The sequence below is a fragment of the Serratia sp. 2C06 genome (assembly GCF_050037615.1).
In the GTDB taxonomy this organism is placed as follows: domain Bacteria; phylum Pseudomonadota; class Gammaproteobacteria; order Enterobacterales; family Enterobacteriaceae; genus Serratia; species Serratia ureilytica.
In genome coordinates this window covers 5,099,620-5,152,309 of sequence record NZ_CP188299.1, presented here as the reverse complement: position 1 = coordinate 5,152,309, position 52,690 = coordinate 5,099,620, and the positions used below count along the sequence as shown (strand labels likewise).

Here is a 52,690-nt window from a genome sequence, read left to right as displayed (position 1 = left end):
CTGTCGACCGCATCGCGAGCGTGTTGCAGCTCTTCGCGGCCGATGGCGTCAACGCTGCCCAGCACCACGCGACGTTTCAGATCGTTCTCGGCCTTGCTCAGATCGGTCTTGCGCAAGGCGATGTTGGCCTGATACTGCTTACTGTTGATGATCAGCTGGTGGGTCTGACGCACGCTGTTGGCCAGGCCGGTTTTGGCGCGTTCAAACGCCTGCTCGGCATCGGTCGGATCGAGCGTCAGCAGCACGTCGCCCTGCTTGACGTAGTCGGTGTTGTCGAAGTTGACGCTGTTCACGCTGCCGGACACCTGGGCCATGATCTGCACCTGGTTGCCGGAGACGTAGGCGTCGTCGGTTTCCTGGTGATGACGCAGCACCAGGAACCAATACACTAAATAAGCCACCCCTATAACAATGAAAATAACCGTCAGCAACAGCAGCCAAAATTTGCGCTGCTTCTTTTTGCCGCTCGGCTGCTGCGGGTTTTGGGTTTCCGCGCTTGCGCTCATGGTGTTCTCCAAGCCTTATATTATTATGCTTTCGAATCCGCTGCGGCCGGGGCCTGATAGCCACCGCCCAACGCGCGGATCAGTCCTATCTTCGCCTGCAGTAAATTGCTGCTGGCATTCAACTCCGCCTGTTGCTGCTGCAATAGCTGCGTCTGGCTGGTCAACAGATCGTCGCGCCCGATAATCCCTGCCTGGTAACGGGCGTTGGCGACCTGATACACCTGTTGCATCGACTGGGCCGCGGACGCCGCCTGCAGCTGCTGTTGTGCAGAGCTCTGCTGGATGGTGATGGCGTCGGCGGTTTCCTGTACCGCATTCAGGATGGTTTGGTTGTAGGATTCCACCGCTTCGTCATACAGCGCGGATTCCTCGCCCAGCTTGCTGCGCAGGGCCCCGGCGTGGAAGATCGGCAGCGAGATCGCCGGCATCACGTTCCAGGCCTGGCTGGCCGCTTCAAACAGATTCGGGCTGGTGCCACTGGTATTGGTGGTCATCAGGCCGGCGAAGGCTGAAATGGTCAGGCTGGGGTAAAACTCTTTACGCGCGGCGCTGACGCGCTGGCTGTAAGACTCCACCAGCTGGCGTTGCGCGGCGATGTCCGGGCGTTTGCCCAGCAGATCCGCCGTCAGTTCGCCCTGCGGCGCCATCAGGTTGTCTGCAGGCAGCGGCACCTGACGCAGGTGCTGCATGGCGTTCGGCCCCTGGCCCGCCAGCGCGGCGAGCTGGTGTCTGAGCTGTTCGATTTGCGACTGCAGCTGCAGAATCTGCTGTTTGGCGACGTCGGACTGCGCCTGGGTTTGTTGCGGCACGTCGACGCCGGTTAGGCCGGCCTGATAGCGCTGTTGGCGCAGCGCGGTCAGGCGCTCGTTGTTGTTCACTTCCTGCTGCAGCAGCTTCTCGAGCGCGAGATTGCTCTGCAGCTGATAGTAGGCGGACGCCACCGAGCTGGTCAGCGTCAGCGCCGCCTGTTCCTGCTCGGCGCGCGCTGCGTTCACTTGCGCCTTGGCGGCGTTCACCTGGTTGCGGTATTTGCCCCACCAGTCGAACTCGTACGCCAGGTTCAACCCCAGCGAGTTGGAGCTTGAATAGATCGGCTTATGCGGATACCCCAGCCCCATATTGACGTTCTGCGGCACGCGCTGACGTTGGGTGCTGGCGTTCAGATCCAGGTTCGGCCCGTTGGCGGCGTTGGCTTCGCCTACCACGCTCTGCGCTTCGCGCACGCGGGCGGCGGCCTGACGCAGGGTCGGCGAACTTTGCAGCGTCTGCGTCATCAAGGCGTCCAGCTGCGGATCCTTGAGGGCGCGCCACCACTGCGGGCTGACGGCCAGCGAACTGACTTTCGGCTGAGCCAACTGCAGGCTCTGCGGATCCATCAGCGTGGATTGCGGGGCAATATTATCGGTAGAAGCACACCCGGCCAGCAGCAACACGGCGAACAGCGGGGTGAATCTCCAGTGAAATGGGGATCGCATAAGTAGGTACCTGAACAGAAATTGTGAATTAGGGTAACTGTTCTGTGATTTCCATTTGATCCAGACGTGCCAGCAATTTGCGCGTCAGCTGTTCCAGCTGTTTTTGCTCATCGTCGGTCAGCGTGGACCACAGGAAATGCAGACATTGGTGCTGCGGCGGCAGCAGTTGACTGAGAAATTCTTCCCCCTGCGGCGTCAGATGCAGATGCAGGCAGCGGCGATCGTTGTCGCTTTCCCGGCGCTCGATCCAGCCGCGCTTCTCCAGCTCGTCGGCGATGCGGGTCGCATTGGTGCGCGAGGAGCCCAGGGCAGAGCTTAGCTCAGAAGGTTGGATGCTGTGGCTTTCCTGCGCATCCAGGGTAATCAGCGCCATAAACAGTGTTTCGTTAATCCCCTGCGCTTTCAGCATCTTATTGCGATTTTCCAGCAGCTTGCCTTGCATGTGCATGCACAGACGGGTCAGCAGGATTTCCTGATAAGGGAAATCTTTCTGCCGCGTGGCGCGGAAATTCAGCATTTGTTCTATGGGGGCAAACGAGCTTTCCATAATTTAGGGCCTCATTAATTTCGTTCGAGATAGTAACGACGGTGACAAATAATGTAAATGTTCAGCCGTGCGGATAATTTAGCAATTCGTGTCATTTGTCAGTGTTTGTAAAGATGTGACGCCTGAAAACGCCAGTGTGAAGCCAAACGGTCGGAGGCGGCGTCAGCCAGGGCCGAAAAACATTAACAATTTTAATGTGACGCCAAAGGCCGTCGCGCCGAGCAGCGTCGACAGAATGATGCTTTTACTGCGGTAGAAGCACAGCGCCAGCGCGGCGAACCCCGCTAACGTCGGCAGCAGCTTGTCCGGTTCGCGCATCACCACCGGCGTGCTGGAGACCACCAGCAGGGCGCAGATGGAGGCGATGCCGATGCTGTCGAGCAGCAGGGCGGCTTTGCCGCGTTTGATGCCGGGCTGAGCGCGCGCCGGCGCCAGCCGCAGCGGCAGATAACGGAACAGGTAGTTGGCGCAGCCCACCACCAGGCCGATCACCAGCACATCAGTGTTCATGGCTGGCCTCCGCGTGCGGGGGTTGGAACAGGGCGGCGGCGCAGCCGGCGCCGATGCCGGCCAAAATGGCGACCGGAATGGAGAACAGCACCACGCCGAGCAGCGCGCCGGCCAGCGCGGCGGCGATGGTCAGGCTCTGCGGGCGCCGGAAGGCGGCCAGCAGGAAACTGAGAAACAGCGCCGGCAGCATGAAGGCGAGCGAGGCCTCGATCACCGGGAACTGCTCCAGCGGGCCGTTGCCGAACAGCGCGCCGAGCGCGGTGCCGGCCATCCAGGAGAGCCAGGAACAGAGCGCGATGCCCAGCATCCAGTTTTCGCTCCAGCTGCGGTTATTGCGCATCAGCCTGGCGGTGGCGGCGGCGAAGACCTCATCGGTCAGGCCAAAGGCCCACAGCGCCGTTTTGCCGGGCGACAGGCGCGAGACGATGCGGTGACGCAGCGCCGGGCCATACAACAGGTGGCGCACGTCCATCGCCATTACCGTCAGCGCGGAGACCCACAGCGACATGCCGGCGCTCAGCAGGGCGGTGATCACGAACTGGCTGGCGCCGGCGTAGATGATGCAGGAGAAGAAAATGCTTTCCAGCGGGGAAAAGCCCAGTTTGACGGCGCTGAGGCCGAAAGCGAACGCCACCGGCACGTACCCGATGACGATCGGCAAACTGTCGACGACGCCGTTGGCGAAGGTGGCGCTGACGGCGGGCGGAGTAAGGCTGTCTGCAGCTTGGCTTTGCATGGTTGTGGGTCGCAGGGTAGATAGGTCGTCAATAGTTTATGCCCAGAACATTACCAGAGAGTAAGTAATGTTTATACCCTGCACCGCTAATAAATTTCTTTAGTGACTATTTGCACGATAATCAGATTGCCGCCGGCCCCTGCGGATCGTGATGCTTGCCGAGCCACCAGGTCAGCAGGTTGAGCAGGCATAACACCCCTCCGACGGCGGCCACGCCGTACCAGCCGGCATGCTGATAGGCGGACGCGGAGAGCAGCGAACCGAGGGCGCCGCCGATAAAGTAGCTGGTCATGTAGCCGGCGGTCAGGCGGTTGCGTGCCTCCGGCATGATGCGATACATCACGCTCTGGTTGGTGACGTGTACCGCCTGCACCGCCAGATCGAGGATCAGGATGCCGGCGATCAGCGCCCACAGCGATTGTTTAGCCAGCGCGATAGGTATCCAGGACAGCAGCAGCAATACCAGGCCGACGGTGGTGGTCAACCCGGCCTTGCCTTTGTCCGCCAGATGCCCGGCGCGCGAAGCGGCCAGCGCTCCGGCGGCGCCCACCAGACCGAACAGTCCGATCACCCCTTCGGAATAGTTGAACGGCGGCGCGGCGAGCAGAAAGGCCATTGAGGTCCAGAGTACGCTGAAGTTGGCGAACGACAGCGCGCCGAGAATGGCGCGGGTGCGCAGCAGCGGCGTGCGGCAGAAGAGGCTGAAGATCGAGGCCAGCAGCTGCGGGTAGTTCAGCCCGGAGTGTTGCTTATAGCGCGGCAGCGCGCGCCACAGGATCAGCGCCATCAGGATCATCAGCACGCTGGCGACCCAGTAGATGGTGCGCCAGCCGCCGAACGACGCCAAGGCGCCCGCGACGGTGCGTGCAAGCAGGATGCCGAGCAGCAGGCCGCTCATGATGATGCCGACGGTCTTGCCGCGCTTTTCCGGGTGGGCCAGCGTGGCGGCCAGCGGCACCAGGATCTGCGCCACCACCGAGAACAGCCCGGTGAGCGCGGTGCCGAGGATCATCATCGGCAGCGTGGCGGAAGTGGCGGTGATCAGCATGCCCCCGGCGGCCAGCAGCGTCATGAACACGATCAGGCCGCGGCGTTCGAACATATCGCCGAGCGGCACCAGCAGCAGCAGGCCGGTGGCGTAACCGAGCTGCGCGGCGGTGACGATAAAGCCGGCCTGGTTGACCGACAGGTTGAAACCGGTGGCGATGGTTTCCAGCAGCGGTTGCGCGTAATAGTTGCTGGCGACCGCCAGACCGGTTGCGATGGCAATCAGCACGGTCAGCGCCGGACTGAGGCCCGGATGGGCGTTTTGTTGGTTCATGTTTTTTTCATCACGGGAAGAAGATAGCGCGCAGTATCCGGCAACGCGTCTGCGGAAACCAATGTATAATTTTCATTTGATTTATCTCATTTCAAGATAGATGCCATGAACCTGAAACAGATCCGCTATGCGCTGGCGGTGGCGGAAGAACAGAGTTTCACCCGGGCGGCGCAGCGCTGCCATACGGTGCAGTCCGCGCTCAGCCACCAGATCGCCAAACTGGAAGAAGAGCTGGGCTGTACGCTGTTTGAACGGACTTCGCGCCGGGTGCGCTTGACCCCCGCCGGCCAGGCTTTCATACCCTCGGCGCAGCGACTGTTGGCGGCGCAGCAGGCGCTGGTGGAGGAGGTGACCGCCGCCGGCGATGCGGTGTCCGGCACCCTGACCATCGGCACGATTTCAACCATAAACGCGATTGATCTGACCGAAAAACTCGACAAGTTTCATCGCCACTATCCGGCGGTGAACATCCGCCTGTACGTTGGCATGAGCGAAGCCCTGCTGGAGGATGTGCGTCAGCAGAAGTGCGATATGGCGTTCGTCGGCATCTGGCCCGGCGATGTCGATCTGCTGCCGATGTCACACCGGCAGTTGACCGATGAGCCACTGGTGGCGCTGGTGGCGCCGCAGCATCCGCTGGCCAACCGCGAGCGGGTGAACCTGCAGGCGCTGGCGGAAGTGCCGCTGGTGGATTTCTACAGCGGCACCGGCGCGCGGCGCCAAACCGATCGCGCCTTTCAGGCGGCGGGCATCCGCCGGCACGTCAGTTTTGAGATCGATCATATCGAATGGCTGGAGAATCTGGTGCGGCGCGGGTTGGCGGCGGGCATCGTACCGATCTCGACCGCGCAACGCTTAAGCGCGCTGGTGTCGATTCCGATTGAAGACGGGCCGCGGCGCCAGGTGTATTGCATCTGGCCGCAGCCCTTGTCGAACGCCGCCGCCCGTTTTTTACAGTTCAGCGGCATCGATCTGGCGGGGTAGGGGCGCGGCAGAGGCGGCGCCCCCGATCGGTTACGGCTTCGCCGCTTCGGCGGCGGTTTTCACCCAGCCGTCGAAGGTCGCCTGGTGCGCCTTGATCCAGCCGTTAACGTGGTTCTGGATATCGGCTTCCGAAGCCTGGCCTTCATGCATGCGCAGGTTTTGCGCGTTGATGTCAGCGATCGGCAGCTTCATGATGGCGAACAGCTTGGCGGCCGCCGGGTTGGCTTCGGCCCACTGCTTGTTGGCGGCGATGCGCATGGTGTTGACCGGGAAGCCGTAGTTGGCGCCGTTAGGCAGCTTGGTATCGACGTTCTTCTGCTCGCCCGGCAAGGAAGAGAATGGTACCTGCAGCCAGACCACGTCGCGGCCCGGCACCATCACATCGCTGACCCAGTACGGCGTCCAGGTGTAATACAGTACCGGTTTGCCCTCTTTGTAGCGGGTGATGGTGTCGGCGATCATCGCCGCGTAGTTGCCCTGGTTGTGTTCGACGGTATTGCTCAGGCCATAGGCCTTGATGTGGTGGTTGATCACCGCCTCGCAGCCCCAGCCCGGGGTGCAGCCGGTCAGATCGGCCTTGCCGTCGCCGTTGGTGTCGAACAGCTTGGCGATCTTGGGATCCTTGAGCTGTTCGACGTTGGTGATGTGGTACTGCTCGGCGGTTTTCTTGTCGATCAGGTAGCCCTGCGCGGCGCCGTTGACGTAGACGCCTTCGCGGTAGAACTTGGCGTCGCCGCCGGCGGCCTTGTACTGATCGGCGTGCAGCGGATCCCAATTGACCGCGATAAAGGTGGCGTCGCCGGAGGCGATGGAGGTGTAGGCGACGTTGTAATCCACTTCGCGCGGTTCCTTCACGTCGTAACCCAGTTTTTCCAGCGCCTTGCTGACCAGCAGCGTCTGGAACGTCTCTTCGGAAATGGTGCTTTGCACCGGCTGTACCGCGATCCCCTTGCCGGGTAAATCCGCCGCGATGGCGCTCTGTGAGCCAATCAGTGTCGTCAGGGCGAGAGCCCAGATGCCCGTGTTGCGCATAGTGTTTCCCCTCTTTTGATGTGGTGGTGCCCTGGCCCGCCGGGGCCGCAGCCGCCGGCGGGAAAAGCGTCAGGCTTGTTTGATAAATGGACGGGTAAACAGCCCGATGGGGCCGCGACGGTACCAGCGGCCGATGCCCTTGCTGCGGCGATCGCGCCCCAGCGATTGGGTGAGGCGATCGAGAATGATCGCCAGGATCACGATGCCGACTCCGCCGATGGCGGCCAGGCCCATATCCAGCCGGCCGATGCCGCGCAGCACCATCTGGCCCAGACCGCCGACGGCGATCATCGAGGCGATGACGACCATCGACAGCGCCAACATCAGCGTCTGGTTCACGCCGGCCATGATGGTCGGCATCGCCAGCGGCAGCTGCACCTTGAACAGCAGCTGGCGCGGGCTGGCACCGAAGGATTCGGCGGCCTCGATCAGATCCTCCGGCACCTGCTTGATGCCAAGAATGGTCAGACGCACGATCGGCGGCAGCGCGAAGATAATGGTCACCACCACGCCCGGCACGTTGCCGATGCCGAACAGCATGACGATCGGCACCAGATAGACGAAGGCCGGGGTGGTTTGCATGGCGTCGAGCAGCGGCCTAATCACTTTGGCGGCATGCTTGCTGCGCGCCAGCCAGATGCCGAGCGGCAGGCCGATAAGGATGCAGAAGAACAGCGCGGTCAGCACCAGCGCCAGCGTAACCATCGCCTGCGACCAGGCGCCGATGGCGCCGATGGCGACCAGAGAGAGCAGCGTCGCGGCGCCCATGCCGAGGCCCGCGATCTGCCAGGCGACCAGCGAGAACACCAGAATGGCGATCGGCGCCGGCATGCCCAACAGCAATTGCTGGAAGCCGCTCAGGATCACGTCTACCGGCACGCGGATGCCCTGGAACAGCGGGCGGAAGTGCAGCACCAGCCAGTCGATACCTTGCGTGACCCAGGAATCAAACGGCACCCAGGCTTTGTGGAACGGATCAAGCAGGCTGAAGTGCTCAGGCTGCGCCGGGGCGCTGCTGAGCCAATCGGCGCCTTGCCCGGCGGCGTCATGAGCGGCCGGTGGCGGCGCGCTGGACCAGGCGTCGCCGGCGTTGGCGGCGGCATCGTGAGCGGGGGCCGCGCCGGCATCGGCCGGTGCGGTAGCCCAGGGATCTTGGGTTTGCGTGGTATCACTCATTGGCTGAGCCCTCCTTGTCCAACGCCTGCAGCAGCATGGCCTTGGAGATGATGCCGAGATAGTTATGTTCTTCGCCCACCACCGGCACCGCGCACGGCGCCTGGGCGACCAGGGAGATCAGATCGCTGAGCGGCGTGTCGGCCGGCACGGCGGCGGGGGCCTCAAGCAGGGCATCGTCCAGCGTTTGATTGGCGGACAGCGCCTTTTTCAGCGACTCTATCGACACCACGCCGATAAATTTCTTCCCGCGTTCAACAACATAACCATAATCACGGTCCTCATCGCGCAGCAGCTGCAGCGCCGAACGGGGGCCAAAACCGGGGGTTTTGCGGATCAGCGTCACCGGACGCCGCTGGGCGATATCCTTGGCGCTGAACACATGACTGATGTCCACGCCGCGGAAGAAGGTGCGCACGTAGTCGTTGGCCGGATTATTGAGGATCTCGTCCGGCGTGCCGACCTGGATCACCTCGCCGCCCTGCATGATGGCGATGCGATCGCCAATGCGCATCGCTTCGTCCAAATCGTGGGAAATAAACACGATGGTGCGCTGATGCTGAGCCTGTAATTTCACCAGCTCATCCTGCATTTCGGTGCGAATTAACGGATCGAGCGCCGAGAAGGCTTCGTCCATCAATAATATATCCGGGTTATTGGCCATCGCGCGGGCTAATCCCACGCGCTGACGCATGCCGCCGGATAATTCATCCGGATAAGACAGCGAATAATTTTCCAGCCCGACCTGACGCAGGGCGTCCAGCGCTTTTTCCTGGCGTTCCTGCAGCGGCATTCCGGCTAATTCCATGCCAAAGGCGGTATTATTCAGAACATTCATGTGCGGCATTAGCGCGAATGACTGAAATACCATGCTGATCTTATTTCGCCGCACGGTGCGCAGCGCGGTGTCGGATATTTTGGCGATGTCCTCACCGTCGATCAGCACCTGACCGCGGGTGGGTTCTATCAGACGATTGAGAAGGCGTACCAGGGTGGACTTGCCGGAACCGGAGAGCCCCATGATGACAAATATCTCGCCTTCTTCAATGGCCAGAGTGGCGTCTTTTACGCCGAGCGATAAGCCGGTTTTTTCAAACAGCTGATCTTTTGTCAGACCTTTATCCAGCAGTTTGAATGCGCGTTCCGGGTGCTCGCCAAATATCTTATACAGGTTCTTTACTTCGAGTTTAATTGCCATGCAATTTGCTGTTTCCTCTGGTTTAATTAAAGCGTTATGGGCTGTCCTTAGCAAAATAAAAGAGCTTTTTACCCTAACACAGTGAATATCTGAAACAACCCTCAATGTCATTTAAATGGGATATTAGTGGTTTACATCAAGGTTTTAATTAGTTATGGTAATTTGGCCCGTGACTCAAAATTGACGGCCATTATTCGCCATAATGGTTTGGTTTTTGGGGAAATAATACGGTGTGGCGCAGAGAGATATTTGGGCGCCGCGCCTGCCGTTCGGATAATAAAAAACCCGACCAGAGGCCGGGCAAAAGTCATCAGTATTTCATCAGTTTTAACGACAGGTGCCGATATCGAGGGGGATATCGTCGGGCGTCATGTTATCGCCTTAGTATGACAGCCAGATGGCAGCCTCAGGCCTTGCGATACAGCCTGCGCGGATGGCCGATATTGCCGTACAGCATCTCCACCCGCACGAACTGGGTGGCGACGCAATATTCCAGATAACGGCGAGCGGTGGTTTTGCTGATGCCGACCTGTTCGACCACGTCTTCCACCGCATGCGCCACCGCCGGCTGGGCGATAAACAGCGCCTGCACCAGCTCCAGCGTGTTGGTTTCTATGCCTTTGGCGCTCGGTTCGCTGGAGAACTGCTTCGACTGCAGGTTGTACAGCGCATCGACATTGTCCTGATCGATGATTTTGAAGGTGCGCTGGGTCTGCACGAACTGCATGAAGCGCTCGAGCGAATTGCGCAGCCGCTTGTAGGACACCGGCTTGATGATGTAGTCGAAGGCGCCGTTGCGGATCGCCTGGCTGCAGGTATGCATGTCGCTGGCGGCGGTGATGAAGATCACCGAACAGGCGGGGTTCTTCACCGCCGGTTCTTCCATCAGCTCGATGCCCTGGCCGTCCGGCAGAAAGTTGTCCAGCAGGATCAGCCGCGGCTGATGCTCGTTGGCTTTGGCCCGCGCTTCGGCCAGCGTGGCGGCGTAGGCCACCACCCGCAGGTTGAAATTTTTCTCGATGAACTCTGCGTGCAGCGTCGCCAGTTGCGGCTCATCTTCCACGATCAGAACGTCCAGTGTTTGGTGTGACATAATCGGGTGCTCAAAAAAATCGGGTTATGGGTTTTATTTAGGGATAAATATAGAGAATATCGCGCCGTGCGGCTCGTTGTCCGACACTTCTATGCTGCCGTGCGCCTGCGCCACGTGGCTGGCGACCAGATGCAGGCCGATGCCGTGGTCGCTTTTATCCGCTTTGGTGGTCACGCCCTGTTCAAACAGCGTATCACGAATCTCCTCGGCGATGCCGGTGCCGCGATCCGCCACCTCGATCACCAGCTCGTCGCTGCCGTCGCTGATATAGAGTTCGATCGCGTCGTGCGGAGCCGGGCAGTGCAGCGTCGCCTCCACCGCATTATCCAGCAGGTTGCCGACGATCGACATCAGTTCGGTCTCATTCAGCGCCGCCGGGATCTGCCGCAGCTGGCAGGCCGGATCGAAACGCAGTTCGATGCCTTTCTCTCTGGCGCTGGAGTATTTGCCCAGCAACAGCCCGCACAGCGCCGCCGAACTGAAGCGCTGCGAGATGAAATCGAGGATCTCCTGCGCCCCCTCCGACTGGGCTTCCACATAGCGGATGGCCTCGTCGTAGCGCTGCATATGCAGCAGCCCGGCCAGCGTGGCGGTCCAGTTCAGCTGCTCGTGGCGCATGATGCGCAGGTTGTCGGCATAGCGTTTCACCTGGCTGAGCTGGCTGCTCAGGGTATTGATATCGTTCTTGTCGCGGAAGCTGATCACCCAGCCTTGCAGCTCCTGCTCCTGCATGATGCGCACCCGGCTGGCGATCACCCGCACGTGGTTGAAGCGGCACACCTCGTCATGGGTGTCGTGCTCCAAGTGCGCGACGGCGAAAAAGTCCGGCTGGGCCTGGATCACGTCGCCGATCGGCCGGCCCAGCAGGCCGGTGGCGGGCTGATGCAGATCCAACAGCTCACGCGCCGCATGGTTGATGGTGATGATCCGCAGCTGCGGATCGATGGCGATCACGCCCTCGTAGATGGCTTCCAGCAGCGCTTTTTGCTGGCGCACCAGCAGCGCGATCTCTTTCGGCTCCAGCCAGAACATTTGGCGTTTGAGATTTTTCGACAGCAGCCAGGAAAAAACGAACAGGGCGATCAGCAGCAGCACGATGGAACCGATAATTTGCGTTAATGTCCTGGCATTTAAATTATCGATATGCGATTTCAAATAGCCGACGGAAACGATGCCGATGACGTGATTATTTTCATCCAGAATCGGCGCCTTGCTGCGTAATGAAACGCCGATGCCGCCCTTGCGAATGGAAATAATGCTTTTTCCTTCCAATACTTCTTTATTATCGCCGCCGATCATCGGCGTGCCCAGGCGGCCCTCATATTCTGAATGATAGAGATGACGGGCATGATTATCACCGATGACGATATAGCTGGCGTCGCTGCTGGCGCGGATTTTTTTCATCAACGCAGCGATCCTGGCGGCGTCGTTTTTTTCTACGGCATCCACCAACGAAGGGATAAGGGCGATTTCACGCGCCTGCACCTGGGCGCGGGCGCCGAGATCGCGGTGCAGCTGCGCATCCAGCTGGTAATAGGTGTAGGCGCCGATGCAGCTCAGCAGCAGGCAGGAGAAGGCCACCAGGCACAGAAACAGCTTGATTTGAAATGAGAGTTTAAGGCGCATGGCGGAGCTTCACCGTAAAGAGATCCTGAAGCCTTACCCTATCACGAGATACGGGGTGTGTAATATTGCGCCCGATCAACTTGTGATCCCTCACACGGGATTAGCGTGAACCGGACGAGAATTGTTCGTCTGCGATAAAGTTGATAAGCTTTAAAATAAAAACGGCATTAACACCATTAAAACCACGCTGATTTTTACATAATCTTAATTAACCCCATAGAAACCATAACCACCATTAAAAACCCTTTTTAATTTTGAACATAATCACAGCAGATAATCCGTGCGCTTCTCTATGATGGCTGAACAAACTAATAAGAGGCCAGATTATGAGCACAACAGATGATTCTTACCTCGTAGCCAAAGACAAGGCCGCTGATATTCCTCTGCGTGAGAAATGGTGGCGGATACTGGATAATTATAAAGTAGGGATTATTCCGTTACCGTTCTTTATTCTGGCCGGCGTGTTGATTCTGCTCGACTGCCTGGAAGGCAAATTGCCGAGCGATATCGTGGTGATGGTCGCCACCCTGGCGTTCTTCGGTTTCGCCTGCGGCGAATTCGGCAAGCGCCTGCCGCTGATCGGCAAAATGGGCGCGGCGGCGATCTGCGCCACCTTCATTCCTTCCGCGCTGGTGCACTATGGCCTGCTGCCGGACGTGGTGGTGGAGTCGACCACCAAGTTCTACAAATCGACCAACATTCTTTACCTCTACATCTGCTGCATCATCGTCGGCAGCATCATGAGCATGAACCGCCAGGTGCTGATCCAGGGCTTCCTGCGCATCTTCATCCCCATGCTGTGCGGCGAGATCGTCGGCATGCTGGTGGGGATGGGCGTCGGCATGGCGCTGGGCCTGGAACCGTTCCAGATCTTCTTCTTCCTGATCCTGCCGATCATGGCCGGCGGCGTAGGTGAAGGGGCGATCCCGCTGTCGATGGGCTATGCCGCGATCCTGCACATGGAGCAGGGCGTGGCGCTGGGGCGCATTCTGCCGATCGTGATGCTCGGCAGCCTGACCGCTATCGTCATCGCCGGCCTGCTCAACCAGCTGGGCAAGCGTTATCCGCACCTGACCGGCGAAGGCAGCCTGATGCCGAGCAAGCAGGGTGAAAGCGACATGAGCGCGGTGGAAAAAATCAGCGGCAAGGTGGACGTTAGCACCATCGCCTGCGGCGCGCTGTTGGCCATTCTGCTGTATATGGTGGGCATGCTGCTGCACCGTCTGATCGGCCTGCCGGCGCCGGTGGGCATGCTGTTCGCCGCCGTGGCGGTGAAGTTGGCGCACGGGGTGTCGCCGCGCATTCAGGAAGGCTCGCAGGTGGTGTACAAATTCTTCCGCACCGCCGTGACCTATCCCATCCTGTTCGCCGTCGGGGTAGCCATCACGCCGTGGCAGGAACTGGTGGACGCGTTCACCGTACAGAATCTGATCGTGATCGTCACCACCGTCAGCGCGCTGGTAGCGACCGGTTTCTTCGTCGGCAAGAAAATCGGCATGCATCCTATCGACGTGGCGATCGTCTCCTGCTGCCAGAGCGGGCAGGGCGGGACCGGCGACGTCGCGATCCTCACCGCCGGCAACCGCATGTCGTTGATGCCATTCGCCCAGATCGCAACCCGTATCGGCGGCGCTATCAACGTTTCGCTGTCGCTGCTGGTGTTGGCCAAGTTCTTCGTATAACTCCTATAAATCCTTAGCGTTACTTTGCCTTTCCCCGCCCCCGCGGGGATTTTTTTTGCCCGCGCGCCGGCCCGACGCGCGGGCGGGGAACTGCCGGTTACGCCGCTTGCTTCATGGCGGCGTCGTACCACGCGAAGTAGCGCTCTACGCCGCGACGGCCGGATTCGATCAGCGCGCGTTTCTTCTCCTCGCTGATGCCGAACTCCAGCGTGCCGACGTCGAGCGTGTCGACATACACGGTGCGCTTCCAGTCATCGCTGTCCAGATGCACCTTGGTTTGGATGTCCAGCATCACGTTGGCCACCGCCAGGGTGAAATCAAACAGGTTGTTGACCGGCGTGCGCGGGCCGGCCTGACCGGCGGCCTGAGCGATTTCACTGGCGGAGTCCAGGCGAATGCCCAGCGTACGGGTGTTGATGCGCTGGCTGGTGCTGTCGATGTAAGGCGGCGTGGCGGAGAAGTCATAGTCGAACAGCCGCACCGGGTAGTTGTCGATCATGCCGCCGTCGATGCACAGGTCGCCCAGGGCATTTTTCTTCGCCACGAAGGCGAACGGGAACGACATCGAAATGCGCAGGCCATCCGCCACTTTCATGCGCGGCGTGGTGCGATGCGAATAGACTTCGCGCTGGCCGCTGTTGAGGTTGGCGCCGATAAAGTAAATCGACTTGAACCCTTTCGCCGTTTTCATCGCTTCGAACTGTTCGAAGGTAATATCCGGGTTGCCGGTATATTGTTTGATAATATCGCGTGACCATTGATAGAAATAATCGCCGGGCGCGATGCCGTATTGATTGAACAGGCGATAGGCGTCCTGGAGCGTGCCGAAAAAACCGCCGTTATAATCGAGGAATTTTTTAAAATCCATCGCCGACAGAATCTTGGTCACGTCGGCCGAGCTGCAGCCCAGCCCGACCAGCAGCGCGGCGATGGCGCCCGCTGAGGCGCCGGAAGTTTGCTTGATCTGCGGCATGATGCCTTTGGCCTCCAGCAATTCCAGTGCGCCGCCATAGGCGATGCCTTTTACGCCGCCGCCTTCAAAGACCAGGTTTTCGAATTGATAGCTCATCATATTTCCTTACTCGTGGTTTAGGGAGTAAGAAAAATAACGAAGCGGCGCACGAGAAAATATGGATTGGGGTTGTGTGGCTCGGCAAACAAAATTATTCATAATGAATATATTATTTATATATTTATCAAAGGCATTTATTAAACAGGCGCATCGGGCTTTTTGCGTCAATACTTAGCGCTGTTCAATTCTCACAAGGAGTCATCATGTTCTGGAAACGTTGTCTGTTGGGCGCGGCGCTGGCCGTTATGTCGTTACAGGCCGGCGCCGCCGCGCCGCAGGCCAAAACCCCGACGCCGGGATTTTACCGCATCATGCTGGGCAGCTTTGAAGTGACCGCGTTGTCCGACGGCATTATTCGCCTGCCGGCGGATAAGCTGTTACTGGGCCGTACGCCGCAGCAGATCGCCGCCGGGGTAGCCGAGCAGCATCAAAGCCTGCCGGTGGTCACGTCGGTCAATGCTTATCTGATCAATACCGGCGACAAGCTGGTGATGATCGACAGCGGCGCCGGCCAACTGCTGGGCGACGGCCTGGGCAAGCTGGTGGATAACCTGCGTGCGGCGGGCTACCAGCCGGAGCAGGTGGATGAGATCTACCTGACCCACATGCACCCGGACCACCTCGGCGGGCTGACGCACGACGGCAAGGCGGTATTCCCCAATGCGGTGGTGCGCGCCGCCAGCCAGGACGCGGACTTCTGGCTAAGCGCGGACAAACTGAAACAGGCTAGCGCGGGCAGTAAAAGCAACTTCGAAAGGGCTCAGGCAGTGATCAAGCCGTATCAGGCGGCCGGCCACTTTAAGCCGTTCAGCGGCGACGGTGAGCTTTCCCCGGGCATTGCCGCCTTTGCCGCCCACGGCCATACGCCGGGGCATAGCGTGTATCAGGTGACCAGCCAGGGCCAGAAGCTGTTGCTGCTGGGGGATCTGATCCACGTGGCGGCGGTGCAGATGCCGCATCCGAAGGTGGCTATCAGCTTTGATAATGACGCCAAGGCGGCGGTCGCTCAGCGGCTGCGGATATTTGGTGACAGCGCGCGGCAGAGCGAGCTGGTGGGGGGCGCACACCTGTCGTTCCCGGGGTTGGGGTATTTGAACCGCCAGGGCGACGGTTACGCCTGGGTGCCATTGAACTACGGCGCGCTGTAATGGAGATGGCCGCCCAACGGGCGGCCATCGTAAGCGCCTTGGGGACATTGTTCGATAATTTGGGATGATGATGCCAGAGAATCGGGGCTTATTCGCCGTGATAAAGAGTGCATGATTAACGTTACCCTCGTCGTTTTCTTTAAGGATCTCCCGATGAATCAGAAAACTCCCTCCGTCGCCATCGTCACCGGCGCATCGCGCGGTATCGGCGCGGCCATCGCCGAGCGTCTGGCCGCCGATGGCTTCACCGTCATCATCAACTATTCGGGCAACCCGGCGCCGGCCGATGAGCTGGTGCGCAAGATTGAACAGGGCGGCGGCCGCGCCTTGAGCGTCAAAGCCGACGTCAGCGATGCATCTGCGGTCGCCCGCCTGTTCGACAGCGCCGAACAGGCGTTTGGCGGCGTCGACGTGCTGGTCAATAACGCCGGGGTGATCGCGCTGGCGCCGGTGGCGGACATGCGTGACGAAGACGTGGATCGCCTGCTCGACATCAATCTGAAAGGCAGCTTCAATGCGATGCGCGAGGCGGCGAAGCGCCTGCGCGACAATGGCCGCATCATCAACTTCTCCTCCAGCGTGGTGGGGTTGCTGCAGCCGGGGTACGGCATGTATGCCGCCAGTAAGGCGGCGATCGAAGCGCTGACCAGCGTGCTGGCGAAAGAGCTGCGCGGCCGCAATATCACGGTGAACGCCGTCGCGCCGGGACCGACCGCCACCGGTTTGTTCCTCGACGGCAAAACCCCGGAGCTTATCGAGCGGCTGGCGAAGATGGCGCCGCTGGAGCGCCTGGGCACGCCGGACGATATCGCTGCGGCGGTGGCCTTCCTCGCGGGGGCCGACGGCGGTTGGGTCAACGGCCAAACCCTGCGCGCCAACGGCGGCATCATCTGATTGACGACGCGCCGCCGCAGGATCGGGTATCCTGTGGCGGAACTCATCACATCAAGGGCAGCGTATGGCGGGCGACAATCAGCAGTTTCATCCCGGCGTCAGGTCGCCCTGCGTCAGCCTGTGTCGGATCGACGACGAAACCCAGCAGTGCCGCGGATGCCGGCGCACGCGGGCGGAGATCGCCGCCTGGCCGACCGCCAGCGATGTGGAGAAACGCGCTATCTGGCGGCGGCTAGAGCTGCGTCAGTGGGTGAAATAATCCCCAGCATTATTGCGCTGCCAGACTTCATGTAGCACAATTGAGCTACATGTGATTGACCAACGTTGGGAGCGATTATGTCGACGACGACCATCCGTATTCCAGATGAGCTTAAAGCCCGAGTCACCGCCGTCGCCGAGCAGGCTGGCGTGACGTCTCACAGCTTTATTTTGCAGGCAATCGCGGAGAAAACGCAGCAAGAAGAGTTGCGCCGCAACTTTGAGAATGAAGCGGAAAAACGCTATGCCAAGATAATTGCGACGGGAGAGACGGTCTCTTGGAAAGAGATGCGCGGTTATTTGGAAAATTACGCAGCGGGTAACACTGACGCTGTTAAACCCCCGGTTAAAAAATTGGGGCGCTGATGGCAAACGTCGAGTTGGCGCCAGAGGTCAGGGATGATATCGAACGCATTCTCGCTCATTTGGCTCAGTATGGTGCCGCAGATTCAGGGCGGCGCATTCAGGAAATCATCCAGGCGATTGCGGTATTGGAACATAATCCATTGATCGGACGAGCCCTTGGCGCAGGACTGCGTGAATTGATTATTGGGCAGCAAGCTCGCGGTTATTTGGCGCTCTACAAATATATCCCTGATATCGATACGGCATTTGTTCTGGCGATCCGCAGTCAGAAAGAACAAGGGTATTGAATGCACGATACCGGCCTGAAAGACCGGTATCGTTGTCATGTCCTCAGAAATCCCAGTCCTCATCCTCGGTGTTGACCGCCTTGCCGATAACGTAAGACGACCCTGAACCGGAGAAGAAGTCGTGGTTTTCATCGGCGTTCGGCGACAGCGCCGACAGGATCGCCGGGTTGACCTCCGCCATCGCCGGTGGGAACAGCGCTTCATACCCCAGATTCATCAGCGCTTTGTTGGCGTTGTAGTGCAGGAAGGTCTTCACGTCTTCCGTCCAGCCGACGCCGTCGTACAGCTCCTCGGTGTAACGCACCTCGTTGTCGTACAGATCCTGCATCAGGTCGAAGGCAAAGTTTTTCACCTGCTGGCGCCGTGCGGCGTCCACTTTCTCCAGCCCTTTCTGGAACTTATAGCCGATATAGTAGCCGTGCACCGCCTCGTCGCGAATGATCAGGCGGATCAGATCGGCGGTGTTGGTCAGTTTGGCGCGGCTGGACCAGTACATCGGCAGATAAAAGCCCGAATAGAACAGGAACGACTCGAGGAACACGCTCGCGACCTTTTTCAGCAGCGGATCGTCGCTGCGGTAGTGCGCCAGAATGATGCCGGCTTTCTTCTGCAGCGCGCGGTTTTCCTCGCTCCAACGGTAGGCGTCATCCACGTCCGGCGTTTGGCACAAGGTGGAGAAGATTGAGCTGTAAGAGCGGGCGTGCACCGCCTCCATAAAGCTGATGTTGGAGTACACCGCCTCTTCGTGCGGCGTCAGCGCATCGGCGATCAGGGCCGGCGCGCCGACGGTGTTTTGGATGGTGTCCAGCAGCGTCAGCCCGGTAAACACCCGAATGGTCAACTGCTGCTCCTTCGGCGTCAGCGTGGCCCAGGAGGGGATATCGTTGGACAGCGGCACCTTCTCCGGCAGCCAGAAGTTGGAGGTCAGGCGGTTCCACACCTCCAGATCCTTGTCGTCTTCGATGATGTTCCAGTTGATGGCGCGCACCAGCGGCGCCGATGTTACGGTCGTCATAAGTTGCCTCACAGCGCGCAGGACACGCAGCCCTGCACCTCGGTGCCTTCCAGCGCCATCTGGCGCAGGCGGATGTAGTAAATGGTTTTGATGCCTTTGCGCCAGGCGTAGATCTGCGCGCGGTTGATGTCGCGGGTGGTGGCGGTATCGCGGAAGAACAACGTCAGCGACAGCCCCTGATCGACGTGTTGCGTCGCGGCGGCATAGGTATCGATGATTTTTTCCGGGCCAATCTCGTAGGCATCCTGGTAATACGCCAGGTTGTCGTTGGTCATGTACGGTGCCGGGTAGTAAACGCGGCCGATCTTGCCTTCCTTGCGGATCTCGATGCGCGAGACGATCGGATGGATGCTGGAGGTGGCGTTGTTGATGTACGAGATGGAGCCGGTCGGCGGCACCGCCTGCAGATTCTGATTGTACAGCCCGTGCATCATCACCGACTGGCGCAGCGCGCGCCACTCGTCGCGGCCCGGAATAGCGATGCCGGCGGCGGCGAACAGCTCGCGCACCCGCTCGGTTTGCGGCAGCCAGTCGCGTTCGGTGTACTTGTCGAAGTACTCGCCGCTGGCATAGCGCGAGTGCTCAAAGCCGTCGAACGTGCCGCCGCGTTCGATCGCCAGCCGGTTCGAGGCACGGATGGCGTGATAGGCCACGGTATAGAAATAGAGATTGGTGAAGTCGATGCCTTCTTCCGAGCCGTAGAAGATGCGCTCGCGCGCCAGGTAACCGTGCAGGTTCATCTGGCCCAGACCGATGGCGCGGGCGCTGCGGTTGCCTTCGGCGATCGACGGCACCGAGCGGATATCGCTCATGTCGGCCACCGCGGTCAGCGCGCGGATCGCGGTCTCGATCGCCTTGCCGAAGTCCGGCGCGTCCATGGTTTTGGCGATGTTCAGCGAGCCGAGGTTGCAGGAGATATCCTTGCCGATGCGATCGTAGCTCAGATCTTCGTGATACGTACTGGCGCGGTTGACCTGCAGGATCTCCGAACACAGGTTGCTCATATTGATGCGCCCGGCGATCGGGTTCTCCCGGTTGACCGTATCTTCGAACATGACGTAGGGGTAACCGGATTCGAACTGGATCTCTGCCAGCACCTGGAAGAACTCACGCGCGTTGATGCGCGACTTGCGGATGCGCTTGTCATCCACCATCTCGCGGTACTTCTCGCTGACGGCAATCTCCGAAAACGGCACGCCATACACCCGTTCGACATCGTAGGGCGAGAACAGGTACATCTCTTCGTTGTTCTTCGCCAGCTCGAAGGTGATGTCCGGGATCACTACCCCCAGCGACAGCGTCTTGATGCGGATCTTCTCGTCGGCGTTTTCCCGCTTGGTGTCGAGAAAACGCAGGATGTCCGGGTGGTGGGCGTTGAGATACACCGCGCCGGCCCCCTGACGCGCGCCGAGCTGGTTGGCGTAGGAGAAGGCGTCTTCGAGCATTTTCATGATCGGAATGACGCCGGAGGACTGGTTCTCGATGCGCTTGATCGGCGCGCCCACCTCACGAATATTGCTCAGCATGAAGGCCACGCCGCCGCCGCGTTTCGACAGCTGCAGCGCGGAGTTCACCGCCCGGCCGATCGATTCCATATTGTCTTCGATGCGCAGCAGGAAGCAGGAGACCAGCTCACCGCGCTGGCGTTTGCCGCAGTTGAGGAAGGTCGGCGTGGCCGGCTGGAAGCGGCCCGAAATCATCTCTTCCACCAGATCCTGCGCCAGTGCGGTGTCGCCCGCCGCCAGCGTCAGCGCCACCATGCACACCCGGTCTTCGTAGCGTTCCAGATAGCGCTTGCCGTCGAAGGTTTTGAGTGTATAGCTGGTGTAGTACTTGAAGGCTCCGAGGAAAGTCTCGAAGCGGAATTTTTTGGCGTAGGCCTGCTGGAACAGCTGCTTGATAAACGGGAATTCGTACTGCGCCAGCACCTGCGGCTCGTAGTAGCCTTCTTCCACCAGATAGCGCAGCTTTTCCTCCAGGTTATGGAAGAACACGGTGTTTTGGTTGACGTGCTGCAGGAAGTAGTGCCGCGCCGCCAGCCGATCTTTATCGAACTGGATCCGGCCTTCCGCATCGTAAAGATTGAGCATCGCGTTGAGCGAATGGTAATCCAGCGCGCCCGTCTCGGGCCTGGTCAGTTCTGTCGTTGCCAAAATGCGGTTACTCCCTGTCTAACGTTTTCAACGTCTTGCGTAGTGCCGAGCAGCTCGAAGCGGTACAAGAAAGGCACCTGGCATTTTTTGGCGATGATGTCGCCGGCGATGCCGTATGCTGCGCCGAAGTTGGTGTTCCCGGCGGCGATGACGCCGCGCAGGTATGAACGGTTTTGCGGAACGTTGAGAAAGCGGATCACCTGGATCGGCACCGCGCCGACGGCGCTGCCGCCGCCATAGCTGGGCACGATCAAGATATAGGGCTGTTCCATCAGCAATTTGCTGCGGGCGCCGGCGATCGGAATGCGGATCGCCGGCAGGCCCAGTTTCTCAACGAATCGGTGGGTGTTCTCCGAGCTGCTGGAGAAATAGACCAGCGGATTCATCGTCGGGCCTCAGCAGGTGAGCGCCAGCGCGCCGATTTTGTCCGGCCGGAAACCGGCCCAGTGATCGTCACCGGCGATAATCACCGGAACTTGCTGATAACCTAAGGATTTAACGTGGTCCAGCGCCTGCGGATCTTGAGTGAGGTCGATCACCTGATAATCAATCCCCTGTTTATCAAATGCGCGATAGGTGGCGTTGCACTGGACACAGTCCGGCTTACTGTAAATAATAATGCTCATGATTCGCATTTACCTTTAAGCTGAGGGAAAGGCGGACAAGTCAGAGAACGGAGCATTGTTCCTGGCGTTTCTGACGGCGTTATCAGCCGAACAACATTCCCTGCGGCTGATAGATAAAATACTATATGTTGATATTTGTTTTATCAACCACGCTATATATGGTGTTTTGTCGGGTTTTGCGCGCAGGCCGCGCCGGGGCTGGAAAAGGCGAGGGGAAAAATTTTTGCGGGTGTGAAATTCCCCCTCAGAGTCAAGAGGGGGAGGCGAGCGCATTACTGACGCATGCTGACGGCCAGCCGGTTGAAGGCGTTCATGATGCTGATGGCGAAGGTCAGATCGGCGATCTCGGTATCGCTGAAGTGCGCCTTCAGCGCCTCGAAAGCGCTGTCCGGCGCGCCGGTGGCGGCGATCAGCGTAACCGACTCGGCCCACTCCAGCGCCGTGCGTTCACGTTCGCTGAATTCATGGCTGACGCGCCAGCCCGCCAACGTATCCAGCTTGGCATGGCTGAAGCCGCTTTCGCGCAGCGCTTTGCCGTGCATGTCCAGGCAGTAGGCGCAGCCGTTGATCTGCGAAACGCGCATAAACATCAACTCGATGGTCGCTTTGTCCAGGGCGCCTTTCTCCAGCGCCATCAGCGCGCTCACCATATTTTTGTACGGGGCGGGCGCCAGCTCGGCATAGTTCAAACGTTGCTTAATCATGGTCAACCTCAATCGATAGTAACGAAATCATGGCGCTACTTTAGCGGCCTTATGGTCTATGCTATAGGGCCATAAAATGATTATTTAACCGGGCCATGATGCCGCCGTTCCTGACTTCATTGCGGCTGGACAGCCGGCTCGCCGAGCCACTGTACCGGCAGATTTACCAGCGGATTAAAGACGCCATCGCCCAGGGCAGCCTGGCGGCAGGCAGCCGGTTGCCCTCAGTGCGCGGGTTGGCGAGCGATTTGGGCGTGGCGCGCGCCACGGTGGAAAGCGCCTACGCGCAACTTATTGCAGAAGGTTTCTTGCAGAGCCGGGGGCAGGCGGGCACCTATGTCTCGCCGCAGTTGCCGCACATGCCGCCGGGCGCGATGCCCGCTGCGCCGCCGCTGGCGACGATAGCGCCCGATCCGCTGCAGCCGCAGGGCATGCTGCAGCCTTTCCAACTGGGCGTGCCGGCGCTGGATGCGTTTCCTCGGGCGCTGTGGCAGCGCATTGTCGCCCGCCAGCTGCGCGGTTCCACAGTGGCTTCCCTGGCGCTGCCGCCAGTCAGCGGCCTGCCTGAACTGCGTGAGGCGATCGCCCATTATCTGCATTTGTCGCGTGGCATCAGCTGCCGGCCGGAGCAAATTTTCCTCTGTGCCGGTTATCCGGCGTTGTTGGATTGGGTGACGGAGACGCTGTTACATGCCGGCGACGCGGTATGGATCGAAGATCCCGGCTATCCGGTCACGCGTCCGCTGCTGCAGGCCGCCGGCGTCAGGCCGGTCGCCGTGCCGGTGGATGAACAGGGCATGGATGTGGCCGCGGGTATGCTGACGGCGCCTGAGGCGCGGCTGGCGGTGGTGACGCCAACCCATCAAAGCCCGCTCGGCGTCTCGCTCAGCCTGGCGCGGCGGATGGCGCTGCTCGACTGGGCGCAGCAGCGCAGGGCCTGGATCCTCGAGGATGACTACGACAGCGAGTTTCGCTATCACGGGCGGCCATTGCCGCCGCTGAAAAGCCTCGATGTTCAGGGACGGGTGTTGTACGCCGGCACCTTCAGCAAAACGCTGTTCCCGGCGCTGCGCATGGCTTATTTAGTGGTGCCCGTCGGCCTGACGGAGGCCTTTGCGCGCAGCAGCCGGCTGCGTGGCTGCGGTTGCCCGCCGCTGCTGCAGGCCGGCGTGGCGGATTTTATCCGGCAAGGGCATTTCTACCGCCACCTGAAACGCATGCGGCCGTTGTACCGCCAGCGGCGCGAGTGGCTGACGCAGGCGTTGGAACGGCAACTGGGGGCGTGGCTGACAGTGGTGCCGCAGCAAGGCGGCATTCAGCTGTTGGCGCGGCTGCGCGACGGCTTGGCGGATGCGCCACTAGCGGCGCAAGCCTGGCAGCAGGGGTTGGCGGTGCAGGCGTTGTCGGACTGGCGAATCGACCATCCGGCGGGGCAGGGGTTACTGCTGGGGTTCGCCAATTTCAGCCGGCGAGAGGAGGCGGAGCGGGCGGTACAGGGGCTGGCACAGCTGTTTAAACACGCAAATTAAACGGCCCGCGATTTCCGCGGGCCAGACGCACATCTGTTTTATCTTTATGACTGCAGGGGTGTTAACGCCGGGCTAGCAGCACGCCGAGCACGATGCCGACGGCGGCACCGATCCCTACGCCCTGCCAAGGTTTGTCACGCACATAGCTGTCGGCTTGATCGACCGCGTCGCGCGCATGTTGTGTCAGACTGGTGGAGCCGTTGAATCGCGCTCGCGCGTCGCGCAGCACGCCTTTTGCCTTGCTGTGCAGCTCTTTCAGTTCCTCTTTGGTCTTGTCACCGGACTCGCGCAACACTTCATCCAGCGTATCGGCCAACAGAGTCACATCCTGATCGATATCGCGTTCTGTTCTTTCCGCTTTCTTAAACATTCAGCTCTCCATTTCGACACATGTCTTTTAAGTGTAGACCATGCCGAGATTTGTGTGGCCGATCACGGAAAAAAACCGCCGTCACGCAGGTGTTTGCCGGCACCTGGGCTTTGTACATTTGGTTACTCGGCGAAACCAATCACTCACGGAAACGGCCGTTTGATTCCACTAGTATCTGTTTCAACGGCTCCACCGGAGCTTACCGAAACAACACTCTGAGGATTTAAAGATGAAAAAAGTATTAGCGCTGATCGTTGCTGCCACTATGGGTCTGTCTTCTGTTGCTTTCGCTGCTGATACTGCAGCTACTGCTCCGGCTACCACCACCGCGCCAGCTGCGACCACCACTACCGCTGCGCCAGCGGCTGCTGCTGAAAAAGCGCCAGCTAAAGCAACGCACCACAAGAAAGCCAAGCACCACAAAAAAGCGCCAGCCCAGAAAGCTCAGGCCGCTAAAAAGCACCACAAAAAAGCGCCAGCTCAGAAAGCCCAGGCTGCTAAAAAACACCACAAAAAAGCGCCAGTGCAGAAAGCTCAGGCCGCTAAAAAACACCACAAAAAAGCCGGTAAAAAAGCTTAATTAAGTGATGTTTGCGGAACCGACAAGGTTCCGCACTCTACAGCCCGTATTCCAGACACCCGGTCTTTCCGGGTGTCTTCTTTTGAGGCTACTCACGATGATCCATCGCTATCTGTTTGAAGTCATTTTCAGCGCGGTAACCCTGTGCGGGGTGATCGTCGGTTGGGAACTGTTTCTGGCCGGCAGCTTCCTGTAATTATTGCGCCGCGGCGGTTTCGTGCAAATGCCGCCAGCCGAGCGCGTCGGGCAGGCGTTCAAACACCACAGTGGAGTAGCGCAGCGTGGCGCTTTGCCCCGGCAGGCTCTGTTTTTCCCGGTAGCTGACTACCGCGCCAGTCGGCCATTCGGCCACCAGCTTCATCTCTTCTATCTCGATTTCCAGTCCCGGTTTGGCGGCGCGATGCGCGCGGAAAAAAGCGCACAGCGCGGTGAAATCCAGCGGGGCGCCGTTCAGCGCGATCATGCTGAAATCCGGCGTAAAGCGCGCCAGCAGCGCTTGCTCCTCTCCGGCGCCTTTGCCCAGCCAGCGTTCAATGGCGATGTGGGCGTCGATCACTTCGGTAAAATACGGGTTCATAAAGCATCCTGTTGAGCATTGAGTTGGCGCACGATGGCGCGGTTGGCGAGGCGCAGACACAGCAACAGCGGGATAAGTGCGCTGGCGCCCGCCAGAATGAAGCAGGTTCGGTAAGCCGCCGCGGGCGGCAACACGGTCAGCAGCAGATTCAGCAGCAGGCTGAGCAGCGCCACGCCGAGGCAAAAACTGAGCTGGCGGTTGATATTCCACAGTGCGCTGGCGTCCGCCAATTGGCCGTCGGGGATCTGCAGAAACGCGCTGCTCTGCGCGGTGCTGCTGCACAGACTGCCGCCGAACCCCATCAGGGCGAAGGCGGCGATCTGCAACGCGTGCTGCCCGGCCTGATCGATCTGCGCCAGCGTCAGCATGCCGGCGCCTTGCAATAGGCAGCCGGCGATCAGCAGCGGCCGCGGGCCGAGGCGATTAAAGCTTTTGCCGGTCAACGTGATGGCCAGGAACGACGCCAGCGCCCAGGGCAGCATCAGGCCGCCGACCTGCGCGGCGGGCATCCCCAGCTGGTTTTGCAAATACAGCATCGCCACCAGGCTGACGCCGATGAACAGGCCGGGAATGCACAAATAAACCGCCATGGCGTTGCGCAGCAGCGGATCGCCGACCAGCCGCAGGTTCAGCAGCGGCTGCGGGGTGCGCAGGCTATGGCGCAGATAATAGGCCAGCACCAGCAGCCCGGCGGCCAGCAGCGCCGCGCCGGAAACCTGATGACCGGCTTCGCTCAGCCGGGTCAGGCCGAGCAGCAGCAGCGTCAGCGCCGCGCAGGCGCTCAGTAATCCTGTCGCGTCGAGCGGTTTGCACGCCGCCGTCGGCGTTTCCGCACGTAGCCACAGCGCCGCCAGCGCCAGGGCCAGGGCCGCCAGCGGCAGGTTGGCGAAAAACACCCAGCGCCAGTCCAGGCTATCGACGAGCCAGCCGCCCAGCGCCGGTGACAGCGCCGGCGCCAGCAGCCCCACCAACATGATGGCGGCCGACAGCCCGGCGCGTTCATGGCTGCGGTACAGCTGATAGGTCAGCGTCTGGCCGATGGGGATCAGCAAACCGCCGCCCATGCCTTGCAGGGTGCGCCAGCCGATCAGCGCGCCGATGCTGTCGGCGTTGCCCGCGCCGAGGGTGGCCAGCATGAACAGCGCCAGCGAGAGCAGAAACACCCGCCGCCCGCCGATGCGCTGCGCCAGCCAGGCGCTGAGCGGGATCACCAGCGTCAGGCCGAGAATATAGCCGTTGCTGACCCACGCCAGCTGGCTGACCGACGCCCCCATCGCCTGGCCGATGGCGGGGTAGGCGACGTTGGCGATAAACATATTGATCAGATCGACGAAAAAGCCGAGCAGATAGACGATTGCCACTTTGCTGCGATAAGACATGGTGCCTCCGGTTGAAGGCGAGCAGTGTATCGGGGGGAAAAGTGCGGATAAATCGGCGGCGGGCGATTACACTGTCAAAATGATTTTGACAATAAGGGCGGCGAAATGCTGAATTTGCAGCGTCTGGCGATCTTCGCGGCGGTGGTGGAAGCGGGCAGCTTTACCGCGGCGGCGGCGGCGCTGGGGCAAACCAAGGCGGTGGTGAGCTTTAACGTCAAGCAGCTGGAGAATGAGCTGGGGGTGTCACTGCTGGCGCGCAGCACCCGCCGATTGTCGCTGACCGATGCCGGCGAACGCTTCTACCAGCGCAGCCTGCAGCTGTTGCAGGAGGCCGAGAACGTGCTCGACGACGTGCGACGCGATCATCACGGGCTGAGCGGCGTGCTGCGTATCACCAGCACGCCTGAGTATGGCGCGCAGGTCGTGGTGCCGGCGCTGGCGGCGTTTTCGCGGCAGCATCCGCGCCTGCGCATCCAGCATGTGTCTTCCTCTTATCATGCCGATCTGATCTCTGAGCGCTTCGACGTGGCGATCCGCCTGGGCCAGCTGGCGGATTCCAGCCACCGCGCGGCGCTGATCGACAGCTTCGCCATCTTTCCGGTGGCGGCGCCGAATTATCTGGCCGAGCGGCCGATTCATTCGCTGACGGATCTGGCGCAGGCGCAGTGGATCGCCCACAGCCGGCTCAGTTCGCCCCTCAGCTGGCAGGTGGTCACGCCGCAGCGCGAAGCGGTGCTGTTCAAGGTCGCGGATGCGGCGACGCTCACCGGCGACAGCGCCGCCGCATTGCTGGCGTTCGCCCTGCATGGCGCCGGGGTAGCGCTGCTGCCGGCGTGGCTGGCGCAGCCCGACATCGACGCCGGCAGGCTGCAACGGTTGCTGCCGGATCACCGTTTCCCCGAGCAGAGCATCTATGCGCTCTACCCGAACACGCGCCACGTGCCGGAGAAGGTGCGGGCGTTTATCGATTTTCTGCGTGCGCGGGTGGAGGCAAACCGTTAGCGAGATAATAATTCGTTATCACTCTCTCATTTATCATCAAATCTCGTCGGGGTATGCTGGCAATCTCTGTCTACCCCGTCCGATGCGAGCCGCCTTCGATGACCGCAGAAAATAACCTCCAACTGAACCGACGCATTCTGTCCGTGGTGATGTTCACCTTCGTCTGCTACCTGACCATCGGCCTGCCGCTGGCGGTGTTGCCGGGATTTGTGCATGACCACCTGGGCTACAACTCGGTGTTGGCGGGCCTTATCATCAGCGCGCAATACTTCGCCACGCTGTTCAGCCGCCCGCACGCCGGGCGTTACGCCGATCAGCTGGGGCCGAAGAAGGTGGTGCTGTTCGGCCTGGCCTGCTGCGGCGCCAGCGGCCTGTTTTACGCGCTCGCGTTCGGCGTTGACGGTTGGCCATGGCTCAGCCTGCTGCTGCTGTGCGTGGGGCGGGTGTTTCTCGGCGTCGGCGAAAGCTTCGCCAGCACCGGTTCCACGCTGTGGGGCATCGGCCGGGTTGGGGCGATGCACACCGCGCGGGTGATCTCCTGGAACGGCGTCGCCACCTACGGCGCGATGGCGGCCGGCGCGCCGCTCGGCGTGTATCTGAATCAGCAGTGGGGCTTGGCCGGGGTGGCGGCGCTGATCGTGCTGGCGGTCGCAGTGGCGCTGCTGTTGGCGAGCGGCAAGCCGGACGTCTCGATCGCCGCCGGGCAACGCATCGCCTTTCGCGCGGTGTTCGGCCGCATTTGGGCCTATGGTCTCGGGCTGGCGATGGGCACCGTCGGCTTCGGCGTGATCGCCACGTTCATCACCCTTTACTACGCCGACAAAGGCTGGAGCGGCGCGGCGTTTTCGCTGACGCTGTTCAGCTGCGCCTTCGTCGGCATTCGCCTGATCTTCAGCAATGTCATCAACCGCCACGGCGGGTTGAAGGTGACGCTGGCGTCGTTTCTGGTTGAGATCGTCGGGCTGCTGTTGATTTGGCAGGCCGGCGAGCCCTGGATGGTGCAAACCGGCGCATTGCTGGCCGGCGCCGGTTTTTCGCTGGTGTTCCCGGCGCTGGGCGTTGAGGCGGTGAAACAGGTGCCGCCGCAGAATCAGGGCACGGCGCTCGGTACCTATTCGGCGTTCCTCGACCTGGCGTTGGGCATCACCGGCCCGCTGGCCGGGCTGCTGAGCGGGCAGGCGGGCGTGCCGTCGATTTATCTGGCGGCGGCGCTGCTGGTGGCGCTCGGGGTGTTGCTCACTCTGCGCCTGCTGCAGCGCAGCCGGGTCTGATTCAGGAATAGTCCGAAACCCGGATTCCTCCCCAGAAAATCATTGTTTCGGTGAATGATTACGGTAAGGTCGCTCAGCGGTCCAGAATGAGAGGAGGAATCGATGTATTTACGGCCGGATGAAGTGGCTAAAGTGTTGGAGAATACCGGCTTTGAGCGTGATTATGTCACCGATCAGGCCTATGGTTACCGCAAGGGTGCACACTACGTGTATGTGAATCGCGAAGCGCGGATGGGCAGAACCGCGTTGGTGATCCACCCGGCGTTGAAAGAGAAAAGCGTGCATTTCGCCACGCCGACCTCGCCGGTGCGCACCAGCGAGCAATATCTGGAATTTCCCCTGGATTTAAGCAGCGACGCGCCGAATCAGCGTTACGGCATCGCACACGGCTTCAGCTCGCGCGAAGCGCTGTCGCGTTACCTCTACAGCATGTTCCTGTAAACGGTCCCCCGCCAGGGGGACGCTATCAGCCGTGGGCCAACGCTTCGCGGTTGAAACGCTCGTTGTAGGCGCGGCGGAACTGCGCCAGTTCAAACGCATCGATATCCAACTCGGCGAAGTAAAACAGCGCCGCTTCGGTGTGCTCGGCGTGCAGCTCCGGCGACAGCCCGGCGCGCAGCAGCACGTCGCGCCAATGGCCAATCTGCTCGTCGTCCGCCTGTTTGATGAACGTCAGGTAGATGAACAGCAGGTAAGCGGCCTGGTGCATCTCTTCGGTATAGCCGTTGTTCAGCATGCGGATAAAGGTCTGGCTTTGGCGGCCGCCCATTTCCTGGATCATCGATTCGATCAGCATCGGTTTGACCCTCAGCAGATGGGCCAGCGAATCGATGGCTTTACGGGTGTCGGACGTCAAAATGCGGTAACCGATGATGAATACGACGATCAGGGCGGCGAGGATGATCCAGGTCATTTAGGCTTTATTACACTCTCAATACGCCAGAAGAGGGGCGGGAGGCGCTGTGCGACAGCGCCCGCTATCAATGCTGTTCGCCGCTGAAATTACCGACCGCGCTCTGTTGGCGCAGGTGGTGATTGAAGGTGGCCGCGTCTTTGGCCAGCGCGTCCAGATGGGCGCCGAGCATTTTGATCTGCTTGACCAGCGCATGCTGCTCCGGCACCGAACTGGCGGTGCTCAGTTTGCGCGCCAGTTGTTCATTCTGCGCCCGCAGCGCGGCTTCGCGCTGTTTGGCTTCTTCCAGCAGTTGCTGCAGCGCCTGGTAGCTCCGCTGCCATTCGCGGTGTTGCCGTTCGAAGCTGCTCTGCAACTCATTCATCGCATTTTGAAACTGGATTTCCAGCTCGCGCATTGTCATGGGCTCGATCCTTTGCGGCACTCAATGATGGCTTAGCAGTATAGCGAAAACTGCTCGCAAGCTCACCCGTTGACGACAATTGAGACAAATGCCGCTGACAATTCCCGGCTTGCAACCGCGACAAGGCGTCTTACAATCGTCCCCATCCCCGGCCGTAAAGGCTGCCGTTCAAGAGAGGTGGAACATGAGCGAGCAGGAAAAAGACTTTTTTGAACAGGCGATGGCAGACGTGGTGCCGCTGGCGAGCAGGCGGCAGACGCTGTACCTCAAGCCGCAGGAGACGGTGGACAAAAGCGCGCGGCGCGAAGCGCAGCGGCTGCGGCAGGAAAACTTCCTCAGCACCGATTTCCTCGAGGTGATCCCCTGCGATCGGCCGCTGGAGTTCAAAGGGGAAGGCATTCAGCAGGGCGTGCTGGACAAGCTGCGCAATGGGCGTTACCCGCCGCAGGCGTCGCTGAATTTGCTGCGTCAGCCGGTTGAAGCCAGCCGGCAGGCGCTGTTCCGTTTCATTATGCAGGCGGAGGCGCAAAACCTGCGTTCGCTGCTTATCGTGCACGGCCGCGGGCGGCAGAACGAAAGCCATCCGAATATCGTGCGCAGTTACGTCGCCAAATGGCTGGCGCAGTTTGAACAGGTGCAGGCGTTTTGCCGCGCCTTACCGCGCGACGGCGGCGAGGGCGCCTGCTATGTCACGCTGCGTAAATCGGCGCAGGCCAGGGCGGAAAACTTTGAGCGCCACGCCAAGCGCAGCCGGTGAAAGGATAGCCGAAATAAAATGGCCGGCGCATATCGCCGGCCATCGATGAATTATTTATTAAATATTTTATAGTCCAGCGAATAACGGCCGGCGCCGGTTACCGCTAGCAACAGCAAACCACCAATGATGCTGATGTTTTTAAAGAAATTAATTTCGTTGCCCATCATTTCCATACCGGTCATTTTCCAGAACGGATGGCCGATAAACGCGGTGCCCAACACATACAGGGCGAAAATGACCGCGATAGGCCGAGTAAACAGGCCGAGAATAAGCGCGATGCCGAAAATAAATTCCACCACCACGGCAACGATCGCCGCCAAATAAGGCATCGGCGTGCCGTAGCCTTCCATCGCCGTGACGGTCGCACCGAAGTTGACCAGTTTCATCCAGCCGAAAATGATAAACAGAACCATCAGTAGAATGCGGGACAGCAGAATTACGCCGTCTTTTGAGCTATCACCCATTTCGAACTCCTTAGCCACTGTCGGAATTATGTTGTCTTGCTGATTAAAGATTAGAACAATTTACGGTTTTTTCTAGCTGCGGCGGGCGGTTGCGCCACTTTTTTCGGCGGACGAGAGGCGTGGTGAAGCCGGCGGCATTGCCTATACTTGAGCCTGGAGCAAAAACAATAAAACGGGCAATGTGAGGCCATGATGGATGAAGAATTGACCGCCGCCGGTTACCGCCGTTATTCCGGCGACAAGATTGACGTTTATTTTAACAGCGCGATATGCCGCCATTCCGCCAACTGCGTGCGTGGCAACGCGGCTATTTTTACCTTGAATCGCCGCCCGTGGATTATGCCGGACAATGCCGAGCCGGCCGAAGTGAAACGCGTTATCGACACCTGCCCCAGCGGCGCACTGAAATATAGGGAGAAATAATATGGATCATAAAATACTGGCAGACGAGAAGCGTTTTTATATCAATGATGAGCAAGGCAAGCTGATCGCCGAGATCTCTTTCGTGCCGAGCGGCGACAAGCTGACCATTATTGATCACACCTGGGTGGATGAGTCATTGAAGGGGCAGGGCGTCGGCAAAAAGCTGGTGGCGTTGGTGGTGGAGAAAATGCGCGCGGAGCAGCGTAAAATCATTCCACTGTGCCCGTTCGCCAAGCATGAGTTTGATACCACGCCGGCCTATCAGGACATTCGCGCCTGAGGCGATAACGGGGCGCGGCGCGCCCCGGTCATTCAGCAGACGCCGAAATCGCCATCTTCGTGGTACAGCGCCACGTCGCTGGCCTGCACCTCTGTGCGCTGCTCTTTGCCCAGTTCATTCCAGCTGCAAACCAGGGTTTCACCGTCGATCGCCACCACGGTCATCTTTGGGCCGCCGGTGGTGCGTTGAACAAAATCACCGATATTGAATGCCATGCGTTCCTCCACAACAGATTAAACCTCATCTATTGATAACACAGAATGGCGCCGCCGTTGGCAGATGTTTCGTTATGTATTAATTTATACAGCGATTATCACCAGGGAGAGCAGACTAACATGCCGGGATTATTGATGTTTTATGTGGGCGGTACGGCGCCGGGCGCCAATATTGAGTTGCACGACGTGCAGTTTGCGGCGGCGGATCGGCCGGAAGAGGCGTATCCGCTGCTGCGCGAAAAGTGGTTCGGCGATAAGCGCAAGGTGCATGTCGACGGCTATACGCGCATCGACTGGGCGGACGGTTACGACGTGAGCCTGGAGCCTGCGCCGTTTACCGGTGAAGAGAAGCTGTTTTTCGTCAACGTGGGCGGCTACCGCAGCGATGAGCTGGCGGAATTGCACCAGTTCGGCCTGTTTGTGGCTCGCACTGCCGATGAGGCGAAGGACAAAGCCAAACGGGTGCTGCTAACGGACAGCGCGCAGCAGCATAAGGATGACCTGGCCGAGGTGGACGACTGCCTGCTGCTGCACGCGCTGCAGGGCTACCACGTGCATCTGCGGGCCAACCCGCACGGCAAACCGGCCCAGCCGCTGTGGCAGGGGTATCTGCCGATCGGCGAACCCGCGCTATAACGCCGCCAGCGCCTGCAGCTGTTGCCGCAACCAGCGGCAGGCCTCCGGCCGGCCGTTCTTGCGGTGCAGGTAGATTTTGATCTGATACGGCGGCACCGGAAACGGCAGGGGGTGGATATCCAGCGCCGCCGCCTGCCGCAATTTTTGCGCGGCGTAACGCGGCATGCTCATCACCAGTTCGCTGTCGGCGACGATGAACGGCGCGCCCAGCAGCGAAGGCGTGCGGATGGCGATATCGCGCTGCAGCCCCAGTTTGTCGAGCTGGTAGTCAATGACGCCGCGCTGTTCGTTCCACGGCGTCACCACCAGATGGCGCGCCCGCAGGTAGTTTTCCAGCGTCAGTTCGCCGTATTTTGCGCTGAGGGCGGGTGAACAAATCGCCACATACTCATCCTCCAGCCAGTTCACCTCGTCGATCTCCGGGTAGCTTTCGCCGTCGGTTTCGGTAAAGCCCAGCGCGAAGTCGATGCGCCCCGCCAGTAGATCGTTCAGCGCCACCTTGCGCTCGGAATAGCGCAGCTGGAACGACAGCCCAGGCGCCAGGCGCTGCATCTGCGCCATCAGCGCGGGAAACACCGCGAAGGCGGTGTAATCGGTAATGGCGAAGGTGAAGCTCTCCCGGCTTTCGGCGGGAACGAAGCGCGGGCGCGGATGCAGCCCTTTGGCCAGCAGCGCCAGACTTTCGCTGACGGTCGGGGCCAGGCTGTCGGCATACACCGTCGGGTGCATGTCGTTGCCGACCCGGTAGAACAGCTCGTCCGCCAGCGCCTTGCGCAGCCGGATCAGCGCGTGGCTCAGCGCCGACGCGCTGAGGGCCAGCTCCGCCGCGGCGCGCGTCACCGACCGCAGCCGATAGACCGCTTCGAACACCAGCAGCAGGTTGAGATCGAGACGCTTCAAATCCAGATGCATGATATTCATTACCTGTTGATGAAAATGCAGTTCATACAGTATTGGAGGCGCGATATGCTGGCAAGCACAGTCATCAACACACTCAGGATTTGCCATGACCATTGAGATTTACCCGGCGCAAAAAAGCGACGCCAAACTGATTCTGGATATGATTATCGAGCTGGCGGTGTACGAAAAGGCGCGCGAGCAGGTGCGGGCCAGCGTGGAGGACATCGAACGCAGCCTGTTTGGACCGGGCGCCTGTTCCGAAGCGCTGATTTGTACGGTGAACGGCGAGCCGGCGGGTTATGCGGTGTTCTTTATGAGTTACTCCACCTGGCTGGGTAAAAACGGCATCTATCTGGAAGACCTGTACGTGGCGCCAAAGCATCGCGGCGCGGGCGCCGGTAAAACGCTGCTGCGGCACATCGCCCAACTGGCGTGCGAGCGGCAGTGCGGCCGCCTGGAGTGGAGCGTGCTGGACTGGAATCAGCCGGCTATCGATTTCTACCTTAGCATCGGCGCGCAGCCGCAGGGCGAGTGGGTGCGTTATCGCATGGAGGGCGAGGCGCTGACGCACTTCGCGGCGCACGGGGCGGCGCTGCCGGTACAATAGCCGTTGGGGGGAGGCGGCCTCCCCAACTGTGGTGGTGTGAACGGTTTACTGCGGATAAATCAGGCGGGTTTGCGGGCGGCGAGAATGAAGATCATCGGGCGTTCCTGCTCTTCGTCCAGCGCCGGGGTAGCGGCGATTTGCTGCGCGCTGGGGCCCCATTCGTTCAAATGCTGGATGATAAACCCTTGCTGCGCCAGCGGGTTGATATAGCTGCCGAGTGTGCGGTGCTGCTTGATGACGCCTTCCGCCAGCCAGTTGGAGACGCGCCGGCCTTCCCGTTGGTAGCCGTTGACCGGCCAGGATTTCTGCCCGTTGCCGTCGGTCAGCCAGCCCTGCTGCGCCGGGGCGGTGTAGATCGGGTGCTCGGCGGTGAAGATGAACTGCCCGCCGGGTTTCAGCGCGGCGTACACCGTGGCGAACAAGGCGGCCAGATCCTCGAGGTAGTGCAGCGTCAGCGAGCTGTAGACCAGATCGTAACTTTCCGGCGGCAGCTGCAGCTGCGCCAAATCCTGCCGACGGTACTCGATACCCGCGTCGGCGGTCATCTCCCGCGCTTTGGCCAGCATCTTTTCCGAAACGTCCAGCCCCAGCACGCTGGCTGCGCCCTGTTCGCGCGCGCTGCGGCAGAACCAGCCGTAGCCGCAGCCGAGATCGACCACGCTTTTTCCCTGCAAATCCGGCAGGATGCGGCGGATGGCGGGCCATTCCGGCGCGCCGTCCAGGCCGTGCTGCGAGCGGCTGAGCTGCGCATAGCCGTCGAAGAAGGCCTGATTGTCATAGATATTTTGCGTCATGATGACTCCTTGGGGTGAATGACGGCGGCGGAATGCCGCTGCCATACCGTGCATATTGCTGCATAATTCTACGCTGACAACATGAATAACGGGAATGACGATGGACATGATTTCGGTGCGGCAAGCGCCCGAGCTGGCGCCGCGCGCCATTGCGTATTTTCAGCGGCACTGGGCCACGGCAGAGACGCTGATGATGTATGAAGACGCCATCAACCGCAGCCTCGGCGCCGCCAACCCGCTGCCGCAGTGGTACCTGCTGATGGAAAATGACCAGATCCTCGGCTGCGCGGGGCTCATTACCAACGACTTTATCAGCCGTGGGGAATTGTATCCCTGGCTGTGCGCGCTCTACGTAGAAGAGACGCAGCGCGGCAGGGGCTACGGCGCCAAACTGATTGAGCATGTAGCGGCGGAAACCCGCCGGCTGGGCTTCCCGCAGCTGCACCTGTGCACCGAGCTGGAAGGGTACTACGAACGCAGCGGCTTCGTTTATAACGGGCTCGGCTATCATCCCTGGGGCGAAGCCTCGCGGGTCTATTCGCGGGCGCTGTGATCGCCCTCGCCGGGGGCGGGTAAGACAAACCTGACTTTTCTTTCACCTCATCGCGCATCGCGGGTTACACTGGCCGCTTGTTCGCCACCGACCGGGTTAATTCGCCGCCGCGATGAGAGTGCCACGTCAGCTACCGCAACGCTTTACCGCCTGCATCGCCATTATGGCGGTGCTGTTGCTGTTTGTGGCGCCGATGGTGTCGAAATCGCTGACGCACCACCCGATGATGGGCGGCATGACGCAGACGGCAGCCGCCATGCCGCACGACATGCACGCGATGGCGATGCCCGCCGCCGAACATGCCGGCCACCACGGCATGGATCCTGCGGAGATGATTTTCTGCGGCTATTGCGAGCTGCTGATCCACGTGCCGCTACTGCTGTGGGCATTCGTCCCGCTGCTGTGGCTGATGACGCGCATCGCGCGCCTGCCTTGCGCGCCGCGCATCGTTTCTCCGCCCCTTCGGCGCCTTACTCTGCGGCCGAGCCCGCGCGGGCCGCCCGGCCAGCCGTTTTTCCTTATTGCTTGATCATGGGTAACGCCGTTCGTATCGCTGCGGGCGGTTTGCCTGCGCGCACAGTTTGAAAAACGAGAAAGGCCATGTCTTCAATAACCAAAACTCCACCTGCCGCATCGCCGCGTGGCGCGATGCTGAACCTGATCAGACGGCTGCATTTCTATATCGGCCTGCTGGTCGCTCCTTTTATTCTGGTCGCTGCACTGACCGGCACGCTGTATGTGCTGACGCCGCAGCTTGAAGAGGCGCTGTATCGCGATGCGCTTTTCACCGAACCGCACGGGCAGGCGAGATCGCTGGCTGACCAGATCGCCGCCGCCCGCCGTGCGGCGGGTGACGAGGCGCGCATTTACGCCGTGCGTCCGGCTCCCGGCGCAATGGACACCACCCGCGTGCAGTTCGCGAGTGCCGATCTGGGCGCCTCCGAGTCGCGCGCGCTGTTTGTCGATCCTTACACCCTGGCGATCAAGGGCGACATGACGGTGTACGGCACCTCTGGCGTGCTGCCGCTGCGCACCTGGCTGGACAAGCTACACAGCAGCCTGCTGCTCGGCGACCTGGGGCGTAACTACAGCGAGCTGGCGGCCTCCTGGCTGTGGGTGGCCGCGCTGGGCGGCGTGGCGCTGTGGCTGGCGACGCGGCCGAAGCGCAAGCTGAAAAGGGTGAAAGGGGGCTTCGCCGCTAACCGCCATTGGCATATCACGCTGGGCGTGGCGCTGCTGGCCGGGCTGCTGTTCTTCTCGGCCACCGGGCTGACCTGGTCGCAGTGGGCCGGCGGCAACATCGACGCGCTGCGGGCCAACCTGGGCTGGCTGACGCCGCAGGTCAACACCAGCCTGCAGGCCGATGCGCCTCAGACGCCGACCGATCCGCACGCCGAGCACCGCGGGATGATGCCGGGCATGAAGATGGGCCCTGCCGCGCAAAGCAATGCGCTGAACGGTGATTGGGAGCGGGCGCTGCACGCTGCGCGCGCCGCCGGGATCGACGCCGCCAAGGTCGAGCTGCGCCAGCCGAAAGGCGAGGGCAAAGCCTGGACAGTAACCGAAGTGGATCGCAGCTGGCCAACGCAGGTGGACGCGGTTGCCATCGCGCCGCAAAGCTTCGCCGTCGTCGACCAGGTGCGGTTCGACACCTTCCCGCTCATCGCCAAGCTGACCCGCTGGGGCATCGACGCCCACATGGGCATTCTGTTCGGCTTGCCGAATCAGCTACTGCTGGCGGCGTTCGGCCTCGGGCTGTGCCTGGCGATCGTGCTGGGTTACCGCATGTGGTGGAGTCGCCGCCCGGCGGCGGGGGTGCAGCATCCGGTGCAGACCCTGTTTGCCGCCTGGCTGGCGCTTTCCCTGCCTGCCCGCGCCGTCACGCTGCTGGTAGCAGTGGTGCTGGGTTATTGCCTGCCGGTAATGGGCGTGAGCCTCGCGGCGTTGCTGCTGGTGGACGTGTGGCGCTGGCGCGGCCAGCGGCAAGGCCTTCGGGACGAAACGCCTGAAGCGGCCGCCCGCCGCGCCGAGGTGCGCAAGTTCCGCGCGGCGGTGGCGACAGTGGCGGTGGCGGTCGGCTGCGTGATGGGCCGGGCGATCCTCGGTGGCACCGTCGAACAGTTTCAGCTGCCGATCGGTGACTGGAGCGCACAGATGGTGATCATGCAGAGCCTGATGGTGCTGCTGTATACGCTGGTGTTCACCCTGCTGCTTTCCATTCCGCTGTGGTATTTCTTCCTGGGGGAAAAAGAGGGGCGGTGAGGAGCGTCCGGCATGCCTGCGGGCATGCCGGATATTTGGGAATGGGGCTTAAGCGCGTATCATCTCACCAAAGGGTAATCTCCACTGAAAGGAAGCGAACGATGACGTTTGAACAACAAAGGGATAAGGCGATAGCGCTGATGGAGGAAAAGAAGATGTGGCGGAGCAACTATGCGCCGCCAATCTTGCGTCTGCTGTGGCGAATGGACGTGAATATGCCACCGCCGCCGTTTGCGCCTTTCTGGCTGAATATGCTGTTCTTCGGCATTTGGTTTGGCCCGCTGTGGGGCGTGCTGATGTGGTTCATGGTATGGAAAAATCAGGGATATACCGGTGAAGAGGCCCTGACATTAAGCCTCGCCGCCGGCCTGTTGTTTGGCTTTTTTATGTCGCTTTTCCACTACGGGCGGAAAAAGGCGAACAGGCTGCCGGACTGGAACTCGCTTTGACACGTTGGTGACGAACAGACACAAAAAAGCCCGCAACCGAAGTTGTGGGCTTTTTCGCTATTATCGCCGGGTCTATCTGGTTCACTGGCGACGTATTTGGTGGAGCTGGCTGAGAGCAACACCAAATACTAACTGTCTGATTCTTTGAACAATGTAGCGGGAATCAATGTCACAGCAGTATGGCACACTGAGATGTGCTATTGCCAATAGCGGTGTGCAGTCACTTATGTGATGTGAGATATAATGAATTTAACCCCGCTCCCGAAGTTGAATTCATCGTCCAAAATAGGAAGAAACATTCCGCCGTATGCAAGTGCTAGGTGTTAGTCTATTTGGTAGCTTGACTGCGATTTGTTCTTGCTTGATATTTGGTCTGTAACCCTCCACTTGTGAGGGATTTTGCAGATTAAGGAGATTCTGATGATTATGGCTTGTAAGCATTGTGGGCTCCCTTTGAATAAAGGATTACCAAAAGTAAAAGACAATATCGCGTATAAAAGTTGTCCTAAGTGCTCGGTTACTCAGGGTCAGCAGCATGTTTACTTTCCAGCTCCAGATGACTTTGGAACGACAATTGCCCGGGAAACACCTAACAATCCTGAGGGCGTCCAAAGTTACTGCGAAAGTTGCAGGCCGCCGTCCGAAAAGGGAAACCCATCTTGGGTTTTTCAGAATGGCACAACCTGTGATAATTTTGATTAATGCCTGATAAGGTGGTTGCTTACTTGTTGCATTTTCTTAATCGAAATTGTAGCTGATACGCATGAAATATGATGGATGTTTAGACGTGAATTCAACTCCTGAAACGAAGCTGAATTCATTTATAGCTAGGGGACTATTTCCAACTACAAACCTGCCAGTCCCCTTTATCCCATAAGTAGAAACGGACCACTCCGTTTTTTACGTGAGGAAGAATTTTGGCTCTTACCTCCCCGTTACTGAAAGTGAGGATGGCCCCTTCGTTATCTATCTGTTTGGATGTTCTTAGTGCGAAAGTGCCGTAATCTTTGACTGCGAGATAACCGTTATCCCATGTTTTGCTCACATGCATCGTGCCTTTCATAAGATTTGGGCAGTCAAGATCAATCACGTTATATTCAAGAGCAGATGCGCTGGTGTGGCTGGTTGCTGAGAGCAACAATGGTAACGCTAAAGCCCATATTTGAAATTTCATGGCATTGTCCTGTTGGGGAATTTGTTGTCAGAGGATTTTTGTTGCTTTGCATGGAATCCAGCTTCCATTACCATCCCTTAGATAGAATGCAGGTCCTCTATACCGGATTTGTATCTTTGCTTCAGTGTGAGCGTCGGCGAAGACTAATGTTATCTGTTGGTCGGTTTCATTTTCCGTGTGCTCAAATAGCAGCGTTATCACTCCCTCAGCGGTCAGTACGTTATCTTTAATCGTTGCATGAATGCCATTCGCACACCGGAGTCAGACATTGATAGGTGGTGTTGCGAAGGCGTTCACGTTATAGAGCAAGGCCATCAGTAAGCATCCCTTTAGTCGTTGCAATGCTTGTTCTCCAGTAAGTCGGGCCTGTTAGCCCGGACGATGCGATAAATGCTAGTAATGCCAATCCCCAATTGGTGGGATATTTCCGGCTTACTCAGCCCCTTTTCAAGCAGTTCGATAACTTCCAGTGCCTTACTGCGAGCTGTTGCTTTACGGCCTTTTGTAGTGGTCAAGTAATACTGGCCACGGTTTTACAGTAAAAATGATACCTGTTCTCGGACTCTTCCGGCGTCAGCCCTCTGTTATAGTGGTGTAGTCTGACGCTATTGTAGTAGTTCAATATGTAATCATTAATTTGCTGCCGGGCCTCGTCCCTACCTGCGTAACCATCCGTCGGCACCCATTCTGTTTTCAGACTACGGAAGAAGCGTTCCATTGGGCTGTTATCCCAGCAGTTCCCTCGCCGACTGACGCTTTGCTTTATCCTGTAACGCCAGAGAACTTGTTGATATTTAAGGCCGGTATATTGGCTTCCTTGATCACTATGGAACATGACCTCCCGAGGGTGGCCACGCATCTCATAGGCCATCCGCATGGCACTGCTTATCAGTGCGGTATCGGCATTCGCTGACAGACTCCAGCCGATAATTCTGCGGGCAAAAAGATCCATGATAACTGCCAGATAGCACCAGCGATTTCCTGCCCAGATGTACGTAATATCTTCGCACCATACACGGTCTGGTTCCGGCACAGCGAACTGACGCTCGAGTAAATTCGGCAAGCATGTATGTTCCTGACGGGCATTTTTATACTGATGTTTTCCGGGCTGACAACTGCTCAGATTCAGGTATTTCATGAGACGCCCGGCGCGGTAACGACTCATCGGGACGCCGTTCTGAGTTAGCATTTCAGCCAGAGTGCGTGCGCCAGCAGAGCCCAGACTCTGGTTCCATGCTTGGCGTATTTCGCTGCACAACCTGACTCGCGCTGGATTGACAGTATCGCGTCGTTTTCGCCAATATCGGTAACTGCTACGGTGTATTCCCAGAGCGGAGCAAAGGGTAACAACCGTGTGGCTGTCACTCAGTCTGGCAACTATCGTGAACCGTTCAGTGAGTCGGACATCAAGAGCGCAGTAGCCTTTTTTAATATCGTATTCTGTTCCTCCAGGCGGCGAACCTGCTTTTCCAGCTCGCGGATACGTTGCTGCTCTGCAGTAATGGGGGTAGCAGAGTGCGTGATCCCCTGACGCTCTCGCCTGAGCTGGCGTACCCAGCTCTCAAGCGTGGTAGAGCCGACATTCATCGCCTCACTGGCTTGCCGATACGAGTATCCCTTATCAACAATCAGTTGTGCACATTCCAGCCTGAACTCAGGGGTGAAAGTACGCTTAGTTTCCTTGTTCATTAAGTCACCTGTTTCATGTTGAGGTGAGAATATTACCTTTAATCAGGTGGCACAAATTTACTGTGCCACTACAGAGCGACTTTTCATTTAATGCATCAGCGTGCCTCTGAGGCGTTTAAGCATGGCTATTTAAGCCAGGATGAGTAATGGCGTTATCGTGCTCTGACAGGCATCTAAGTGAGCTTTTTCTGATTTGTGAATGGGAGATGGCAGATACGTTCATGCACATTGGGGGCCTGTTACTCATTGAATAACATAGCACGATGTTAGCAACATCCACTTCTGGCACTGAACGGCCTAGATACTGCTAACTGGCTGTTTTGAAAGAGAAGCAGACATTCTGTTGGCTAACGGGTCTTTACATTATGCTTGTCGAAGATATAGGATATTCTTCATATAACAAAACATCATATTCTCAGTAGTTAATTGTGCAGTATAATTAATTTATGGATAAAACATGCATCTGTTTAAATATTACCGCCCAGACTTGTTGTTTTATAAAGCCATTCGGTATAACGAGCTTTATTTTTCTGCTCGAGCACAATTAAATGACCCGAATGATTTGAATATATATTATCGTTTTGATAACGAATTGAACCTTTGGGATGTTCTATTACGTTCATCATGTGATAATTCCTATGAAAATCTAAGTCACATATTAGATTTGAGTAATTTAAAAATACATAAAGAGTTAAACAGAATATTTCATTGGAAAAGAATCAGAGGTGATCTTGACTCACTTGATAAGTTGTTTGATTCTTATGCTGATGATATACGTAAGGCTATATATAATGGTCTATTGCCTCTTGATGAGATTAATAAAAATATCTATGGTAATGAGTCTAACCCTAAACAGTTTCTGGTAATGCTGTGTGAGTTAGGAATTAAAGAGAGGCTATATAGAAAAATAATTCCAGCAGTATTCAGCGTATCTTTTTCCAGTAATGCATTAGATCGCATGATGTGGGCGCATTACGCGGGGGGCTTCAGTGGTTGTGTAGTGATTTATGAAACTAAACAGTTTACTTTCAACAGCTCACAACATCATGGAATAGAGGTGAAAGATAATTTATTTTCACCACGTCGTTTTAAATTCCAAGTAAAACCTATCAAGTATAGCAATCAAACTAAAGTTGTATCACTACTAGATCCGACGGCAAACGCTACAGACTTATTTTTAACTAAAAATAAATTTTGGAGGTATGAGTCTGAATATCGAATGTTTGTTCCTGAGGCGAATGTGGGGATTGAGAATGAACGAAATGCTAAAGAACGTATGAACCGTAATGTTGGTCATATTTTCCATCATGATGCTAGTGCTATTCGAGGCGTTATATTTGGTCCGCGAATGAATAATATTGAGAAGGACGAAATCTGGCAAATTATGAAGTCTAACATGGAATATACCGACTCCAAATTATGTTATTTTTTTGATGCTGAATTATCCCCGTCAGGAAAAATTAAAATTTCAAAAGGACAACAAGCCAAAAAAATTCAGGACCATGAATTGTTCAAAACAGATATGAGTCAAGCTAAATTAAAGGAGGTCCTTAAAGAAATTGGAATTACTAAATGATTCTCTTATTGTTTCTTTATCACTATGAGTGATTCATATGCTTTGGCAGAATTTAGCTCAATTCTGCCAAAGTGAATAACTAACCTATGAGGTTCTGTTTTGGCCTAACTCCGCTGAACAGGCGGTACGTGTAAGACTATTATGAGTGAAAAACGTGCTTCGTAAGTGACCCTGCATTCACAAACGATACATTTTTAATTCGGGTAAAAATCAAAATGGCTGTTGTTTCGATCTCATCATACGTTCAGACTTCCTCAACATTTTGTAGAAAGCCCCCTTTGATTTGATTCGAGCAATGTGTGATTTACTTCTCAGTAAGCTCTCTTTCGGTGTCCATCCGTGATCAGCGTCTATTTTCAACTTATTGCGGACATTCTCAGATAATAGAGCGACGTCTAATCCAAGATCTGCATAAAGCTCACGTCTTAGCAGAATATATTGGTCCATAAACTCCGGGCCAAAATTTGGGTTCTCGGTCACTTCTCGTAATTCTTGTTTTATTTTTAATAATTCAATGTCGATGGATTGCAGATTGTAAATGAGAGTAGGTTCAATATACTTATACTCACCTTTCACTGTACTCATATCGAAAATAGGAGGCTCGACTTGTGTCTTTAAATATTCAGGGGAGTCTGGTTCCTGATAGCTTTCATCGAATCCTCTATCCCATGAAACCTCTGCACATTCACTGACAAATTTATCCAGAAGAAATACAAGTTGAACGCTGATGTAAGTGCGTTCTGCTTTAATTTTTCTCAAGTCAAAAATTATCTCCTTTGTCAAATTAAACAAAAGTGGAAATCCTACAGCGGCAGCACCACCGAGAAATCCCTGCATAGCAGGACTAAGATCGAGCATATGATCACCCATTAAAAATTGAGAATAATTCTATTTTAACTTATACCAAAAAGAATAAAACGTGTTGTTTCTATGAAGTTGACTTTGAAGAAGATAGAGAGAGCCAGCAACTACATTTTAAGGCACCATTGACCTTGTCTATGTCCGCGTCTGGCAAGAGCTGTCTGTCAAATTAGGTATAGCCTTAAGCCGTAAAGTATCAACTGAGATCTAATGCATATATGCCTATTTTTTTGCATATACTTCCGCTCCCCACCAATCCATTAACGACCGTCGCTGCTCAAGGTATGTGGAACGGTTATAGGCTCTTCGAACTTCATTCTTATCACAGTGCGCTAAAGCAGCCTCAATCAAATCAGCATTAAACTCTGCTTCATTCATAGCTGTACTCGCTATGGAGCGTAAACCATGTGCGACTAATTTTCCGCCATAACCTATACGTTTTAACGTAGCATTCGCTGTCTGGCTGTTCATGGCCTTACGCGGGTCGTTGCGGCTTGGGAATACGTACTCACGCTGGCCGCTAATAGGATGCATGATTTCGAGTATCTCTAAAGCTTGGTCTGAGAGTGGAACGACATGATCACGCTTAGCCTTCATGCGTTCCGCCGGAATACGCCATTCACGGTTTTCAATATCGATCTCGGCCCATGCGGTTGCGGAGGCTTCAGCAGGACGAATCAGCGTCAGCAACTGCCATTCAAGCAAGCAGCGGGTTGGGATTGATAAATTGTGCGCATCAGCTTAGGCAGTTCTTCGGGCCGTATGGTCGGCATATGCTGCTTCTTAGGGCGCTCGAACGCATTGCCGATGCCAGAAGCCGGATTAGCATCAATCAAACCGGTGTTGACGGCGTAAATCATGATTTCGTTGATGCGTTGCACCAAACGTCGAACTGTCTCTAATGCACCACGGGCTTTGATAGGTTCCAGCACTTGAATCAGCAAACGTGCTTTAATGTCCTGAACCGGGACATTCTCGATAGATGGCAGTATGTCCTTTTCAAAAGAACGCCAGATGTCTTCAGCATGTTTAGCGCTGACGCTGGCCTGTTTCAATGCGAACCATTGCTTTGCCACGTTCAGGAAAATGCTTTCTTGGGCTACCTGCTTTTGTTCTGCTTCTTCTGCTTCTTTGGCCTGTGGGTCAATGCCTCTTGCCAGTATCGCGAGCTTTTCGGCGCGTATTTGTCGGGCGTCGGCAAGTGACAGGGCAGGGTAGGCACCGAGGCTAACCATAGTCCGTGAACTGGTGCCGGAGCGGAGGTAGCGGAAACGCCACAATTTTTTGCCGGTGGTTTTGACTAACAGGAAAAGGCCGTCACCGTCGTGTAGGGTGAGGTCTTTCTCTAGGGCTTTGGCTTTTTGTACTTCGGTATGTGTGAGGGGGCGTGTAGTCCGCGCCATGTAAGGATTCGTCCATAATTGGTATACGTTCATGGCATACATTTTAACGTATACCTAAACGTATACCAATAAATCCCGGATTTAGCTGGATATTCTCGGACTACTACAGACACAAAAAAGCCCGCAAACCTAGGTGGTATGCGGGCTTTCCGTACTTCTCCGGACTTATCTGGTAATACCCGGATCATCATTTGGTGGAGCTGGGGGGATTTGAACCCCCGTCCGAAATTACTACACCGTCGGCACTACATGCTTAGTCCAATCTTTACATTCGCCGGCCAGCTGCGGATGGACACGCTACTGACAGACTAGCCTGATTGAGTTTAACGCTTCAGCCCCAGGCAGGACATCCACGCGATCTCTTTTGGGTTTGACCTCTCTTGATCCCCGTCCTAAGAGCGGAGGCTAGGGAGAGAGGGCTCTAAGCAGGGTATTAAGCTGCTAAAGCGTAGTTTTCGTCGTTTGCGACTATTTTTTTGCGGCTTTTTACGAGGCCAACCGCCCCTCGGCATGCTCCTAGGGCTTCGCAAATCCCGTCGAATCCAGAATCAGCCCCAAGTAACTTTGTGCAGTATACCAGAAGTTTACCTCGATAAGCCAGCGGCTTAACGATTGGCGTGCTTCATGATACGGGCTTTAGCCGTCTGCCATTCGCGATCTTTGATGTCATCGCGTTTGTCGTGCTCTTTCTTGCCTTTGGCTACGCCGATCTTGATCTTGCTCCAGGCATTTTTCCAATACAGGGACAAGGCCACCACGGTGTAACCGTCGCGGTTGACGCGGCCGAGCAGGGTGTCCAGCTCGCGTCGGTTCAGCAGCAGTTTACGGGTACGCGTCGGATCGCACACCACATGCGACGAAGCCACGTTGAGCGGGGTGATGGTGGCGCCAAACAGGTAGGCTTCACCGTCACGGAACGTCACGTAGCTGTCGCTGAGGTTGGCTTTGCCTGCACGCAGCGATTTAACTTCCCACCCTTGCAGCGACAGGCCCGCCTCGAACTCTTCTTCAATGAAGTATTCGAAACGCGCGCGCTTGTTTTGGGCAATGGTGGCGGAACCGGGTTTGTGTGCTTTTTTCTTTGTCATAGTGCGTTCATTATACTGGATGCTTCAGCGAAAGAAATCCTTTCCCGTTCAGCACCTGCGCAATTTTTCGCATTTTTGGTGCCCTCATCCCTTAGCAGATTTTTTGTTTGCCGCCAGATAAATGGTATTATCTGTACGTTTTATGTCTTACAGGAAATGATATGCCCCAGATCAGTCGGTCTGCATTAGTGCCGTTCAGCGCCGAGCAGATGTATCAGTTGGTTAACGATGTTCATTCTTATCCCGATTTTCTGCCAGGCTGCACCGGCAGCCGGGTGCTTAACGCTACCTCCAACGAGATGACCGCCGCGGTGGACGTCGCCAAGGCCGGTATCAGCAAGACCTTCACCACCCGCAATACGCTGCTGGATAACCAGAGCATCAATATGCAACTGGTCGATGGTCCGTTCCGCAAGCTGATGGGCGGCTGGCAGTTCACGCCGCTGAGCGAAGAGGCCTGCAAGGTGGAGCTGCACCTGGACTTCGAGTTCACCAACAAACTGATTGAGCTGGCGTTCGGCAAGGTGTTCAAAGAGCTGGCGGGCAGCATGGTGCAGGCATTCACCCAGCGGGCGAAAGAGGTCTACAGTGTCTGACATCCAGGTCGAGGTGGTGTACGCCTTGCCGGAGCGGCAGTACCTGCGCAAGGTGAAGCTGGCCGAGGGCAGCAGCGTCGAGCAGGCGATTCAGGCTTCAGGCCTGCTGGAGCTGCGCCAGGATATCGATCTTAAAAGCAACAAAATCGGCATTTACAGCCGCCCGGCCAAGCTGGGCGATACGCTGAACGATGGCGACCGGGTGGAGATTTACCGGCCGCTGATCGCCGATCCGAAAGAGCTGCGCCGGCAACGGGCAGAAAAGGCAAAAAAATAAGGCGCTATAAGCGCCTTATTTTTTATCTGAAACTGATTTTTTCTTCCGCGTTGCAGCCTGCGACTGTCATGAGGAACACCATGCCCCCTCATGGGCCGGAAGAACGGGAAGCGCCGATTACTTGGTCAGCGCCGGTTTGTTCTGGATGTCGGTCAACACGCCTGCGCTGTCGAAGGTCAGCGTCAGCGTCTGCTGGGTGATATCTTCATGGCCAGGCTGCTGGCGGAACACATAGAACCACGTCTGAGTTCCGAACGGGTCTTGCAGCATTGGGGTGCCCAATGTGTAAGCGACCTGTTGTTGGGTCATCCCTTTCTGAATTTTCGCCACGTCGGTCGACGTCAGGTAGTTCCCCTGGTTGATGTCAGGACGATAAACCACCTTTTCAAAAGTAGAACAGCCTGCAGTCAGCATCACAAGAACTACAGCGGCGGCAGTCAGCGTTTTACAGCGCATAGTAATCACATTCCTTTAGGGCATAGGATGCCGATGATAATAGACCTTGCGGCAGTTGGAAACCTTTATACCCTTCATCTTTCACGTTGCGACGCATTGGCTTTCCTTTAGCACCTCAAGCGCTTGGCCTTTTTTAGGCTGTTGAGATGGCTTTGGATCACCGCCGCGCCGCACTTTAGATATTTCTCGGGCCAACAGCGTCACTGTCAGACCGCAGGAAAGTGAAAAAGTTGAGCTTTTTTATGCCGCCAGCAGTTCTTTGGCGTTCGCCAACGTATTGCGGGTGACTTCGCTGCCGCCGAGCAGGCGCGCCAGCTCCTGCAGCCGGGCGCGTTTATCCAGCGGCGCCATCTGGGTTTCGGTGACCGTGCCGTCGGTCTGCTTGCTGACGAACAGGTGCTGATGCCCGCATCCGGCCACCTGCGGCAGGTGGGTGACGCACATCACCTGGGTGGATTCGCCGAGCTGGCGCAGCAGACGGCCGACGATGGCGGCGGTCGGGCCGCTGATGCCCACGTCCACCTCATCGAAGATCAGCGCCGGAGTTTCCATCTTGCGGGCGGTGATCACCTGAATGGCCAGCGCGATGCGCGACAGCTCACCGCCGGAGGCGACCTTCGCCAGCGGCTGCAGCGGCTGCCCCGGGTTGGTGGAGACGCAGAACTCGGTGCGGCTGGCCCCTTCGGCGCTCAGGTGCTGCGGTTCGAAGCGCACGTCGATGTTGAATTTGCCGTGCGGCATGGAGAGCGCCTGCATGCTGTCGGTGATGAGCGTGGTCAGCTCGGCGGCGTAGTGCAGGCGTTTCTGGTGCAGCTCTTCCGCCAGCGCCAGCGCCTGCTGGTGATGCAGGGTAACCGCCTCGTTCAGGTGCTCATGGTCGCTTTCCTGCTGAGACAGCAGCTGCTGTTCATCCAGCAACTGCTGATGCAGCTGCGGCAGCTCTTCCGGCGCGACCTGGTGTTTGCGCGCCAGGCTGATTTGACGCGACAGGCGCTGTTCCAGCTCGTGCAGGCGATTGGGATCGAGATCCATGCGATCGGCGTAATGGCGCAGTTCGTCGCTGGCTTCGCTGATCTGGATAGAGGCCTCTTCCAGCATGTCCAGCAGACCGCTGAGCTTATCGTCCAGCCCGGCCAGCTCAAGCAGCAGGTGTTTGGCGCTGTAAAGCTGGCTGAGCATGTTGTTCTCGTCGCTGTCGGCCAGCAGCTGCAGCGTTTGCTGGCTGAGGGTCAGCAGCTGGCCGCTGTTGGCCAGGCGCTTGTACTCGGCGTCGGTCTGTTCGAACTCGCCGGCCTGCGGCGCGAATTCGTTCAGCTCTTTCAATTGGTATTGCAGCAGCTGCTTGCGCGCTTCGCGCTCGATGGACTGCTGCTGATGGTGCGCCAGCTCGCGGCAGCTCTGATGCCAACGTTGGTAGGCCTGGCTCATCGCCGCCAGCAGGGCGGGTTCGTCGGCGTAGGCGTCGAGCAGCGCTTTTTGGTGCTCCGGCTTGAGCAGCAGCTGATGGGCGTGTTGACCGTGGATTTGGATCAGGCGTTGCCCCAGCTCACGCAGCTGCGACAGCGGCACGGCGGTGCCGTTGATAAAGCCGCGCGAACGGCCGTCGGCGTTGATCACCCGGCGCAGCAGGCATTCGTTGCTGTCGTCCAGCTGGTTTTGCTCCAGCCACGCGCGCGCGGACGGGGTGTCCGCCAGCGAGAAGCGGGCGCAAATGTCGGCACGGGCGGCTCCCAGGCGCACCACGTTGCCGTCGGCGCGGTTGCCGAGGCACAGCCCCAGCGCATCGATGGCGATGGATTTGCCGGCGCCGGTTTCACCGGTGATCGCCGTCATGCCCGGTTGAAAATCGATTTCCAACTCATGAACGATAGCAAAGTTGCTGATGGTTAATTGCGCCAGCATGGGAACCTTCCTGTGTATAAACACATAACTGTAGTTTCATACAGTATAAACTGGTTTTATATACAGTAAAGTGGCCGATGCAGATTTTAGAACAATTTTTTCGACCAGCCCAACTTGGTGCTTAACGTGTTGAAATAGCTGTAGTCCTTCGGGTGAATCAGGTTCAGATGGAAGTTGCTGCGGCGGATCAGCACTTCTTCGCCTTCCTGGATCGGCAGTGCGATCTGGCTGTCGCAGCTGATCTCCAGATCGCTGCCGATCTGCGAGAATTTCAGGCGGATGGTGCTGTCGCCGTTGATCACCAGCGGCCGGGCGGAAAGGGTGTGCGGGAACATCGGCACCAGCGCGATCGCCTCCAGCGACGGGGTGAGGATCGGCCCACCGGCGGAGAGCGAGTAGGCGGTGGAGCCGGTCGGCGTGGCGATGATCAGGCCGTCCGAGCGCTGCGAGAAGGCGAAGCGATCGTCGATATACACCTCGAATTCGATCATGTGCGCCACTTTGCCGGGGTGCAGCACCACTTCGTTGATGGCGGTGCTGATGCGGCACTGCTGGTGCTCTTTATGCACGATGGTTTCCAGCAGGAAACGCTGTTCGTCGATGTACTCGCCTTCCAGCACGTCCGCCAGCTGCTGCAGGGCGTTGTCGGGATCGAGATCGGTGAGGAAACCGAGGTTGCCGCGGTTGACCCCGATCACCTTGATGTCGTAGCGCGCCAGCACGCGCGCGGCGCCGAGCATGTTGCCGTCGCCGCCGACCACCACCGCCAGATCGGCGCGCTGGCCGATATCCGCCAGGCTGCCGGTGACGGCGTCTTTCAGCCCCAAATCATGGGCGATTTGGCGTTCGACCATCACCGAATAGCCGCGGGCCACCAGCCAGTGGAACAGCATCTCGTGGGTTGCCAGCGCTGAAGGGTGACGTGGGTGGCCAACAATGCCAATACAGGCGAATTTTTTATTCATTTGTTGTGATTTTCCTCACCGGGACCCGTTTATGCCCCACATTGTGACCGGTTGACTTGAAACCCCGGTTTTGATCCCCATAATAAGCCAAGTTGCGAGATTAATGCTAAAACGCGGAGATATTCATGAGTAGTAAAGAACAGAAGACGCCAAACGAGCAAGTCTCGGAAGAAATGGAACAACACGCTCATCACGAGGATACGCTGCCGGAAGCGGCGGAAGGCGTCGATCTGCGCGATGCGCGTATCGCCGAACTGGAAGCCCAACTGGCGGAAGCTCAGCAGCACGAGCGCGACAGCCTGCTGCGCGCCAAAGCGGAAGCGGAGAACATCCGTCGCCGCGCCGAACTGGACGTCGAGAAAGCGCACAAGTTCGCCCTGGAGAAATTCTCCGGCGATCTGCTGCCGGTGATCGACAACCTGGAGCGCGCGCTGGATCTGGCGGATAAAAACAATCCGGAACTGGCCGCGATGATCGAAGGCATCGAGCTGACGCTGAAATCGCTGCTGGACGTGGTGCGCAAGTACGGCATCGAAATCGTCGGCGACGTCAACGTGCCGTTCAACCCGGAAGTGCATCAGGCGATGAGCATGATGGAATCCGCCGATCACCAGCCGAACCACGTGATGATGGTGATGCAGAAAGGCTATACGCTGAACGGCCGCCTGCTGCGTCCGGCGATGGTCGCGGTCTCCAAAGCCAAGGCGTAATCGCCCCGGCAACGGCATAAAGAAAGGCACCCGAGGGTGCCTTTTTTGTCTCTGGACTACGCCTGCGGCAGGCGCGGCATCCAGTCGATCGGCGTGAGCCCTTGCTGCTCCAGCAGCTGATTGGCCTGCGAGAAGTGGCGGCAGCCGAGGAAACCGCGGTGCGCGGAGAGCGGCGACGGGTGCGGCGCCTTCAGCACATGGTGGCGGTTGCGGTCGATAAAGTTGCCTTTCTTCTGCGCGTGCGAGCCCCACAGCAGGAACACCACGCCTTCGCGGTTCTCGTTCAGGGCGGCGATCACTTTATCGGTAAAGGTTTCCCAGCCCAGGTTGGCGTGCGAGTGCGCGCGGCCGCCTTCCACCGTCAGCACGGTATTGAGCAGCAGCACCCCCTGTTCGGCCCAGCTTTGCAGGTAGCCGTGATCCGGGCGTTCGAAACCGGGAATGTCGGTCGCCAGCTCTTTATACATGTTCACCAGCGACGGCGGCGCCGGCACGCCGGGGCGCACCGAGAAAGAGAGGCCGTGCGCCTGATTGGGGCCGTGGTAGGGATCCTGGCCGAGGATGACGACTTTGACGTCCGCCAGCTCGGTAAAGCGGAACGCGTTGAACACGTCTTTCTGCGGTGGATAAATGGTCTTACCGGCCTGGCGCTCAGCGGCAACAAAGGCGAGCGTTTCAACAAAATAGGGCTGCTCTTTCTCTTTGCCGATCACGTCATGCCAGGTGAGGGAGGTGGCCATAAACGCTCTCCTTTGTTTTCTTTAGCAATTCATGGGCTATAGCTTACCGTGTCGGCCCGCGCAGCGAAACCCGCTTTTCATTTCTCACTGTCACGCGTAATGCAATTATTTTTGAAAATTTACAAAAATAATTGGTTTTTGCCGCAGTGGGAAAATTGATATAAAACATAAATTTGCCCCTTCACGCCTTGTGCCTACCCGGTAAAAATTGACTTTAATCAAAGAACTGGCCCGGTCAGGCTGGTATACAGAACAACAAGACAACAATGGTTTTACCAAATGGCCGAAACCAGAATTGGGTTTTCTCACGATGTGAATTTTTACGCCCTTGTACGGAGGCAACATAATGATTACCGGTATTCAAATTACCAAAGCGAACGACCAGGCGCTGGTGAATTCTTTCTGGCTGCTGGACGATGAAAAAGCGGAAGCTCGCTGCGTGTGCGCCAAGGCCAACTACGCGGAAGATCAGGTTGTCGCGGT

The 52,690-nt window shown here is 58.0% G+C and carries 61 protein-coding genes, 1 other RNA gene and 1 pseudogene (2 of these 63 running past the window's edge); 26 read left to right on the top strand and 37 right to left on the bottom strand.

Translation table 11 applies throughout. The features are described 5' to 3' along the window. From emrA to ACP3TA_RS25130, 6 genes are all read right to left on the bottom strand, one after another. Nucleotides 1–506, bottom strand: partial view of a multidrug efflux MFS transporter periplasmic adaptor subunit EmrA gene (gene emrA, locus ACP3TA_RS25155; RefSeq protein WP_016929855.1) — the 5' end (the start) only. 667 nt of this gene lie to the left of the window's left edge; 506 of the gene's 1,173 nt are visible here — the first part of the coding sequence; the start codon lies at nucleotides 504–506; the stop codon falls past the left edge of the window. A 23-nt stretch (nucleotides 507–529) separates the two neighbouring features. Next, nucleotides 530–1,981, bottom strand: a complete 1,452-nt coding sequence (locus tag ACP3TA_RS25150; RefSeq protein WP_033644165.1) for an efflux transporter outer membrane subunit — start codon at nucleotides 1,979–1,981, stop codon at nucleotides 530–532. A gap of 28 nt (nucleotides 1,982–2,009) precedes the next feature. Next, nucleotides 2,010–2,528, bottom strand: coding sequence for a transcriptional repressor MprA (gene mprA / locus ACP3TA_RS25145; protein WP_004928879.1), 519 nt, complete (start codon nucleotides 2,526–2,528; stop codon nucleotides 2,010–2,012). A 162-nt stretch (nucleotides 2,529–2,690) separates the two neighbouring features. Further along, complete coding sequence (ygaH, locus tag ACP3TA_RS25140; protein WP_033644164.1) at nucleotides 2,691–3,038, bottom strand: L-valine transporter subunit YgaH; 348 nt, start codon at nucleotides 3,036–3,038, stop codon at nucleotides 2,691–2,693. Beyond that, nucleotides 3,028–3,774 carry an AzlC family ABC transporter permease gene (locus tag ACP3TA_RS25135; protein WP_426784477.1) on the bottom strand — a complete coding sequence of 249 codons (747 nt, stop codon included), beginning with the start codon at nucleotides 3,772–3,774 and terminating at the stop codon, nucleotides 3,028–3,030. Before ACP3TA_RS25135 ends, ygaH begins: the two co-directional genes overlap by 11 nt. Nucleotides 3,775–3,895: 121 nt before the next feature. Further along, entirely contained in the window at nucleotides 3,896–5,095 is a 1,200-nt protein-coding gene (locus tag ACP3TA_RS25130; RefSeq protein ID WP_033644162.1) for an MFS transporter, read from the bottom strand. Between the two features lie 105 nt (nucleotides 5,096–5,200). Between ACP3TA_RS25130 and ACP3TA_RS25125 the strand changes: the two genes are divergently transcribed. Then, complete coding sequence (locus ACP3TA_RS25125; RefSeq protein WP_042785250.1) at nucleotides 5,201–6,079, top strand: LysR family transcriptional regulator; 879 nt, start codon at nucleotides 5,201–5,203, stop codon at nucleotides 6,077–6,079. Between the two features lie 30 nt (nucleotides 6,080–6,109). Here the strand turns inward: ACP3TA_RS25125 and proX are convergent, their stop codons facing one another. From proX to ACP3TA_RS25100, 5 genes are all read right to left on the bottom strand, one after another. After that, the gene (proX, locus tag ACP3TA_RS25120; RefSeq protein ID WP_129993507.1) at nucleotides 6,110–7,111 is read right to left on the bottom strand and encodes a glycine betaine/L-proline ABC transporter substrate-binding protein ProX; all 1,002 of its coding nucleotides are present in this window, start codon (nucleotides 7,109–7,111) and stop codon (nucleotides 6,110–6,112) included. 69 nt (nucleotides 7,112–7,180) lie between these two features. Then, nucleotides 7,181–8,287, bottom strand: coding sequence for a glycine betaine/L-proline ABC transporter permease ProW (gene proW, locus ACP3TA_RS25115; RefSeq protein WP_033644159.1), 1,107 nt, complete (start codon nucleotides 8,285–8,287; stop codon nucleotides 7,181–7,183). Beyond that, on the bottom strand, nucleotides 8,280–9,482 hold the full coding sequence (gene proV, locus ACP3TA_RS25110; protein WP_033644158.1) for a glycine betaine/L-proline ABC transporter ATP-binding protein ProV: 1,203 nt from the start codon (nucleotides 9,480–9,482) through the stop codon (nucleotides 8,280–8,282). The genes proW and proV overlap by 8 nt, the downstream gene beginning before the upstream one ends. A 406-nt stretch (nucleotides 9,483–9,888) precedes the next feature. Then, nucleotides 9,889–10,575: a response regulator gene (locus ACP3TA_RS25105; protein ID WP_033644157.1), complete on the bottom strand. Its 687-nt coding sequence runs from the start codon at nucleotides 10,573–10,575 to the stop codon at nucleotides 9,889–9,891. A 33-nt stretch (nucleotides 10,576–10,608) separates the two neighbouring features. Then, nucleotides 10,609–12,201, bottom strand: coding sequence for an ATP-binding protein (locus ACP3TA_RS25100; RefSeq protein ID WP_033644156.1), 1,593 nt, complete (start codon nucleotides 12,199–12,201; stop codon nucleotides 10,609–10,611). A 326-nt stretch (nucleotides 12,202–12,527) separates the two neighbouring features. Here ACP3TA_RS25100 and ACP3TA_RS25095 point away from each other — a divergent pair, with 326 nt between their 5' ends. Next, nucleotides 12,528–13,883, top strand: a complete 1,356-nt coding sequence (locus ACP3TA_RS25095; protein ID WP_033644155.1) for a 2-hydroxycarboxylate transporter family protein — start codon at nucleotides 12,528–12,530, stop codon at nucleotides 13,881–13,883. A gap of 97 nt (nucleotides 13,884–13,980) precedes the next feature. Here ACP3TA_RS25095 and ACP3TA_RS25090 read toward each other — a convergent pair whose 3' ends face one another. Next, the gene (locus tag ACP3TA_RS25090) at nucleotides 13,981–14,952 is read right to left on the bottom strand and encodes a patatin-like phospholipase family protein (protein ID WP_047025553.1); all 972 of its coding nucleotides are present in this window, start codon (nucleotides 14,950–14,952) and stop codon (nucleotides 13,981–13,983) included. 206 nt (nucleotides 14,953–15,158) lie between these two features. Between ACP3TA_RS25090 and ACP3TA_RS25085 the strand changes: the two genes are divergently transcribed. From ACP3TA_RS25085 to ACP3TA_RS25065, 5 genes are all read left to right on the top strand, one after another. Then, complete coding sequence (locus ACP3TA_RS25085) at nucleotides 15,159–16,103, top strand: MBL fold metallo-hydrolase (protein WP_033651614.1); 945 nt, start codon at nucleotides 15,159–15,161, stop codon at nucleotides 16,101–16,103. Nucleotides 16,104–16,256: 153 nt separating this feature from the next. Then, on the top strand, nucleotides 16,257–16,997 hold the full coding sequence (locus tag ACP3TA_RS25080; RefSeq protein ID WP_033644152.1) for an SDR family oxidoreductase: 741 nt from the start codon (nucleotides 16,257–16,259) through the stop codon (nucleotides 16,995–16,997). 64 nt (nucleotides 16,998–17,061) lie between these two features. Next, a complete protein-coding gene (locus ACP3TA_RS25075; protein ID WP_197775931.1) occupies nucleotides 17,062–17,256 on the top strand; it encodes a DUF1289 domain-containing protein in 195 nt (64 codons plus the stop codon). 77 nt (nucleotides 17,257–17,333) lie between these two features. Beyond that, nucleotides 17,334–17,621: a ribbon-helix-helix protein, CopG family gene (locus ACP3TA_RS25070; protein ID WP_147881036.1), complete on the top strand. Its 288-nt coding sequence runs from the start codon at nucleotides 17,334–17,336 to the stop codon at nucleotides 17,619–17,621. Continuing rightward, entirely contained in the window at nucleotides 17,621–17,908 is a 288-nt protein-coding gene (locus tag ACP3TA_RS25065; RefSeq protein ID WP_033635684.1) for a type II toxin-antitoxin system RelE/ParE family toxin, read from the top strand. The genes ACP3TA_RS25070 and ACP3TA_RS25065 overlap by 1 nt, the downstream gene beginning before the upstream one ends. A gap of 43 nt (nucleotides 17,909–17,951) precedes the next feature. Here the strand turns inward: ACP3TA_RS25065 and nrdF are convergent, their stop codons facing one another. The 5 genes from nrdF to ACP3TA_RS25040 all read right to left on the bottom strand — a co-directional run bounded on the left by nrdF (nucleotide 17,952) and on the right by ACP3TA_RS25040 (nucleotide 22,406). Beyond that, complete coding sequence (nrdF, locus tag ACP3TA_RS25060; RefSeq protein WP_033639549.1) at nucleotides 17,952–18,923, bottom strand: class 1b ribonucleoside-diphosphate reductase subunit beta; 972 nt, start codon at nucleotides 18,921–18,923, stop codon at nucleotides 17,952–17,954. An 8-nt stretch (nucleotides 18,924–18,931) separates the two neighbouring features. Further along, nucleotides 18,932–21,076, bottom strand: coding sequence for a class 1b ribonucleoside-diphosphate reductase subunit alpha (gene nrdE / locus ACP3TA_RS25055; RefSeq protein ID WP_072022510.1), 2,145 nt, complete (start codon nucleotides 21,074–21,076; stop codon nucleotides 18,932–18,934). Next, nucleotides 21,058–21,462, bottom strand: coding sequence for a class Ib ribonucleoside-diphosphate reductase assembly flavoprotein NrdI (gene nrdI, locus ACP3TA_RS25050; RefSeq protein ID WP_004928930.1), 405 nt, complete (start codon nucleotides 21,460–21,462; stop codon nucleotides 21,058–21,060). The genes nrdE and nrdI overlap by 19 nt, the downstream gene beginning before the upstream one ends. Before the next feature lie 9 nt (nucleotides 21,463–21,471). Next, entirely contained in the window at nucleotides 21,472–21,702 is a 231-nt protein-coding gene (locus ACP3TA_RS25045) for a redoxin NrdH (RefSeq protein ID WP_033644148.1), read from the bottom strand. Nucleotides 21,703–21,974: 272 nt separating this feature from the next. Further along, entirely contained in the window at nucleotides 21,975–22,406 is a 432-nt protein-coding gene (locus tag ACP3TA_RS25040; protein ID WP_033651609.1) for a carboxymuconolactone decarboxylase family protein, read from the bottom strand. Nucleotides 22,407–22,501: 95 nt separating this feature from the next. On the opposite strand from ACP3TA_RS25040, the gene ACP3TA_RS25035 reads away from it, so the two are divergent. Further along, nucleotides 22,502–23,935 carry a PLP-dependent aminotransferase family protein gene (locus ACP3TA_RS25035; RefSeq protein WP_101453837.1) on the top strand — a complete coding sequence of 478 codons (1,434 nt, stop codon included), beginning with the start codon at nucleotides 22,502–22,504 and terminating at the stop codon, nucleotides 23,933–23,935. 61 nt (nucleotides 23,936–23,996) lie between these two features. Here the strand turns inward: ACP3TA_RS25035 and ACP3TA_RS25030 are convergent, their stop codons facing one another. Continuing rightward, nucleotides 23,997–24,305: a DUF883 family protein gene (locus tag ACP3TA_RS25030; protein WP_004928950.1), complete on the bottom strand. Its 309-nt coding sequence runs from the start codon at nucleotides 24,303–24,305 to the stop codon at nucleotides 23,997–23,999. A 229-nt stretch (nucleotides 24,306–24,534) separates the two neighbouring features. On the opposite strand from ACP3TA_RS25030, the gene asr reads away from it, so the two are divergent. Next, nucleotides 24,535–24,885 (top strand): acid resistance repetitive basic protein Asr, encoded by a 351-nt coding sequence (gene asr / locus ACP3TA_RS25025; protein WP_004928953.1) that lies wholly within the window; start codon nucleotides 24,535–24,537, stop codon nucleotides 24,883–24,885. Between the two features lie 196 nt (nucleotides 24,886–25,081). On the opposite strand, the gene ACP3TA_RS25020 is transcribed toward asr, so the two are convergent. Next, the gene (locus ACP3TA_RS25020; RefSeq protein ID WP_004928958.1) at nucleotides 25,082–25,462 is read right to left on the bottom strand and encodes a DUF4440 domain-containing protein; all 381 of its coding nucleotides are present in this window, start codon (nucleotides 25,460–25,462) and stop codon (nucleotides 25,082–25,084) included. Beyond that, entirely contained in the window at nucleotides 25,459–26,841 is a 1,383-nt protein-coding gene (locus ACP3TA_RS25015) for an MFS transporter (protein WP_046687699.1), read from the bottom strand. Before ACP3TA_RS25015 ends, ACP3TA_RS25020 begins: the two co-directional genes overlap by 4 nt. 105 nt (nucleotides 26,842–26,946) lie before the next feature. On the opposite strand from ACP3TA_RS25015, the gene ACP3TA_RS25010 reads away from it, so the two are divergent. From ACP3TA_RS25010 to ACP3TA_RS25000, 3 genes are all read left to right on the top strand, one after another. Continuing rightward, nucleotides 26,947–27,843, top strand: coding sequence for a LysR substrate-binding domain-containing protein (locus ACP3TA_RS25010; RefSeq protein WP_426784476.1), 897 nt, complete (start codon nucleotides 26,947–26,949; stop codon nucleotides 27,841–27,843). A 98-nt stretch (nucleotides 27,844–27,941) separates the two neighbouring features. Beyond that, complete coding sequence (locus ACP3TA_RS25005) at nucleotides 27,942–29,114, top strand: MFS transporter (protein ID WP_426784475.1); 1,173 nt, start codon at nucleotides 27,942–27,944, stop codon at nucleotides 29,112–29,114. Between the two features lie 102 nt (nucleotides 29,115–29,216). Then, the gene (locus tag ACP3TA_RS25000; RefSeq protein WP_033644143.1) at nucleotides 29,217–29,555 is read left to right on the top strand and encodes a DUF2002 family protein; all 339 of its coding nucleotides are present in this window, start codon (nucleotides 29,217–29,219) and stop codon (nucleotides 29,553–29,555) included. Nucleotides 29,556–29,580: 25 nt separating this feature from the next. Here ACP3TA_RS25000 and ACP3TA_RS24995 read toward each other — a convergent pair whose 3' ends face one another. Then, the gene (locus tag ACP3TA_RS24995) at nucleotides 29,581–30,027 is read right to left on the bottom strand and encodes a DUF1198 family protein (protein WP_033644142.1); all 447 of its coding nucleotides are present in this window, start codon (nucleotides 30,025–30,027) and stop codon (nucleotides 29,581–29,583) included. A gap of 67 nt (nucleotides 30,028–30,094) precedes the next feature. Next, nucleotides 30,095–30,430: an MbeD/MobD family mobilization/exclusion protein gene (locus tag ACP3TA_RS24990; RefSeq protein WP_033644141.1), complete on the bottom strand. Its 336-nt coding sequence runs from the start codon at nucleotides 30,428–30,430 to the stop codon at nucleotides 30,095–30,097. Between the two features lie 184 nt (nucleotides 30,431–30,614). Here ACP3TA_RS24990 and smrA point away from each other — a divergent pair, with 184 nt between their 5' ends. Then, on the top strand, nucleotides 30,615–31,187 hold the full coding sequence (gene smrA, locus ACP3TA_RS24985) for a DNA endonuclease SmrA (RefSeq protein WP_195880650.1): 573 nt from the start codon (nucleotides 30,615–30,617) through the stop codon (nucleotides 31,185–31,187). A gap of 50 nt (nucleotides 31,188–31,237) precedes the next feature. Here the strand turns inward: smrA and ACP3TA_RS24980 are convergent, their stop codons facing one another. After that, the gene (locus ACP3TA_RS24980; RefSeq protein WP_016929826.1) at nucleotides 31,238–31,651 is read right to left on the bottom strand and encodes a DoxX family protein; all 414 of its coding nucleotides are present in this window, start codon (nucleotides 31,649–31,651) and stop codon (nucleotides 31,238–31,240) included. A gap of 192 nt (nucleotides 31,652–31,843) precedes the next feature. Between ACP3TA_RS24980 and ACP3TA_RS24975 the strand changes: the two genes are divergently transcribed. Both ACP3TA_RS24975 and ACP3TA_RS24970 read left to right on the top strand, forming a co-directional pair. Then, nucleotides 31,844–32,074, top strand: a complete 231-nt coding sequence (locus ACP3TA_RS24975) for a (4Fe-4S)-binding protein (RefSeq protein ID WP_025303975.1) — start codon at nucleotides 31,844–31,846, stop codon at nucleotides 32,072–32,074. Between the two features lies 1 nt (nucleotide 32,075). Continuing rightward, nucleotides 32,076–32,354 carry a GNAT family N-acetyltransferase gene (locus ACP3TA_RS24970; RefSeq protein WP_025303974.1) on the top strand — a complete coding sequence of 93 codons (279 nt, stop codon included), beginning with the start codon at nucleotides 32,076–32,078 and terminating at the stop codon, nucleotides 32,352–32,354. Between the two features lie 32 nt (nucleotides 32,355–32,386). On the opposite strand, the gene ACP3TA_RS24965 is transcribed toward ACP3TA_RS24970, so the two are convergent. Next, complete coding sequence (locus ACP3TA_RS24965; RefSeq protein ID WP_025303973.1) at nucleotides 32,387–32,569, bottom strand: YodC family protein; 183 nt, start codon at nucleotides 32,567–32,569, stop codon at nucleotides 32,387–32,389. A 120-nt stretch (nucleotides 32,570–32,689) separates the two neighbouring features. Here ACP3TA_RS24965 and ACP3TA_RS24960 point away from each other — a divergent pair, with 120 nt between their 5' ends. After that, nucleotides 32,690–33,205: a DUF1543 domain-containing protein gene (locus ACP3TA_RS24960; protein ID WP_195880649.1), complete on the top strand. Its 516-nt coding sequence runs from the start codon at nucleotides 32,690–32,692 to the stop codon at nucleotides 33,203–33,205. Here the strand turns inward: ACP3TA_RS24960 and ACP3TA_RS24955 are convergent. Further along, nucleotides 33,200–34,126, bottom strand: coding sequence for a LysR substrate-binding domain-containing protein (locus ACP3TA_RS24955; RefSeq protein WP_195880648.1), 927 nt, complete (start codon nucleotides 34,124–34,126; stop codon nucleotides 33,200–33,202). The two genes, ACP3TA_RS24960 and ACP3TA_RS24955, sit on opposite strands and share 6 nt — an antisense overlap. 85 nt (nucleotides 34,127–34,211) lie before the next feature. Here ACP3TA_RS24955 and ACP3TA_RS24950 point away from each other — a divergent pair, with 85 nt between their 5' ends. Further along, entirely contained in the window at nucleotides 34,212–34,712 is a 501-nt protein-coding gene (locus ACP3TA_RS24950; RefSeq protein WP_033651602.1) for a GNAT family N-acetyltransferase, read from the top strand. Nucleotides 34,713–34,771: 59 nt separating this feature from the next. On the opposite strand, the gene ACP3TA_RS24945 is transcribed toward ACP3TA_RS24950, so the two are convergent. Further along, nucleotides 34,772–35,506 (bottom strand): class I SAM-dependent methyltransferase, encoded by a 735-nt coding sequence (locus ACP3TA_RS24945; protein WP_046687694.1) that lies wholly within the window; start codon nucleotides 35,504–35,506, stop codon nucleotides 34,772–34,774. A gap of 100 nt (nucleotides 35,507–35,606) precedes the next feature. Here ACP3TA_RS24945 and ACP3TA_RS24940 point away from each other — a divergent pair, with 100 nt between their 5' ends. From ACP3TA_RS24940 to ACP3TA_RS24925, 4 genes are all read left to right on the top strand, one after another. Continuing rightward, on the top strand, nucleotides 35,607–36,059 hold the full coding sequence (locus ACP3TA_RS24940) for a GNAT family N-acetyltransferase (protein WP_197809846.1): 453 nt from the start codon (nucleotides 35,607–35,609) through the stop codon (nucleotides 36,057–36,059). Between the two features lie 112 nt (nucleotides 36,060–36,171). After that, complete coding sequence (locus tag ACP3TA_RS24935; RefSeq protein ID WP_426784474.1) at nucleotides 36,172–36,588, top strand: DUF2946 domain-containing protein; 417 nt, start codon at nucleotides 36,172–36,174, stop codon at nucleotides 36,586–36,588. Between the two features lie 71 nt (nucleotides 36,589–36,659). Next, complete coding sequence (locus ACP3TA_RS24930; RefSeq protein WP_426784473.1) at nucleotides 36,660–38,321, top strand: DUF2534 family protein; 1,662 nt, start codon at nucleotides 36,660–36,662, stop codon at nucleotides 38,319–38,321. Nucleotides 38,322–38,422: 101 nt separating this feature from the next. After that, nucleotides 38,423–38,770 (top strand): DUF6404 family protein, encoded by a 348-nt coding sequence (locus ACP3TA_RS24925; RefSeq protein ID WP_206196247.1) that lies wholly within the window; start codon nucleotides 38,423–38,425, stop codon nucleotides 38,768–38,770. Nucleotides 38,771–39,605: 835 nt separating this feature from the next. Here the strand turns inward: ACP3TA_RS24925 and ACP3TA_RS24920 are convergent. From ACP3TA_RS24920 to ACP3TA_RS24910, 3 genes are all read right to left on the bottom strand, one after another. Further along, on the bottom strand, nucleotides 39,606–39,944 hold the full coding sequence (locus ACP3TA_RS24920; RefSeq protein ID WP_206196248.1) for a hypothetical protein: 339 nt from the start codon (nucleotides 39,942–39,944) through the stop codon (nucleotides 39,606–39,608). 329 nt (nucleotides 39,945–40,273) lie between these two features. Continuing rightward, a complete protein-coding gene (locus tag ACP3TA_RS24915) occupies nucleotides 40,274–40,459 on the bottom strand; it encodes a helix-turn-helix domain-containing protein (RefSeq protein WP_206196249.1) in 186 nt (61 codons plus the stop codon). Continuing rightward, nucleotides 40,456–41,633, bottom strand: a protein-coding gene (locus ACP3TA_RS24910) for an IS3 family transposase (protein ID WP_206196250.1) whose coding sequence is annotated in 2 segments (ribosomal slippage) — nucleotides 40,456–41,375 and nucleotides 41,375–41,633 — 1,179 coding nt in all. Because the reading frame shifts where the segments join, the coding sequence is not laid out codon by codon here. Before ACP3TA_RS24910 ends, ACP3TA_RS24915 begins: the two co-directional genes overlap by 4 nt. A gap of 457 nt (nucleotides 41,634–42,090) precedes the next feature. Here ACP3TA_RS24910 and ACP3TA_RS24905 point away from each other — a divergent pair. Further along, on the top strand, nucleotides 42,091–43,209 hold the full coding sequence (locus ACP3TA_RS24905; RefSeq protein ID WP_206196251.1) for a DUF2971 domain-containing protein: 1,119 nt from the start codon (nucleotides 42,091–42,093) through the stop codon (nucleotides 43,207–43,209). Nucleotides 43,210–43,419: 210 nt separating this feature from the next. On the opposite strand, the gene ACP3TA_RS24900 is transcribed toward ACP3TA_RS24905, so the two are convergent. The 4 genes and pseudogenes from ACP3TA_RS24900 to smpB all read right to left on the bottom strand — a co-directional run bounded on the left by ACP3TA_RS24900 (nucleotide 43,420) and on the right by smpB (nucleotide 46,561). Continuing rightward, nucleotides 43,420–44,067, bottom strand: a complete 648-nt coding sequence (locus tag ACP3TA_RS24900; protein WP_206196252.1) for a hypothetical protein — start codon at nucleotides 44,065–44,067, stop codon at nucleotides 43,420–43,422. A 225-nt stretch (nucleotides 44,068–44,292) separates the two neighbouring features. Continuing rightward, nucleotides 44,293–45,473, bottom strand: a pseudogene (locus tag ACP3TA_RS24895) (integrase domain-containing protein). 192 nt (nucleotides 45,474–45,665) lie between these two features. Further along, nucleotides 45,666–46,029: a transfer-messenger RNA gene (ssrA, locus tag ACP3TA_RS24890) on the bottom strand. Nucleotides 46,030–46,078: 49 nt separating this feature from the next. Then, nucleotides 46,079–46,561, bottom strand: a complete 483-nt coding sequence (gene smpB / locus ACP3TA_RS24885) for an SsrA-binding protein SmpB (RefSeq protein WP_016929804.1) — start codon at nucleotides 46,559–46,561, stop codon at nucleotides 46,079–46,081. 161 nt (nucleotides 46,562–46,722) lie between these two features. Here smpB and ACP3TA_RS24880 point away from each other — a divergent pair, with 161 nt between their 5' ends. Then, complete coding sequence (locus ACP3TA_RS24880) at nucleotides 46,723–47,157, top strand: type II toxin-antitoxin system RatA family toxin (protein ID WP_004929096.1); 435 nt, start codon at nucleotides 46,723–46,725, stop codon at nucleotides 47,155–47,157. Further along, on the top strand, nucleotides 47,150–47,434 hold the full coding sequence (locus ACP3TA_RS24875) for an RnfH family protein (protein WP_004929098.1): 285 nt from the start codon (nucleotides 47,150–47,152) through the stop codon (nucleotides 47,432–47,434). Before ACP3TA_RS24880 ends, ACP3TA_RS24875 begins: the two co-directional genes overlap by 8 nt. A gap of 117 nt (nucleotides 47,435–47,551) precedes the next feature. Here ACP3TA_RS24875 and bamE read toward each other — a convergent pair whose 3' ends face one another. The 3 genes from bamE to nadK all read right to left on the bottom strand — a co-directional run bounded on the left by bamE (nucleotide 47,552) and on the right by nadK (nucleotide 50,757). Continuing rightward, nucleotides 47,552–47,890, bottom strand: coding sequence for an outer membrane protein assembly factor BamE (bamE, locus tag ACP3TA_RS24870; RefSeq protein ID WP_004929101.1), 339 nt, complete (start codon nucleotides 47,888–47,890; stop codon nucleotides 47,552–47,554). Nucleotides 47,891–48,130: 240 nt separating this feature from the next. Next, on the bottom strand, nucleotides 48,131–49,792 hold the full coding sequence (recN, locus tag ACP3TA_RS24865; protein ID WP_089197354.1) for a DNA repair protein RecN: 1,662 nt from the start codon (nucleotides 49,790–49,792) through the stop codon (nucleotides 48,131–48,133). 86 nt (nucleotides 49,793–49,878) lie between these two features. Then, nucleotides 49,879–50,757: an NAD(+) kinase gene (gene nadK, locus ACP3TA_RS24860; RefSeq protein WP_004929107.1), complete on the bottom strand. Its 879-nt coding sequence runs from the start codon at nucleotides 50,755–50,757 to the stop codon at nucleotides 49,879–49,881. 125 nt (nucleotides 50,758–50,882) lie between these two features. Here nadK and grpE point away from each other — a divergent pair, with 125 nt between their 5' ends. Continuing rightward, nucleotides 50,883–51,467, top strand: coding sequence for a nucleotide exchange factor GrpE (gene grpE / locus ACP3TA_RS24855; RefSeq protein WP_025159545.1), 585 nt, complete (start codon nucleotides 50,883–50,885; stop codon nucleotides 51,465–51,467). A gap of 56 nt (nucleotides 51,468–51,523) precedes the next feature. Here the strand turns inward: grpE and ung are convergent, their stop codons facing one another. Continuing rightward, the gene (ung, locus tag ACP3TA_RS24850; RefSeq protein ID WP_004929112.1) at nucleotides 51,524–52,207 is read right to left on the bottom strand and encodes a uracil-DNA glycosylase; all 684 of its coding nucleotides are present in this window, start codon (nucleotides 52,205–52,207) and stop codon (nucleotides 51,524–51,526) included. 346 nt (nucleotides 52,208–52,553) lie between these two features. On the opposite strand from ung, the gene grcA reads away from it, so the two are divergent. Continuing rightward, nucleotides 52,554–52,690, top strand: the 5' portion of a protein-coding gene (grcA, locus tag ACP3TA_RS24845; protein ID WP_004929114.1) for an autonomous glycyl radical cofactor GrcA. It continues 247 nt past the right edge of the window; the window shows 137 of its 384 coding nt (coding positions 1–137); it begins with the start codon at nucleotides 52,554–52,556; its stop codon lies off the right edge, out of view.

Excerpts from the sequence above, each read along its gene's own strand:
- ACP3TA_RS25005 (WP_426784475.1), top strand. The coding sequence starts at position 27,942 with ATGACCGCAGAAAATAACCTCCAACTGAACCGACGCATTCTGTCCGTG.
- ACP3TA_RS24960 (WP_195880649.1), top strand. The coding sequence starts at position 32,690 with ATGCCGGGATTATTGATGTTTTATGTGGGCGGTACGGCGCCGGGCGCC.
- ACP3TA_RS24900 (WP_206196252.1), bottom strand. The coding sequence starts at position 44,067 with ATGCTCGATCTTAGTCCTGCTATGCAGGGATTTCTCGGTGGTGCTGCC.
- ACP3TA_RS24975 (WP_025303975.1), top strand. The coding sequence starts at position 31,844 with ATGGATGAAGAATTGACCGCCGCCGGTTACCGCCGTTATTCCGGCGAC.
- bamE (WP_004929101.1), bottom strand. The coding sequence starts at position 47,890 with ATGCGCTGTAAAACGCTGACTGCCGCCGCTGTAGTTCTTGTGATGCTG.
- ACP3TA_RS25040 (WP_033651609.1), bottom strand. The coding sequence starts at position 22,406 with ATGATTAAGCAACGTTTGAACTATGCCGAGCTGGCGCCCGCCCCGTAC.
- asr (WP_004928953.1), top strand. The coding sequence starts at position 24,535 with ATGAAAAAAGTATTAGCGCTGATCGTTGCTGCCACTATGGGTCTGTCT.
- proX (WP_129993507.1), bottom strand. The coding sequence starts at position 7,111 with ATGCGCAACACGGGCATCTGGGCTCTCGCCCTGACGACACTGATTGGC.
- ACP3TA_RS24925 (WP_206196247.1), top strand. The coding sequence starts at position 38,423 with ATGACGTTTGAACAACAAAGGGATAAGGCGATAGCGCTGATGGAGGAA.
- proV (WP_033644158.1), bottom strand. The coding sequence starts at position 9,482 with ATGGCAATTAAACTCGAAGTAAAGAACCTGTATAAGATATTTGGCGAG.
- ACP3TA_RS25130 (WP_033644162.1), bottom strand. The coding sequence starts at position 5,095 with ATGAACCAACAAAACGCCCATCCGGGCCTCAGTCCGGCGCTGACCGTG.
- ACP3TA_RS24945 (WP_046687694.1), bottom strand. The coding sequence starts at position 35,506 with ATGACGCAAAATATCTATGACAATCAGGCCTTCTTCGACGGCTATGCG.
- smrA (WP_195880650.1), top strand. The coding sequence starts at position 30,615 with ATGAGCGAGCAGGAAAAAGACTTTTTTGAACAGGCGATGGCAGACGTG.
- ACP3TA_RS25080 (WP_033644152.1), top strand. The coding sequence starts at position 16,257 with ATGAATCAGAAAACTCCCTCCGTCGCCATCGTCACCGGCGCATCGCGC.
- ACP3TA_RS25105 (WP_033644157.1), bottom strand. The coding sequence starts at position 10,575 with ATGTCACACCAAACACTGGACGTTCTGATCGTGGAAGATGAGCCGCAA.
- ACP3TA_RS24940 (WP_197809846.1), top strand. The coding sequence starts at position 35,607 with ATGGACATGATTTCGGTGCGGCAAGCGCCCGAGCTGGCGCCGCGCGCC.
- ACP3TA_RS24965 (WP_025303973.1), bottom strand. The coding sequence starts at position 32,569 with ATGGCATTCAATATCGGTGATTTTGTTCAACGCACCACCGGCGGCCCA.
- ACP3TA_RS25100 (WP_033644156.1), bottom strand. The coding sequence starts at position 12,201 with ATGCGCCTTAAACTCTCATTTCAAATCAAGCTGTTTCTGTGCCTGGTG.
- ACP3TA_RS25000 (WP_033644143.1), top strand. The coding sequence starts at position 29,217 with ATGTATTTACGGCCGGATGAAGTGGCTAAAGTGTTGGAGAATACCGGC.
- ACP3TA_RS25010 (WP_426784476.1), top strand. The coding sequence starts at position 26,947 with ATGCTGAATTTGCAGCGTCTGGCGATCTTCGCGGCGGTGGTGGAAGCG.
- ygaH (WP_033644164.1), bottom strand. The coding sequence starts at position 3,038 with ATGAACACTGATGTGCTGGTGATCGGCCTGGTGGTGGGCTGCGCCAAC.
- ACP3TA_RS25085 (WP_033651614.1), top strand. The coding sequence starts at position 15,159 with ATGTTCTGGAAACGTTGTCTGTTGGGCGCGGCGCTGGCCGTTATGTCG.
- nadK (WP_004929107.1), bottom strand. The coding sequence starts at position 50,757 with ATGAATAAAAAATTCGCCTGTATTGGCATTGTTGGCCACCCACGTCAC.
- nrdI (WP_004928930.1), bottom strand. The coding sequence starts at position 21,462 with ATGAATCCGCTGGTCTATTTCTCCAGCAGCTCGGAGAACACCCACCGA.
- ACP3TA_RS25045 (WP_033644148.1), bottom strand. The coding sequence starts at position 21,702 with ATGAGCATTATTATTTACAGTAAGCCGGACTGTGTCCAGTGCAACGCC.
- proW (WP_033644159.1), bottom strand. The coding sequence starts at position 8,287 with ATGAGTGATACCACGCAAACCCAAGATCCCTGGGCTACCGCACCGGCC.
- smpB (WP_016929804.1), bottom strand. The coding sequence starts at position 46,561 with ATGACAAAGAAAAAAGCACACAAACCCGGTTCCGCCACCATTGCCCAA.
- mprA (WP_004928879.1), bottom strand. The coding sequence starts at position 2,528 with ATGGAAAGCTCGTTTGCCCCCATAGAACAAATGCTGAATTTCCGCGCC.
- ACP3TA_RS24905 (WP_206196251.1), top strand. The coding sequence starts at position 42,091 with ATGCATCTGTTTAAATATTACCGCCCAGACTTGTTGTTTTATAAAGCC.
- ACP3TA_RS24990 (WP_033644141.1), bottom strand. The coding sequence starts at position 30,430 with ATGACAATGCGCGAGCTGGAAATCCAGTTTCAAAATGCGATGAATGAG.
- ACP3TA_RS24935 (WP_426784474.1), top strand. The coding sequence starts at position 36,172 with ATGAGAGTGCCACGTCAGCTACCGCAACGCTTTACCGCCTGCATCGCC.
- ACP3TA_RS24930 (WP_426784473.1), top strand. The coding sequence starts at position 36,660 with ATGTCTTCAATAACCAAAACTCCACCTGCCGCATCGCCGCGTGGCGCG.
- ACP3TA_RS24880 (WP_004929096.1), top strand. The coding sequence starts at position 46,723 with ATGCCCCAGATCAGTCGGTCTGCATTAGTGCCGTTCAGCGCCGAGCAG.
- ACP3TA_RS24955 (WP_195880648.1), bottom strand. The coding sequence starts at position 34,126 with ATGAATATCATGCATCTGGATTTGAAGCGTCTCGATCTCAACCTGCTG.
- ACP3TA_RS24950 (WP_033651602.1), top strand. The coding sequence starts at position 34,212 with ATGACCATTGAGATTTACCCGGCGCAAAAAAGCGACGCCAAACTGATT.
- ACP3TA_RS25030 (WP_004928950.1), bottom strand. The coding sequence starts at position 24,305 with ATGTTTAAGAAAGCGGAAAGAACAGAACGCGATATCGATCAGGATGTG.
- ACP3TA_RS25065 (WP_033635684.1), top strand. The coding sequence starts at position 17,621 with ATGGCAAACGTCGAGTTGGCGCCAGAGGTCAGGGATGATATCGAACGC.
- nrdF (WP_033639549.1), bottom strand. The coding sequence starts at position 18,923 with ATGACGACCGTAACATCGGCGCCGCTGGTGCGCGCCATCAACTGGAAC.
- ACP3TA_RS24995 (WP_033644142.1), bottom strand. The coding sequence starts at position 30,027 with ATGACCTGGATCATCCTCGCCGCCCTGATCGTCGTATTCATCATCGGT.
- recN (WP_089197354.1), bottom strand. The coding sequence starts at position 49,792 with ATGCTGGCGCAATTAACCATCAGCAACTTTGCTATCGTTCATGAGTTG.
- ACP3TA_RS25150 (WP_033644165.1), bottom strand. The coding sequence starts at position 1,981 with ATGCGATCCCCATTTCACTGGAGATTCACCCCGCTGTTCGCCGTGTTG.
- ACP3TA_RS24980 (WP_016929826.1), bottom strand. The coding sequence starts at position 31,651 with ATGGGTGATAGCTCAAAAGACGGCGTAATTCTGCTGTCCCGCATTCTA.
- ACP3TA_RS25095 (WP_033644155.1), top strand. The coding sequence starts at position 12,528 with ATGAGCACAACAGATGATTCTTACCTCGTAGCCAAAGACAAGGCCGCT.
- grpE (WP_025159545.1), top strand. The coding sequence starts at position 50,883 with ATGAGTAGTAAAGAACAGAAGACGCCAAACGAGCAAGTCTCGGAAGAA.
- ACP3TA_RS25075 (WP_197775931.1), top strand. The coding sequence starts at position 17,062 with ATGGCGGGCGACAATCAGCAGTTTCATCCCGGCGTCAGGTCGCCCTGC.
- ACP3TA_RS25125 (WP_042785250.1), top strand. The coding sequence starts at position 5,201 with ATGAACCTGAAACAGATCCGCTATGCGCTGGCGGTGGCGGAAGAACAG.
- ACP3TA_RS25090 (WP_047025553.1), bottom strand. The coding sequence starts at position 14,952 with ATGAGCTATCAATTCGAAAACCTGGTCTTTGAAGGCGGCGGCGTAAAA.
- ACP3TA_RS25020 (WP_004928958.1), bottom strand. The coding sequence starts at position 25,462 with ATGAACCCGTATTTTACCGAAGTGATCGACGCCCACATCGCCATTGAA.
- ACP3TA_RS25035 (WP_101453837.1), top strand. The coding sequence starts at position 22,502 with ATGATGCCGCCGTTCCTGACTTCATTGCGGCTGGACAGCCGGCTCGCC.
- ACP3TA_RS25015 (WP_046687699.1), bottom strand. The coding sequence starts at position 26,841 with ATGTCTTATCGCAGCAAAGTGGCAATCGTCTATCTGCTCGGCTTTTTC.
- ACP3TA_RS25070 (WP_147881036.1), top strand. The coding sequence starts at position 17,334 with ATGTCGACGACGACCATCCGTATTCCAGATGAGCTTAAAGCCCGAGTC.
- ACP3TA_RS24970 (WP_025303974.1), top strand. The coding sequence starts at position 32,076 with ATGGATCATAAAATACTGGCAGACGAGAAGCGTTTTTATATCAATGAT.
- ung (WP_004929112.1), bottom strand. The coding sequence starts at position 52,207 with ATGGCCACCTCCCTCACCTGGCATGACGTGATCGGCAAAGAGAAAGAG.
- ACP3TA_RS24920 (WP_206196248.1), bottom strand. The coding sequence starts at position 39,944 with ATGAAATTTCAAATATGGGCTTTAGCGTTACCATTGTTGCTCTCAGCA.
- ACP3TA_RS25135 (WP_426784477.1), bottom strand. The coding sequence starts at position 3,774 with ATGCAAAGCCAAGCTGCAGACAGCCTTACTCCGCCCGCCGTCAGCGCC.